The organism is Tessaracoccus sp. MC1679 (assembly GCF_014164775.1).
Classification (GTDB): Bacteria; Actinomycetota; Actinomycetes; order Propionibacteriales; family Propionibacteriaceae; genus Arachnia.
Genome location: NZ_JACJGB010000003.1, coordinates 56,989 through 113,030 on the forward strand (window position 1 = coordinate 56,989; position 56,042 = coordinate 113,030).

Here is a 56,042-nt window from a genome sequence, read left to right on the forward strand (position 1 = left end):
ACTCTGCGCGGCTCGACGGAGGCGCTCACGGCGCTCGGCCTGAGCATCTGCGGCGGCTTCGCGATCCTCACCGCAGACGGTCCCTCCTCGTCGCTGGCCGGGGCGGTGCCGCTGACGAGGGGCTGGGCGCTGGAGGTCCACATCGGTGACCTGGCGGGGCTCGAGGCCGCGGCTGCGGCCGGCTTCGTCGAGCGCTACCGCGCCGTCATCCTCACCCGCCCGTGAGAGTGGGTCCACCGGACGGTGGATAGCGGGCGGGCGACGGGGGAGTGGTTCTGCGGGCAGCATCGGAGCCATGCTGAACAGACTCTTCTTCTCCGCCGCCACCTGGACGGCTCTGGGCCTCGCCTCCGGCCTGTACTGGCGCGAAATGACCAAGCTCAACGACTTCACCGGCCACACCCAGCTCGCCACCGCCCACACCCACGCGCTGGCGCTGGGCACGTTGATGCTCCTTGTGGTGCTGGCCCTGGCGAAGAGCTTCGCCCTGGGGGACAAGGCCACGACGCTGTTCACGGTGCTGTGGAACGTGGGCCTCGGGCTCACGTTCGGGGCCATGATCGTCAAGGGGACGCTGCAGGTCCTCGAGATCCCCATCGCGACCTCGCCGATGTGGGCGGGCATCGCCGGACTCGGCCACATGGTGCTCAGCGGGACCTTCGTCTACCTGTTCGTCATCCTGCGCCGGGCACTGACCGCCGCCCCGGCCACCGCTAACGTGGGGGCGTGACGACGACGACGGCCGACCACCCCCCGCGGTTCTCGGCGGCCTGGTGGCTGAGGCTGGGGCAGGCGCTCCTCTTCGTGGGGCTGCTGGTGGTGGCCACCGCGCTGGCCTGGATCGAGGGAGCCGGCTGGCCGGTGCTGGCCCTGGCGGGCATGATGCTGGTGGCCTTCGTCGCGGGGCTCTCACTCCAGCCGCGGCTCGGCATCCTCGGGCGCTCGGTGTGGGTGGGTGTGTTGTTCCTCGGCTCGGTCACGTCGATGGTGCTGTCGCGGGACTTCCTCTGGGTGGTCTTCCCGCTGTGGCTGCTGGTCGGCTCGGTGTTGCCCCTCCTCGCCGCACTGTTGCTGACCGCGGTGACGCTGGCCGTCGTCGTCACGGTGCTGGCGATGGCCGAGGGGCACAGCGTGGGCGGAGTCCTGGGACCGCTGGTGGGGGCACTGGTGGCGGTGGGCGTTGCCCGAGGGGTGCTCCTGTTCGAACACGAGGCCTCCGAGCACCGACGGCTGTTGGCGGAGGTGCTCCGGGCTGAGGACGAGACTGCCAGGTTGCAGCGCGAGGCCGGGGTACTCGCCGAGCGGCAGCGCCTCGCCCACGACATCCACGACACCCTGGCCCAGGGCTTCTCCTCCATCGTGCTGCTGGCACGCGCGGCCACTCGGGCGGTGGATCCCGCCGCTGCTGCCCACCTGCTGGGGCAGATCGAGGCCACCGCTGCCGCGAACCTGGCGGAGTCGCGCCGCGTCGTCATGGCATTGGCGCCCGAAGCGCCAGGGGCGGGAGGCCTGGCGGCGCCCCTGGGGCGCCTCACCGCTGACGTGGCGGGGGCTCTGGGAGCCGAGTGGGCGGTCACCGTCGATCCCGACCTGCCCAGGCTGGCCACGCCCATCGAGGTGGCCTTGCTGCGCGGCGCGCAGGGCGCGCTGTCCAACGTGAGGCTCCATTCCGGGGCCGGGCGGATCAACGTCGAGCTGGCCCGCGCCGGTGACGAGGTGCACCTGGACATCGTCGACGACGGGGTCGGGTTCGACCCGGCGCGCCCCGTCGTCGCAGGCCCCCTGGGCGGGTACGGGCTGCGTGCACTGCGTGAGAGGTTCACCGAGCTCGGGGGTGGCGTCGAGGTGGAGTCAGATGCTGGCGGCACCGCGGTGGCGCTGCGGCTCCCGCTGATTCCGGCAGCCGAGGTGTCGCGGTGACCCGCGTGCTGATCGTCGATGACCACCCCGTGGTGCGCTCGGGGCTGCGCGCCCTGCTCGATGGGGCCGACGGCGTCGAGGTGGTGGGCGCCGCCGCCTCAGGCGAGGAGGCGCTGATGCTCGCCTCAGAGACCCACCCGGACGTCGTGCTGTGCGACCTGCGGCTGGGGCCCGGGCTCGACGGGGTGGGGGTCACGGCGGCGCTGCAGGCCCAGCAGGGCGGGCCGGCCGTCCTCATCCTCACCACCTACGACAACGACTCCGACATCGCGCGCGCGGTGCTGGCCGGCGCGGCCGGCTACCTGCTCAAGGACGCGGAGCCTGAGGACATCGTCTCCGGGATCCAGGACGCCGCCGCGGGGCGGCTGGTGCTGTCGCGGGACATGGAGGGGCGGGTGGTGGAGCGCATGGCCCAGGGAGTCCCGACGCTGAGCGCCCGCGAGCTCGACGTCCTCCGCCTCGTCGAGGAGGGTGTCACCAACAGGGGGATCGCCAAGCGCTTGTTCATCTCCGAGGGGACCGTCAAGACGCACCTCGTCCACGCGTACGCCAAGCTGGGCGCGGAGTCCCGCACCGCCGCGGTCGCGGCGGCTCGGCGCCACGGGCTGCTGGGCTAGCGGTCGTCTCAGTAGTTCGTCGGGGGTCATGTGCCCTCGCGCCCTGGGTGCCGCCCTTCCCATCGTTCCCTGAGGGGGGCTGCCCGCGGAGCGGCGTGGCCGGTCTCCATCGTTCCCTGAGGGGGCCGTCCGCGGAGCGGCGTGGCCCGTCTCGAAGGGTTGTGAGCGCCACCTTCACGCGGATCCCGTTGTCGGGTGCGGTGAGCCGTGAGTCGATGCCCATGCGGCCGTTGTCCAGGGTCTTGCTGTGGCCACTGGTCATACTGTGGTCGGGTGGTTGAGGCCGCCCGGGCATCGTCTCCCGTCTCCCCGCACTCGTCCTCCCTGTGGCGTGGTCCTGTCCCGGGTGCGGGCCGGCAGGGCGGCGTTGGGGTTGCGTCTGCTTGGGCGGGATGCCAGCTGGGTGATCGTCGGGTTGGGCACCGCTGCGCAGTGCCGCCCTGCCGTCCCCCACCCTCTCGGCAACCATCAGACCTCTGTTCGCTGAAAGGTCGCGAACCGGGGGCCTCGAGGGCCTTCATCGCTGGTTGGCTGAGGTGCCGCGAAGGAACTGGAACCCTCCCCGACGGCTGAGGAGCCGCGCAGCGGGCTGGGACCCTCCCGGCTGGCTGAGGAGCCGCGCAGCGGGCTGGGACCCTCCCCGCTGGCTGAGGAGCTGCGCAGCGGGCTGGAACCTTCCCCGCTGGCTGAGGAGCCGCGAAGGGACTGGAACCCTCCCCGCTGGCTGAGGTGCCGCGAAGCGGCCTCGAAGCCTAAGAAACGCGAGCTGACGAGCCAATTCTCCCGAGTCGTCGAGGCCCTTCACCCGACAGCTGGGTGAGCCGACCGAGGGCGGAGCCCCCGACGCGTCGAGGCCCCGCCACGGGCGCCGACCCCCCAGCAACCCCCAGAAAAACTTCTCGAAGAATTTCTGCCGGGCGCCCCTGCTGGGAGCCAAAAATGTCAGTGGTCGGTCATAGCGTGGAACCCATGAAGGACAAGGCGCGTGAGATCGCGGAGCAGTTGCGCTCCGCTGACGAGTTGCGTCGTTTCGCCGAGGCCCAGACCCTGACCCTGCTGTGTGATCTGGCGGAGCACTACGAGGTGGACTATGACCGGGTGCTGGAGGTGCTGGCTGAGCGCAGGGTGGTGGTCGGGGGTATCGGGACCCCGGCGGTGTCGGAGTTCATCGGCTTGGAGCTGGCCGGGTTGCTGCGCTGCCCACCGATCGTGGCGGCCTCCAAGCTGGCTGATGCTTTGAGCTTGAAGCATCGCCACCCGCGGCTGTACACGGCGGTGCAGGAGGGCCGGATCGAGGCGGCCAGGGCCTGCAAGGCGGCGTCGATGTGTCTGGACCTGCCGGTCGAGGGGGCCGATGCGGTCACCGACCGCTGGTTGGGTAGGCAGGACGGGTTGGGTTGGACGGCCGCGTTCACGCTGTTGAAGAAGATGATCATCGAGGCTGATCAGGCCCGCGCCGCGGAACGCGAACGGCGGCAGCGGGCCTCACGCGGGGTGCACGTGTGGGGGTTGCACGACGGGGTGATGAACCTCACCGGCCGCTTGGATGTGCTCGACGCCCGCTACCTGGATGCTGCCGTGGACCGCATCGCCGACCTGCTGGCTGTCGAGCAGCCCGACACATCGAAGACGATCCTGCGCGCCAAAGCCCTCGGAGTGCTGGCCAACCCCGCCTACGCCCTGGCCCTGCTCCAGCACGCGGCGCAGCCCGCCCTCCACGACACCCTGGCCGTCGCCCTCGACACTGCCCCGGCCCCCACCACAGCCAACGCCCCGGACACAGGGTCAGTCGGCTACGGCGGCGGACCTGCGGAGCCTGCGCCTGTAGACGGTGGGCAGCGTCATGATCCGCACTGCCTCGGCGCGTTGTGTGGCACCATCACCACCCCACTGGCCAAGCTCCGCCCCAAGCTGGAGCTGGCCGTCCACATCCACACCGACGCCCTCGGCGAGCTCACCGGCACCGCCCGCATCGACCGCGCCGGACACATCACCACCACCCTCCTCGCCGAACTCCTCCCCGGGTTGGATGTCACGGTGCAGCCCGTGATCGACCTGCCCGCAATCCCCGCCGAAGACCACTACGCCCCATCGGCCGGGTTGAAGAAGGCCCTCCTGCTGAGCATGGACCACGAAATGTTCCCCTACTCCACGCGCCGAGCCAACGGCCTGGACCTCGACCACACCCAACCCTTCGCATCCGGCTGCCGCGGGCAGACCCGGAGCGGGAACCTGGCCCCACTCAGCCGCAGGGTCCACCGCGCGAAAACCGCCCGCACCTGGCGCGCCGACCAACCCAGACCAAGCCAGCTCCACTGGTCCAGCCCACTGGGCTACCGCTACGAAGTTACCCCCAACGGCACCCGCATGCTCGCCTGACAGCTCGCCGTCAGGCTGCGAACGAGTGCTCAGGGAGAGGGTTCTCCCGCGGAGCCGTGAGAAGGTGACCTTGTCAGCTCACGTTTCTTAACTTCGAGGCCGCTGCGCGGCTCCTCACCCGGCGGGCTGGGGCGGGTTGGCTTCGAGACGGGCCACGACGCTCCGCGGGCGGCCCCTCCTCTGGGAAGTGTGAGACGGGTCATGCTTCTCCGCGGGGGATGTCCCTTGAGAGCCTCCGGAGGCGCTCAGGGAGCGACACTAGGACGACCCCTCCGCCCGGACCTTGACCCCCGACGAACTCACCACCATGACAGCTGGCCCTCAGGCGCCGACGTCGTGCAGGTGGTGAACGAGGTCATGGGCGAAGTAGCGGCCCAGAGAGAGCGCCGTGAAACGCGACCCGTTGCTGCGCACCCCCGTCCACTCCCACTGCTCGCCCTCGGGCTCGGCCCACGCCTTCGCCGCGGCCTTGGCGCGCTCGCCCACGAGTACCCGGGTGGCGTTGGCATCGGAGAGCCAGTACTCCTCTTCGGTGGCCGCGAGGTCCTGGTCCCAGTCCTCGAACTCGGCCCCCGCGCCATCGCTGGCGAGGATCAGGCTGAGACGGGTGGTCATGACCTCGCACACGTCCGCGACATGCCGGGCGTACTCGATGGGCGACCAGGTGGTGGGCTGCGGCCGCCGCTCCGCGCCCCGCCCCTCCAGCGCCCTCTGGAAGCGGGCCGAGGCGTCGAGGATCAGCCCGGGAAGTGCCTCTGGGCTGACAGCGGCCGGATCGAAGCCGCACTCGGGGCATGGCCGCTCGGTCACCCAGGTCCAGTCCTTGGTGTCGGGGGCGGTGGGGTGCGGCGGGATCAGGGGCTCAACCATGTTGGCGAGCCTAACTGACCCCGCCGCTCACTCACCGGCGCGTGCCTGGCCGGCTGTCCGCGATCAGCCTCGTGACGCTCAACTCGGCCGTGGAGACCCAGCGGTCGGCCTGGTCGCCGTAGGTGCTGAGCACCCGGAGGCGGACGAGGTCGCCGCTCCCCGTGAGGGGGATGACGGAGGGATCTGATGAGTTCGGCAGCGTGCCCGCCGCGACGCTGACGAGGCTCGACGGGTCGTCGCCGACCAGCACCTCGTAGCCCCTGATCCGCCCGTTGCTGCCGGACTGTCGCGGGGTGACGGTGAGTCGTGAGCGAATCAAGGAGCGGGTGAGGTGCACGGGCGGGTATGCGCATGGCACTAGGCTCGGGCGCGTGATTGTTGCTGCCGCCGATGGGTCCGCCCTCTCCAACCCCGGGCCCGCTGGCTGGGCCTGGTACGTCAGCGACGACATCTGGGCCGCCGGTGGCTGGGACCACGGCACCAACAACATGGGCGAACTGATGGCCGTACTCGACCTGCTCCGCTCCACCTCGCACCTCGACGAGCCACTCCGGATCCTCTGCGATTCGCAGTACGTCATCAACTCCCTCACCAAGTGGTTGCCCGGCTGGAAGCGCAAGGGGTGGAAGAAGGGCGACGGCAAGCCGGTGCTCAATGTGGAGTTGATGAAGGAGCTCGACGCCGCGCTGCAGGGGCGCACCGTCCAGTTCGAATGGGTCAAGGGCCACGCCGGACACTCGATGAACGAGGCCGCGGACGAGCGGGCCCGTGCAGCGGCCACCGCCTTTCAGCGCGGAGACCCCGTCAACCATGGCCCGGGTTTCCCGGACACCCACCGTCCCCCCGGGCGCCGAGACTTCTCGGTGGGGCAGACCGAACCGGAACCCGACCTCTTTTCCACAGCGCCCTCCGAGGAGCCCGTGCCGGCGCCAGTGCCGGGTTCCGCGTCACCGCGCACCAAAGCCGCTCTCGTTCGCCTCACCCGGGAAGCAGTCTCCGACCCTGCAGCGGCCAGGCTCCACCGCGACTTCGTCGCGCACGGCGCCGACGGCGGCCAGACCCGGCATCTGCCCTGGCCAGCGGCCGATGAGGTGCGGTTCCTCGCCGTCGACACGGTGACGGCCGGGGCCGGTCTGGTGCGGTGGGCGCAGCAGGACCTTATGTGTTCGGGGCTGTGGGTGGAACTCCCTGCGGGCTGGTCGCTGCGATTCGCCCAGGCCACCCGGCAGGTCTGATCCAGCCCGGAGTTCGAACTCGACCCGGTGCGCGTCGACGGTCGGTAGAGTCCGAGTGGCCGGCCACGGCCGCCCCGGCCGAGCGGCGGAAGGGAACCGTCATGACCACCTACCGCGTCGGGTACTTCGTCGGGAGCCTGTCCTCGACATCCATCAACCGCGTGCTGTCCAAGGCCCTCATCGCGGTGGCGCCCCCGGACCTGGAGTTCACGGAGATCCCGATCGGTGACCTACCGCTCTACTCGCCCGACCACGACGCCGCCTACCCCGCAGAGGCGCAGGCGCTGAAGTCCGCGCTCGCCTCCGCCCAGGCCGTGCTGTTCGTCACGCCAGAGTACAACCGCTCCATCCCCGGGGCGCTGAAGAACGCCATCGACTGGGCATCGCGGCCCTGGGGCCAGAACTCGTTCGACCACATGCCGGCGGCGATCATCGGCGCCTCCATCGGCAACATCGGCACGGCGGTGGCCCAGCAGAGCCTCCGTGCGGTCCTCGCGTTCTGCAACGCCCGCCTGATGACCGCCCCGGAGGCCTACATCAAGCTCGACGGCTCCAGCATCGACGCCGACGGGACGATCACCGACGACGGACTCAGGGAAGTGCTCACCGCGTTCATGGGGGAGTTCCGCGAGCACATCGAGCGGGTGCTCACCGTTCTGCCGCGTGAGTGAGGCCTCGGCGCGCCGATAGGATGGCGCGCATGAGTCACGTTCTTGCCGCCGTCGCCTGGCCTTACGCCAACGGCCCCCGCCACATCGGTCACGTCTCCGGATTCGGCGTCCCCTCCGATGTGTTCTCGCGCTACATGCGGATGGCCGGCCACGACGTGCTCATGGTGTCGGGCTCCGACGAGCACGGCACGGCCATCCAGGTGAAGGCGGACGCGGAGGGGCTCACCCCTCGCGAGACGGCGGACAAGTACCACCGGCAGATCGTTGAGGATCTGCAGGGGTTGGGCCTGTCCTACGACCTGTACACCCGCACCACCACGCCCAACCACTACCGCGTGGTGCAGGACCTCTTCACCGCCCTGTACGACAACGGCTACGTCACGGCCAAGACCCAGATGGGCGCCATCTCGCCATCAACGGGCCGAACGCTGCCGGACCGATTCATCGAAGGCACCTGCCCTCTCTGCGGCTACGACAACGCCCGCGGAGACCAGTGCGACAGCTGCGGCAACCAGCTCGACCCGGCGGACCTGATCAACCCGAAGTCCAAGATGAACGGCGAGACGCCGCAGTTCGTCGAGACAGAGCACTTCTTCCTCGATCTGCCCGCGCTCGCCCCGATGCTGGGCCAGTGGATCGACAGCCGCGAGGACTGGCGGCCCAACGTGCTCAAGTTCTCCCACAATCTCCTGGCGGAGATCAGGCCACGCGCCATCACCCGCGACCTCGACTGGGGAGTCCCCGTGCCCCTCGACGGCTGGCGCGATGCCCCCATGAAGCGCATCTACGTGTGGTTCGACGCCGTGATCGGCTACCTCTCCGCCTCGGTCGAATGGGCCAGGCGCACCGGGGACCCGGAGGCGTGGCGCGCGTACTGGAACTCCCCCGAGGCCCGGTCCTACTACTTCATGGGCAAGGACAACATCGTCTTCCATTCGGTGATCTGGCCGGGCATCCTGCTCGGCGCCAACGGCCAGGGGACCAGGGGCGGCGAGATCCGCCCGTCGCTGGGGGAGTTGCAGCTGCCCACCGAGGTGGTCAGCTCAGAGTTCATGACGATGAAGGGCTCCAAGGTGTCCAGCTCGCGCGGCGCCTCGATCTTCGTCGGAGACTTCCTCGGCGAGTTCGGACCGGATGCGTTGCGCTACTACATCGCCATGGCCGGGCCCGAAAACCAGGACACGGACTTCACCTGGGACGAGTTCGTCCGCCGGACCAACTTCGAGCTCGCCAACGAGTGGGGCAATCTGGTCAACCGCTCCATCTCGATGGCACACAAAAACGTGGGCTCCGTGCCCGCGGCAGGCGAGCTGACCGACGCAGACAGCGCGCTGCTCGACGAGTCGCGCACCGCGTTCGAGGTGGTGGGTGAGCACATCGCTGCCCGCCGATTCAAGGCCGGCATCACGGAGGCCATGCGCATCGTCGGCCTGGCCAACAAGTACCTCTCCGATCAGGAGCCGTGGAAGCTCAAGGACGACGCCGCCCGCCGCGACACCGTCCTCCACGTCGCCCTCCAGGTGGTCTCGGACTGCAACACGCTGCTCACCCCCTACCTGCCGCACTCCGCGCAGAAGGTCTTCGAGGCATTGGGGGGGCAGGGCGTGTGGGCCGCGCAGCCGCAGATCGTCGAAGTCAGCGAAGGCGACCTCACCTACCCGACACTGCAGGGCGACTACGCCGGCCAGCAGGCCGTGTGGGAGTCGCGGCCGATCGCGGCCAGCACGCCCCTGGCGAAGCCGTCCCCGCTGTTCGCGAAGCTCGACGACACCCTGGGCGTCACCGGCCCGAGCTGGGCCCCGATCCCCGGCTGACCCTCACCAGGAGCCGCCGCCACCGCCGCCGAAACCGCCACCCCCGCTGAACCCGGAGAAGCCGCTGGAGCCGCCGGTGGCCGAGCTCATCCCGTCCATCCGGGCGGCCTGCATGGCGTCCGACATGGAGTGGGTGAGGTTGTTCATCGCGCTGGCGAAGTAGTAGCCGTGCATGAGGTCCGCGCCCACGTACCACGAGGTGTTGGCCTGGTAGAGGCCCTGCGTACCGAGGTCTGCGAACAGCTTGGACCAGCGGTCCGCCACGCCGAACACCATCGCGTAGGGGAGGTACTTGCTGAAGATGTCCTCCCCCTCCTCGAACTGCAGCGTGTCCTTCTCTGCGGTACGCAGATACAACTCGAAGCCCTTGGCCTGCGCGAGGTAGGCCGAGCCGGTGGCGGTGCGCTTGCGGAACTTGCTGGACATCACGATGAGGCCGATCCCGAAGACGGCCAGGGGGATCCCGATGAGGCCCCATCCCACAGCGGCTCCCACGAAGGTGAAGAGGAGGCCGGCGCCGATCGCCAGGGCACCCAGCACGATGGGCACCATCTGTGCGGTGGTGGGGTTGCCCTTGAACCAGCCCTTGGCCACGACGGAGGAGTACAGGCCGTTGCGGGCGTCCGGCAGCACCTCGGCGAACTTCGCCTTGCTCAGCTCCTTCGACGTCCTCACGCTGCGTCCCTGGAACAGATCGGCCAGCAGCTTCTCCTCGAACGGCTCCAGGGGTCCGGGCGGCGCATGCAGCGCCTCCAGCGTGAAGTCCTTCTTCGACTGCGAGATGATGCGCAGATAGCCGCGGACTGCGAGATCCACGATGGTGGCGGACACGTCGACGTTGTCCGCCGTGGTGTCCATGAGAGTGCCGATCTCACCAGGGGTGGCGCCCTTCGGCGGGTGGAACTGGACAGTGACCGGGAACTTGCCGCTGCGCGTCCCTACCCGCTCCTCCTGGCCGGAAAGCGGGGTGAGGCCGGGGGTGAGCCCCAGATAGACGTCGTCTCGGGCATGACGCCGACGCACTGCGATCAGCCCGACGATGGCGGCGATCAGACCTGCGCCGGTCACGGCACCGGTGGCGGGGGTGAGCTCGAAGGCGTTGGCCGCGGTCACCCGGCGGGCCTTCTCCTGCGTCACGCCGGGGAAGGTACCGGCCGGGTAGCCCGCCACCACCTGCATCCGAGTGTTGGGCGGCAGCGAGGCCAGCGTGTAGGTGGCCGCGTCAACCGACTGTGTCGCCTCACACGGGGTGTCGGCGGTGGGACCGTAGAAGCAGGCCACCTGCTCGAGCCCGGCGGGTCCGGTGACGTCGACGGTGATGTTGGAGAACCGCGATTCCCAGCCGGGGCCGATGACGTCCCAGTTGAACTCATCGAGGCCGCTGACAGGGTGATCCGTGGCGATCAGGCCGGTCACGTCGTAGGTGAGGGTGTAGTCCTCAGGGGTGGTGTTGAAGATGTTCTCGTTGCCGATGCGCAGCGACAACATGTCGGCGTCCTGTTCCTGGAGGACCTGGGTGTTGGCCCCCGTCGACGAGGAGACCGAGATGTTGGAGTACCTGAACACGTAGTTCTCGTCGGGGTTCGCGCCGTCCTCCTGCAGCGTGGGCAGCAGGATGTAGGGCCCGCGGCCCCTCAGCGCGGAGAAGTCCATGGTGAAGTCGATGGTGACGCCCGCGACACCATCCGTCCTCAGGACCACGTCCACGTCGTAGCGGGTGATGGGCGCCGAGTCGTCGGCGGCCGCCGGCACCACCCCCACCCAGGCCACGGCGAGGGCGATCAGTAGAGCGAGGAGACCGGCGCGAAGCTTCGTCATGGAATCAACTGTATCCATGCCGCCGAACAGCGGGCGCTGGATCAGCCCTCCACCCCGAGTGCGGCTGCCATCTCCCGCCGCAGTTCGGCCAGCCGTCCCGCCGCGGCCAGCCGCGCCGCGCGCACGTCGACGGACTCCTCGGCGTCCAGCCGGACCTCCAGGTAACACTTCAACTTGGGCTCGGTGCCCGAGGGGCGGGCCACCACGTGCACCCGCTCACCAGTGAGTTCGATGGCGTCGGTGGGGGGCAGCGTGTCCGAGCCGTGGGCGAGGTCCAGCACCGTCGCCGGGGCCCCGAGGAGCGCCGACGGCGGGTTGCGCCTCAGCCGCGTCATGGCGTCGGCGATCAGGGACCGGTCGGCCACGCGCACCGACAGCTGGGAGGTGGCGGTCAGGCCGTGCTCGCGGGCGATGTCGTCGAGCAGGTCCGCCAACGCGCGGCCCGAGACCTTGAGGTCGGCAACGATCCGCAGCACCGTCAGCGCGGCGGTGATCCCGTCCTTGTCCGGGACCGCGCGCGAATCGACGCAGTAGCCGATGGCCTCCTCATAGCCGAAGGCCAGGTCCGGCACGCGGCCGATCCACTTGAACCCCGTCAACGTGGTCACGTGCAGGCGACCCGCGCGGCGGGCCATCCTGCCGAGCAGCGTCGAGGAGACCACGGAGTTCGCGAACGTGCCGGGTACCCCGCGTGCGATCGCGTCGTGACCGAGGATGGCGCCCAGCTCATCGCCGGTGAGCATCCGCCACACACCGTCGACCACCGCGGCCACTGCGCAGCGGTCCGCGTCCGGGTCGTTGGCGATCACCACGTCCGCGCCCTCGGCCTCCGCCAAGGACAGAGCAAGGTCGATCGCTCCCTTCTCCTCCGGATTGGGGAACGCGACGGTGGGGAACTCGGGGTGGGGCTCAGACTGCTGCGCCACCTCGACGGGGGAGGGGAGCCCGACGGCCTCCGCGACCCGCCGCACCGTCTTCGCGCCGACGCCGTGCAGCGCTGTGTGGACCCAGACCAGCTCCCGCGCGGAATCGGCCGGGTACAGGGAGGCCGCCCGCGCCACGTAGGCGTCCAGGAGCTCGGCGGTGATGTCGCGGCGCACCTCCGAACGGGGGAGCTTGGCCCACCCGTGATCGGCCACGACGGCGATCTTCGCGGCGATCTCGGCGTCCGTCGGCGGCACGATCTGCGAGCCGTCGCCGAGGAAGACCTTGTAGCCGTTGTCCGCTGGCGGGTTGTGGGACGCGGTGACCACCACGCCCGCGACGCAGCCGAAGTGCTGGATGCCGAAGGCGACGACGGGGGTGGGGATGGGCTCGCTGGTCCAGAGCACGTCGAATCCTGCACCGGCCATCACCTCGGCGGTGTCGCGGGCAAACTCGTCGGACTTGTGCCGGGCGTCGTATCCGACGATGACACGGCCGCCGGAGTGGCCGTTCGCGGAGAGCCAGAGGGCGAAGCCGGCCGCGGCCTGCGTCACCACCACACGGTTCATCCGAGCCGGTCCCGGCCCGAGAGGTCCGCGGAGGCCGGCCGTGCCGAACTCGAGCGGTCCCGCGAAGGCGGAGGCGAGCTCCGTGAGGGCGGGCTCGCGGATGGTGTGGTCGTTGGCCTGGGCCCGGACGATCAGCTCGTCCAGCCGGCCGGCGGTGTCGGGGTCCGGGTCAGCGTCGCGCCACTCCTGGGCGCGGGTCAGCAACTCGTTCATCCAGAGCACCTCCAGGCGGCCGTGCCGGCCAGCACAAGCATCCCGCCGTGGCCGGTCACCACATGCTCGAAGGGTTCGCTCACCCGGTCCAGCATAGGCGCGTGCCAGGCTCCCCACCCCGGGCGCTGTGGAAGGATGGGCACGTGACGAAGGTAGTGATCATCGGTGGCGGACCCGGCGGCTACGAGGCTGCGCTCGTGGCCAACCAGCTCGGCGGCGAGGTCACCCTGATCGAACGGGACGGCATGGGCGGGGCCGCTGTGCTGAGCGACTGTGTGCCGTCGAAGACGCTGATCGCCACGGCCGAGGTCATGGTCCGCATCGAGAGCGCCCGCCAGCTCGGCCTTCACATCGCGGCGACGGATGTCTCGGACGTGGTGCGGGTGGACCTGGCGGAGGTCAACGAGCGCGTCCTCACCCTGGCCAAGGCCCAGTCGGCAGACATCGCTCAGCGCCTCCGGCAGGACGGGGTGCACCTCGTGGCCGGCAGCGCCCGCCTCGACGGCGCCACCCGCGTGGTGGCCAGCACCGGGGCCGGCGAGCAGAGCTTCGACGCCGACATCGTCCTCCTGGCCACGGGCACCACGCCCCGCGAGTTGCCTGAGGCGGCCTGCGACGGGGAGCGGATCCTCAACTGGAAACAGGTCTACAACCTGAGCGAGGTGCCGGAGAGGCTGATCGTCGTGGGATCGGGCGTGACCGGCGCGGAGTTCGCCTCCGCCTACGACGGACTCGGCTGTGACGTGGTGCTGGTGTCCTCGCGCAAGCAGGTGCTGCCCGGCCAGGACCAGGACGCGGCCGCCGTCCTGCAGCGCGCCTTTGAACGCCGGGGCATGGAGATCATGAGCGAATCGCGCGCCTACGCGGCGCGCCGTGAGGGCGACGAGGTGGTGGTGTCGCTGGAGGACGGCCGTGAGGTGCGCGGCTCGCACTGCCTCATGGCGGTGGGCGCCATCCCCAACTCCGCCGGGCTCGGGCTCGAGGAGGCGGGGGTGGCGATGACCCCGTCGGGACACATCTCGGTGGACCGCGTCTCGCGCACCAGCGTGCGTAACATCTACGCGGCGGGCGACGTGACCGGCGTCTTCGCCTTGGCGTCGGTGGCCGCGATGCAGGGCCGCATCGCGATGTGGCATGCGCTGGGCGACGCGGTGACGCCCATGGATCTGCGCCGAGTGTCGTCGAACGTGTTCACCACGCCGGAGATCGCCACCGTCGGCATCACCCAGGAGCAGGCCGATACCGGCGACGTCCGGGTTGCGTCCGTGCTGCTGCCGTTGGCGTCGAATGCCCGATCGAAGATGCAGGGCTTCACCGACGGCTTCGTCAAGCTGTTCTGCCTGCCCACCACCGGCATCATCATCGGCGGCGTGGTGGTGGCGCCGCGCGCCTCCGAGCTCATCCACGCGGTGTCGATCGCGGTGGCGCAGAAGGTCACTGTGGACGACTTCAGCCAGGCGTTCACCGTCTACCCATCGATGTCCGGCTCGATCGCGGAGGCGGCCCGCCGCCTGCACAACCGTGACGGGGCCCTCCTTACCACCTGAGCAGAGAGGCCTGCCCGACGTCAATCGTCCAGGAGCCCCATGAGAAGCGAGAACCCGCCGATCATCAGCGCACCATGGGTGATCTGGCGCAGCGCCGGGTCCATGCCGTAGCGGCCGTAATAGCCCTGGGCCCAAGGCGCGTACTGCTGGTTCTCCCAGTAGGGCACCTGGCTGGCACCCATGGGGACCAGGCGGATCGACGGGTCCAGGCCTGTCATGACCCGTTGGGCGTCCGACGCGCACGCGGGAACCTCGCGGACAGCGCCACCGGGGGGCGCCCACTGCACGTTCTGCGTCGAAGGGCCGTGTGCTGGGTCGAAGAAGCACGGCGGCCTCTTCTCCGGCAGCGGGTGCCCGTTGACCCGGGCCTTCACGGAGGCAACCGCAAACCGGCCGTCCTCGAGGATCTCCGCAATGCGTCGCACATCGGCGTCGGTCTGAGCGCGCTCCAGTTGGTTCTTGGAGCCGTCATAGGCGTCCAGTGCCCGCGTGTAGTCGGCCTGGGCGCCGGCGTCGAGTTCTCGGCCCACCACGTCCAGGTCCAGGTCTCTCAACTCGCCGCCGAAGGTGGTGATGTCTGCGTCCAGGGCCGCCCGCGCGCCGGGGCTGATGGGATAGACCGGCTGTGGGTAGGGGTTGGGCTGGTGATACGGGGTGGGCTGCTGGTATCCGGACTGCGGGAGCGCGTAGGGGTCGTTCCAGCGGTGCATCTGATGCGGCGGCGGCGCCGAGCGACGCGAGGTCATGGACACGATGATGCTGACCACAACCATCACCATGATCATGGTGAACAGACCGGAGAACATGCTCTCTACGATAACCCCGGTCTCAAGCGTGGCTCACTCGGCGTCGACGATCTCGCAGAGCACCTCCCCGGCTGTGACCGCCTGGCCGGCCTCCACACTCAGCCCGACGATGACGCCGTCGCGGTGGGCGTTGAGCGGCTGCTCCATCTTCATGGCCTCGATCACCGCGATGGTCTCGCCCTCGCCGACCTGCTGCCCCTCTTCGACGGCCACCTTGACGATGGTGCCCTGCATGGGGGAGGTGAGCGCGTTGCCGGAGGGGGCGGAGACTCTGCTGCCGCCGCGGTCACGCTTGGTGGGCTTCCGCACTGCCTTCGAGGAGGCGGGTCGGGCACCGAAGCCGCCGGGCAGCTTCACCTCCACCCGCTTGCCGTTGACCTCGACGGTGACGATCTCCGGCTCGGGCACATCGTCTGCCTCGCCCAGCACCCCGGTGTAGGGAGCGATCTCTCCAGTGAATTCGGTCTCGATCCAGCGCGTGTGCACCCCGAAGTGGCCGTCCGGGGCCGTGTAGGCCGGATCGTTGAGGACGGCCTGATGGAACGGCACGACGGTGGGCATACCCTCGATCTGCAGCTCGGCCAGGGCGCGACGGGAGCGGGCGATCGCCTGGTCCCGATCCGCCCCGGTGACGATCAGCTTGGCCACCAGCGAGTCGAACGCGCCGGGGACGGTCATGCCTACGTGGTAGCCCTCGTCGACCCGGACACCAGGCCCGGTGGGGGCGTGCCACTTGACCAGGGTGCCAGGGGCGGGCATGAAGTTGCGGCCGGCGTCCTCGGCGTTGATGCGGAACTCGATGGAGTGGCCGTGCACCTCCGGGTCCGGGTAGCCGAGCTCCTCGCCGGCGGCGATGCGGAACATCTCCCGCACGAGGTCGATCCGGGTGACCTCCTCCGAGACCGGGTGCTCCACCTGGAGGCGGGTGTTGACCTCGAGGAACGAGATGGTGCCGTCGAGGGCGACGAGGAACTCGCAGGTGCCGGCGCCCACGTACCCCGCCTCCCGGAGGATGGCCTTGCTCGACTCATACAGCCGGGACACCTGATGCTCGGTGAGGAAGGGCGCTGGCGCCTCCTCGACGAGCTTCTGGTGCCGCCGCTGTAGCGAGCAGTCCCGGGTGGACACCACCACGACGTTGCCGTGGCTGTCTGCCAGGCACTGTGTCTCCACGTGGCGCGGCTTGTCCAGGTATCGCTCGACGAAGCATTCGCCGCGTCCGAAGGCGGTGACGGCCTCGCGGGTGGCGGACTCGAACATCTCCGGCACCTCCTCCAGCGTCCGGGCCACCTTCAGGCCGCGACCGCCGCCGCCGAACGCGGCCTTGATGGCGATCGGGAGGCCATGCTCAGTCGCAAACGCGACCGCCTCCTCGGCGTTGGCGACCGGATCAGCGGTGCCGGGCACCAGCGGCGCCCCTACCCTCTGCGCGATGTGGCGGGCCTGGACCTTGTCTCCGAGCGCCTCGATGGCTGCCGGGGGAGGGCCGATCCAGATCAGGCCGGCGTCCATGACGGCCTGGGCGAAGTGCGCGTTCTCCGCGAGGAAGCCGTAGCCGGGGTGCACCGCGTTGGCGCCGGAGCGGGCGGCAACGTCGAGCAGCTTGGGGATGTTGAGGTAGGTGTCTGCAGGGGTGGCGCCGTTGAGGGCGAACGCCTCGTCCGCGAGCTTGACGAACAGCGATTCGGAATCCGAGTCCGCGTAGACGGCCACCGACGCGATGCCGGCATCCCGGGCTGCACGGATGACACGGACGGCGATCTCGCCTCGATTGGCGACCAGAACCTTGGAGACGGCGACGTTGCCCACTCTAGGACCTCCTCTATTCGGCTTTGTCGCGAGTCTATCCAGGCCAAGGGGCCACGCGCAGACACGTCCGTGACACTGGACGGACCGGGTCAGCGGTCGCGCAGGGCCTGGAACCATGGGCGCGGCGGGGCCTCGCCCTGGCGGACGGCGGGCATGACGGCGGTCTCGATGCCTGACTCCGCCTGCGCCTTCTCCGCCTCGTACTCCGTGACCATCTGGTCCACGAACTCGTCGCGCTCCTCGATGGGCGGTGCGGGGGTGGTCTCCGGCTCGAGGCGGGTGCGGGGGAGCGCGTAGAGCGCGTGGCGTTGGACCCACGAGATGAGCTCCTCCCGCACATGGCAGCGCAGATCCCACAGGTCGCCGGAGCTTGCGGCCGAGACCACGGCGTACAGCCGCACGGGCCCACCGGTGGCGTCGGTGACCTGCAGGCTCACGGTCTTCCTGTCCCACAGGGGGCTGGCCTCAACGATGTGGTGGAGCTCCACGCGCATCGCCTCGACGGGAACCAGCCAGTCCAGATCGAACTCCACGGTGCCGTACAGATGGGCCTGCCCGCGGGTCCAGTTCTCAAAGGCCTGGGTGGTGAACGACGTGCTGGGCACGATCCAGCGGCGCTGATCCCAGGTGCCCACGACCACATAGGTGAGGGTGATCTCCTCCACCGTGCCCATCTCGCCGTCGAAGACCACCAGATCTCCCACGCGCAGCGCGTCGCTGAAGGCCAGCTGCATGCCGGCGAACACGTTGGACAGCGTCGACTGCGCGGCCAGGCCGGCGACGATGGACAGCAGGCCCGCCGACGCGAACAGCGACGCGCCCAGAGTGCGCAACGCGGGGAAGGTGAACAGCGCCCAGCCCAGGGCGATGGTCCAGAGCACCGCGATCAGGACCCGGGCCACCACCTGCATCTGGGTGCGTACCCGGCGGAAGCGCGATGTGTCGGTGCCCTCCTCCTCCCGTGCACCGGCGACGATGCCGTCCTCCACCGCCTTGATGACGCCCGTGCCCAGGTAGGCACCGGCCAGAATGATCACGATGAGCAGGCCCTGCATGAAGAGGGGCCGCCACGTCGGTTCAGGGTCGGCCGTCGCGATGGCCACACCGAGGCCCGTTCCGGCGAGCGTGAAGAGCAGCCGTTGGGGCACCTTGAGGCGCCGCGACACGAACGCGAGTCCCTTCCTGCGGCGCACGATGAAGCTCATCACTACCGAGATGGTGATCGACAGTGCGGTGCCCGCGAGGAATCCCGCGACGGCGTACACCACCAGGGTCAGCAGTTCCATGGCCTCAGCCTAGGCGCCGCGGTCTGTGCGCAGGCTGAGCGCCGACAGCTCCCCGGTCACGGTGAACGCGCCGTCGTGGACCGCCGACTCGAACAGCAGCGACCCTCCCGCGTCTGCTGTGACGGTGAAGCCCATGGCGGGGAGGTGGCGGCGCAGATACTCGGCCACCTCGTCGCCGGTCGGGGAGCTCAGGACGACCGTGATGTTGTTGCCGCTGTCCACCCGCTCCTCAATCTCGGCGTCCCGCGGAATCGAGAAGCCGGCAGGCGCGTTGAGGAAACCGAGATCCGAGAGCAGCACGCCGTCAGCCGGTGCCTCGGTGAGGGCGCTGACGGCCACCGACGGCGTCGGCGTGGACGGGAGCGGCGGCGCCGAGCAGCCCGCCACCGCGAGCAGGCCGACGACGGCGAGGGTGATCCGGAGCACGGGCCAACTGTACTGGCGCCCGTTCAGCGCCAGAGCGACTGCCAGGGCACGCCGGCGTCGATGACCATCTGCCGGAACAGCGGCAGCGACACCCCGACGACGTTGTAGGGATCGCCCTCGATGGAGGTGACGTAGGCGCCGCCTCGCCCGTCGATGGTGAACCCGCCGGCGACCCGCTGCGGCTCGCCGGTGGCCGCGTAGGCCTCGATCTCGTCGTCGGGCAGGTCCGCGAACCGCACCACGGTGGACCCCACCTGGATGGAGCGCGTCTCCTCGCCGCCCTGCCGGACCGCGACGAAGTGACCGGTATGCAGGAGACCCTCGCGACCGCGCATCCGCCGCCACCGCTCGGTCGCCGCCTCCCGCGATCCGGGCTTGCCGTGCGCGCGGCCCTCGAACTCGAGTACCGAGTCGCAGGCGAGGAGCACGAAGTCGCCGTGGAGTTGCGGGATGACCGCGGCGCCCTTGAACTCGGCGAGCCGGGCGGCGAGCCTGGTGGGCACCGGGTCGAGGACCTGGCGCTCGTCGAATCCGGAGACGATCACCTCAGGGTCAAGCCCAGCCCGGCGCAGCACAGCAAGCCGCGCGGGGGACTTGGAGGCGAGGATGAAGCGCATCGTCACATCCTGTGGTAGGTCCGCCAGGCGTCCCGCCCGCCCATGAGCGGCGAGCGGACGGTGCGATAGTAGGACTTCCAGCCGCCGGCCAGCGGCCTGTCGTCCGGTGAGCGGAGCTGCTCCGCCCCCGCGGAGGCGTGGAGCACCGCGACGACGGCCGCCACCTCCTCCTCGCTCAGGTGCGCGCCGCGCAGGGCCATCGGCTCGGTCATAGCGGAATGTTCCCGTGCTTCTTCGGCGGGAGGGCCTCGCGCTTGCTGCGCAGCAGCCGCAGAGCCCGGATCACCTGTGCCCGCGTCTCGTGCGGGTAGATCACCTGATCGATGTATCCGCGGTCCGCCGCCACGTAGGGATTGGTGAGCTCATCGTCGTACTCCTGGATGAGCCGGGCGCGCTCGGTGTCCGGGTCCTCGGCCGCAGCGATCTGCTTGCGGTAAAGGATGTTGACCGCGCCCTGACCGCCCATGACCGCGATCTGCGCGGTGGGCCAGGCGAGATTGATGTCGGCGCCCAGGTGCTTGGAGCCCATCACCACGTACGCGCCGCCGTAGGCCTTGCGGGTGATCACCGTCAGCAGTGGCACGGTCGCCTCCGCGTACGCGTAGATCAGCTTGGCGCCGCGGCGGATGATCCCCTGGTGCTCCTGGCCGACGCCGGGCAGGAAGCCGGGCACGTCGACGAAGGTGAGGACGGGGATGTTGAACGCGTCGCAGGTGCGGACGAACCGCGCCGCCTTCTCCGCCGAGTCGATGTCCAGGCAGCCCGCGAACACGGTGGGCTGGTTGGCGACGATGCCGATGGAGCGGCCCTCGATCCTGCCGAAGCCCACGATGATCGAGCCCGCGAACAGCGGCATGACCTCGAGGAACTCGTCGTCGTCGAGGACGTTGCGGATGACCTCGCGCATGTCGTAGGGCTGGTTGGCCGCATCGGGGACGAGCAGGTCGAGCTCGCGGTCGTGATCGGTGATGGTGAGGTCCACCTCCTCGTCGTCGAAGAGCGGCGGATCCTCCAGGTTGTTCTGCGGCAGGTAGGTGAGCAGTTCACGGACGTACTCGATGGCGTCGTTCTCGTCCGCGGCGAGGTAGTGGGCGTTGCCGGACTTGGTGTTGTGGGTGCGGCCGCCGCCGAGCTCCTCCATGGAGACGTCCTCGCCGGTGACGGTCTTGATGACCTCCGGGCCGGTGATGAACATCTGCGAGGTCTTGTCCACCATGACGACGAAGTCCGTCAGGGCCGGCCCGTAGACGTGGCCGCCGGCGGCCGCGCCCATGATGAGCGAGATCTGCGGAATCACGCCCGAGGCGCGCGTGTTGCGCTTGAAGATCTCCCCGTAGAGCGCGAGCGAGACCACCCCTTCCTGGATCCTGGCCCCGCCGCCCTCGTTGATGCCGATGATCGGCACCCCCGTCTTGAGCGCGAAGTCCTGGATCTTCACGATTTTCTCGCCGTACACCTGGCCCAGCGCGCCACCGAAGATGGTGACGTCCTGGCTGAACACGCACACCGGGCGGCCGTGGATGGAGCCGGTGCCGGTGATGACGCCGTCGCCGAACGGACGGCGGGCGTCCATCCCGAAGGCGGTGGTGCGGTGACGTGAGAACTGGTCGAACTCGGCGAAGCTTCCTTCGTCGAGGAGGGCCATGATCCGCTCTCGGGCGGTCATCTTCCCCTTGGCATGCTGCTTCTCCACCGCTTCGGCCGAACCGGCGTGCACAGCTTCATCGATGCGCACTCCGAGATTCGCGATCCGACCGGCAGTGGTGTGGATGTCGATCTCCATGGGGTCACCATAGCGGCGGGACGGGCCACTCCCTCCGGCCGCTCAGATTGTGGGGTGGCTTGGCTCGACGGTCCCGGGCCTGGAGCGTCGACCGAGCAGCGAGAGAGCCGCCAGGGCGACGGTCAGCAGCATGCTCAGCATCATCGCCGGGATCGTCACACTGGCGATCGTGACGTGCGGGCCGTGCTCCCAGATATCGGCCGTGTCGAGGTTCACCCAGCCGTCCTCGGCCAGCCGGAGAACTGCCACGGCCAGCTCGCCCACGTGGCCGAGCACCGCGACCGGCACGCTGGCCGAGAGGATGGTCAGGATCCACCGCGACGCCCTCCCGGGCGCCTCCGGCCGCATCCGCCACGTGAGGAGGGACGCGGGGATGAGCAGGGCGAGCGCCAGGAGGTGGGAGGCGATGTGCAGGGCACTCGTGTCCCCCTGGGACGCGAACACGAAGATCGACAGGAACGGTGCCCACACGAGGGCCAGCAGGGTGAGGGGGCGGGACATGGGAGTCTCCTTCTCGAGCCGATGGCGATGCCTTCGACCGTAGGAGCGGCGCCCTGGGACCCGCATCGGCCCTTTCGCCTAAGTCGCCTGTCCGGGGCCGGGCCGCGTCACGCCGCGGACGTGTCGACCGATGCCCGGTAGGCGTTGCCCGCCTGGACGCGCCGATTGTGGTGGGCGCCCTGAGGAAGGTCGAGTTTCACGAACACCGAGCGCAGGTGCGCGTCCACGGTGCGCTCGGAGAGGACGAGCCTGGCGGCGATCCCGGCGTTGGAGAGCCCCTCAGCCAACAACGCGAGTACCTCCCGCTCGCGAGCCGTGAGCATCGACAGCCCGCCGGGGACCGGGGAAGACACCGGCTCGTCCGCCGTGTCCGGGTCGCGGGCGGCGGCCTCGCTCGACGCCATCGTCGGCTCCGTCAGCTCGATGGCCAGGGCCCGGACGCACCCCGCCACGACGATGCTGAACGCCGCATACATGCCGACGAGGACCACCGTTCCCGCCAGTGGAGAGGTGCCGCCCAGGGCGCCGCAGACCATGACCAGGAGCGTGCCGGTGAGCGCGGACCCCGCGACCAGGGCCAGGCGACGGGCCGCGGCCACGTCGGGGGCGCTTCGCCAGGTGGCGAACACCGCGACCGCTGGGCCGAGCAGGACCGTGGCGAGATAGCCGACGTTGATGGCCATGCCCACCTGCTCGCCGCTGCTCGAGGGTAGGGGGGCCGAAGCGGCGAGCGGCTCGAAGTCGTCGAAGAACAGCGCGAACGAGGTTGCGGCCCCCACTGCCAGGGCTACCACGGCCACCAGGAGGGCACGCCCGGTGCCGCGGCCGAGGTAGCGGACGCTGAGCAGTGGAACCACGGAGAATGCGCCGATGAGCGGGAGATGCGCGACCCCCGCGACGACGGCCGCGGCCCAGGCGCTCGCCGAGCCTGGGGACCGCGCGCTGGCGAGCACAGCCAGCGCCCACAGGCCGGGATAGGCGGCAGCCACGACGGCGAGGGCAACGAGAACCGCGCGGAGCCCGCGCCACCCCTGCACGAGGCCGGCGACTGCCACGGTGGTGACGGCCGCGGACGCGACCATGGCGACGAGAACCGGCCAGGCCGTGGCCGGCACCTTCGCCGCCTCGGGTCCGGTGGTGAGACACAGGGCGAGCGATGCCACCGTGACGGCCGCAACCAGCACTCTCACGGTGGTGTGCGGCGACGTCATGACCGCTGCCTCCTGTGCTCGTGGCCGGTGTGTCCAGGGTGCTGGCCACGGTGTCACACCGGCCGGTGCGGCGTCCAGTGCCTCCTGCGACGACTCGCAGAGGCGCCGCTCTCCCTGTGGCGCTGGCTACGATGTGGCGGTGACGTCCAGCCTTCCCGACGCGGGCCGCATCGCCGCTGTGCTCCCCTCCGCGACGCTCTGGCGCTCGGTCGAGGTCATCGAGACCACCGGCTCGACGAACGCGGATCTCGCCGCCCGCGCCCGTGCCGGAGCGGGCGAGGGAGCGGTCCTTGTGTCCAAGGAACAGACCGCCGGCCGCGGCAGGCTCGACCGGCAGTGGGTGAGCCCTCCCGGCACGTCGATCTCGATGTCGCTGCTGCTCACCCCTCAGCAGGAGTTCCCGCAGTGGGGCTGGCTCTCGCTGCTGGCGGGCATGGCCGTCGCGTCGGCCGTGGGCGAGCTCGCCGGGGGCGGGGCGCCGGTCTCGCTGAAGTGGCCCAACGACGTCCTCATCCGGGGGCGCAAGGTGTGCGGCATCCTGTCGGAGCGGATCGAGCACCCGGACGGGGCGCGCGCCGTCGTCGGCATCGGGATCAACGTGGACCTCGCCGCCGACCAGCTGCCGGTGCCCACCGCGACATCGCTGGCGCTGGAGGGGCTCCCGACCGATCAGAGCCGAATCGTCGCGGGCGTGCTCACCCACTTCGAGCGGCACTACCGCTCCTGGCAGCTGCGTGGAAACCTTCGCGCCGAGTACGAGGCGAGGTGCGCGTCCATCGGCGCCGAGCTGACCGTGATCCTCGACGGCGACCGCCGAGTCTCGGGGACCGGCCGCGGCGTCGACGAGTGGGGCCGGCTGCAGGTCACCACCGCCACCGGCATCGAGACCTATCCGGTGGGCGACGTGGTGCACGCCACACTGGCCTGAGTGTCGTGGCCGCGTGCCACACTTGGCGCCATGGCACTCGACAAGAACCAGCTGGGCCGCGACGAGGTGGTCATCGCCTCGATGCACACCCACGTCAAGGCACTCCTCGGCCCTGCGCTGATCCTCATCCTCCTGGGCGCCGGGCTCGGCGCCTCCATCGCGCTGGTGCCGCCCGAGTGGCAGCCGTGGGCCACCTACGTGGCGGTCGCCGTCGCGCTGGTGCTCTTCCTCGTCCTGGTGCTCATCCCGTTCCTGCGCTGGGTGACCTCGTCCTACACCATCACGGACCGCCGCATCATCACCCGCCGCGGCATCATCAACAAGCTCGGCCACGACCTGCCGCTGCGCCGGATCAACAACGTCAACTACGAGCGCTCGCTCACGGACCGGATGCTCGGCTGCGGCACGCTGATCCTGGAGACCGCCGCGGGGCAGCCGCTGCGGCTGCCGGACGTGCCGGACGTGGAGCGGGTGCACGTGACCATCACCGAGCTGCTGTTCAGCGAAGAGGACGAGGACGACGAGTAGCCGCTTGGGTATGCTGCCCCGGTGACTCGTCGCTATGCAGTGGCCATCGCCGGCGGTGGGCAGCTGGCCCGCATGATGCATCAGGCCGCCATCCCGCTGGGCATCGACGTCCGCCTCCTCGCGGAGGGCCCGGACGTGTCCGCGGCGCAGGTCATCCCGGGCGCCACCGTCGGCGACTACCGCAGCCTCGACACGCTGATGACCTTCACCGACGGGGTCGACGCGCTCACCTTCGACCACGAACACGTCCCCACCCGGCACCTCGAGGAGATCTCGCGGAAGGTGGCCGTGCGGCCGGGCCCCGCCGCGCTGGTCTACGCGCAGGACAAGGCCCTGATGCGGGAGAAGATGGCCGAGCTGGGCGTGGCCTGCCCCGCCTTCGCGGTGTGCGAGAACGTCAACGACCTGGCCGCCTTCGGGGAACGCCAGGGCTGGCCCATCATCGCCAAGACCTCCCGTGGGGGCTACGACGGCAAGGGCGTCTGGAAGCTCGACGACGACGACCAGGCCGAGGTTCCGTTCGAGGGCCTCGCCCACACGTCCGCGGGGGAGCGGGTCCGCATCGTCGCCGAGGAGTTCATCGACTTCTCCCGGGAGCTCTCCGCCATCGTCGTGCGCTCACCCTCCGGGCAGGTGGTGGCTTACCCGATCAGCGAGACGGTGCAGACGGACGGCATCTGCGTGGAGACCGTCACCCCCGCGCCCGGACTGGACCCGGAGCGCGCCTCGGGGCTGCAGCAGATGGCCATCCGGATCGCCACCGAGCTCGGCGTCGTCGGGGTGCTCGCGGTGGAGTTGATGGAGGCCCGCGACGGCCGGATCGTGGTCAACGAGCTGGCCATGCGCCCCCACAACACCGGCCACTGGACCATCGACGGCGCCCGCACCAGCCAGTTCGAGAACCACATCCGGGCCGTCCTCGACCTGCCGCTCGGCTCCCCGGAGCTCCGAGACGACGTGGTGGTGATGACCAACGTCCTCGGCGGCGCCGAGAAGGACCTCACCGGCGCGCTCATGCACGTCTTCGCGCGCGACCGCGCAGTCCGCGTGCACCTCTACGGCAAGGAGGTGAAGGCCGGCCGGAAGGTGGGGCACGTCACCTGCCTGGGCACAGACCTCGACGACGTCCGCCGCCGGGCGCACCACGCGGCCGGCTACCTGATGGGAGACCCGAATGCCTGAACCGCTCGTCTCGATCGTGATGGGCTCTGATTCGGACTGGCCCACCATGTCGGCCTCGGCCGATGCGCTCGCCGAGTTCGGCGTCCCATTCGAGGCCGATGTGGTCTCGGCGCACCGCATGCCCGAGGACATGGTGAGCTTCGGCCGCGAGGCCCACACGCGCGGCATCAAGGTGATCATCGCCGGCGCCGGCGGCGCGGCCCATCTGCCGGGCATGCTCGCCGCCCTCACTCCGCTGCCCGTGATCGGCGTTCCGGTGGCGCTGAAGTTCCTCGACGGTATGGACTCGCTGCTGTCGATCGTGCAGATGCCCGCGGGCGTCCCCGTCGCGACGGTGGCCATCGGCAACGCCCGCAACGCCGGCCTGCTCGCGGTGCGGATACTGGCGGCCTCGGACGAGGCGCTGATGGAGCGGATGCTGGATTTCCAGGAGTCCCTGCGCGATGCCGCCCGGGCCAAGGGCGCGGTCGTCCGCGAGGCGTCCGGCCAGAACTCCTGACCCTGGACGCTAAGAGCTGAGCCCGGTGGTGTCGCCCGCGGCGAGCGCCGCGAACACCTCGGCCGCTGCCGCGTCGTCCCAGCGGACCACGGAGCCGACCCCGCTCACGTTGCCCGTGCCCGCCACAGGGACGGTCATGCTGATCCCGGAGCCGGTGGTCGCGGCGAAGAAGCCCGCGGCCACGGCCGCCATGTCCAGCAGCCCGGTGTCCTCGCCGCGACCCAGGGACTGGGCCGCGGCCATGTTGAGCTGCCAGTAGCGCACCGGGTTGAGCACGGTCATGGGGTGGATCACCTCCCGGGCCATGGCCCCCATCACCTCGCGCTGGCGGTCTACCCGGCCGAGGTCGCCCCTCGGGTCGCCCTTACGCATCCGGACGTAGCCGAGCGCTGTGGTCCCGTTCACCCTCTGACAGCCGGCGGACATCGTGAGGTGGGAGTCGCGGTCGTCGATGTCGAACGTGGGGCACACCTCGATCCCGCCGAGGGCGTCGACCACGTCGACGACGCCGTCGAAGCCCACCTCGAGGTAGCCGTCGATCCGGATGCCGGTGTTGGCCTCCACCGTCTCGACGAGCAGTGGCGCGCCCCCGAACGCGAAGGCGGCGTTGAGCCTGTTGTCCGATCGCCCCGGGATGCTGACCAGCGAGTCGCGCGGCATCGACAGCAGCACCGGGTCCCCGACGGCGGGCCGGTGCATCAGCATCATCGTGTCCGTCCGGGCGCCGGCCACGCCGGCTCGCGCGTCCGAGCCCACCAGCAGGACAGTGGTCCCGGGCTGGTCGGCGGGCCGGTCTCCGGCAGGGGTGGCGTCCACCCTGGTGCTGATCACCCAGGCGTACAGCGGCGTGACGAGCAGGAAGAGCAGCCACAGCACCAGCATCGTGCCGACGAACCGCCGCAGCGGGCGTCGTCGCCGACGGGTGCGGCGCCGCGGCGCCTTGGGCGGAGGCGGGGGAGCCGCGACGCTCGGGGCTGGCGCGGCGGGTCGAGTGGGCGGAGGGTAGGCGGGCATGACCGCGGTCGGCTCCGGCTCGTCCGGAGACTCCTGCCGGTACAGCCAGTCCATGTTGTCGTCGCGATTGACCACCCGGGGTCCTCCTGTCCGCGGGCCAGGATACCCGCGGAGATCCGGCGCCGACGGCGTGGCAGATTTGGCCTCCCGCGGTGAGGGCGCGAAACTGGGGCGAGTCACCGAAGAGGAGCACCCGTGACCCCACCGCAGCCCACCGAGGCTCAGGCCGTCCACGCGCGGCGCGCCCTCGGGTTCATCCTCATGTCCGCGGCGGTGCCAGGCTCCGTGCAGAGTTTCGCGGGGAACCGCGGCCTGGGCCGGATCGCCGGCCGGGTCTACGGCGCGGCGGCGCTGCTCGGCGTGCTGGTTCTCCTCGGGCTCTGGCTGTGGCGCGGCCCCACCGTCGGAGTCCTGCTCACCCCCTGGGTGGCCACGATCGTCAGATTCGCGCTGTGGGTGCTGTTCGCGGGCTGGGTGCTGCTGCTCCTGGACTCCTGGCGGCTCGCCCGCCCGCTGCGCCTACCCAGGCGGCCGCGCCTGGTGCTCACCATCACCTCGCTGGTCCTGGCGCTCGCCGTCGGCGGCGTCACCACGGTAGCCGCGAACGCCCTGGTGGCGGCCCGCAACGTCGGCGAGGTCTTCGGGGGCGGCGGCGAGGCGGAGATCAAGGACGGCCGCTACAACGTCCTCCTCCTGGGGGCGGATTCCGCGGCGGACCGGCAGGGCCTGCGCCCGGACTCGATCAACGTGGCCTCCGTGGACGCCCAGACGGGCCGAACGGTGCTGTTCGGCCTACCACGCAACCTGCAGAAGGTGCGGTTCCCTGACTCGTCGCCCCTGAACGAGCTGTACCCCGACGGCTTCATCTGCGAGGACAACGGCTGCATGCTCAACGGCATCTGGACGCTCGGCGAGGAACACGCGGACCTGTACCCGGGCCGGCAGGCGGGCCTCGAGGCCATGAAGGAGGCGGTCGAGGAGACCCTCGGCCTGGACCTCAACTACTACGCGCTGGTGGATATGCACGGGTTCAGCGCGCTCATCGACGCCATGGGCGGCATCAGGCTTGACATCTCCAAGCCGATTCCCATCGGCGGGGGCGGTTCCCCGATCAGTGGCTACATCGACCCCGGCGAAGACGTGCTGCTCGACGGCTACCACGCGCTGTGGTTCGCCCGCTCCCGCGCCGAGTCAAGCGACTACGAGCGGATGGTGCGCCAGAAGTGCGTGATGTCCGCCATGGTCCAGCAACTCGACCCGGCGACGGTGGCCACGAAGTTCGTCGAGCTCAGCGAGGCGGGTGGGGATCTCCTCAAGACCGACGTCGGCACCGGCGCGATCGCCGACCTGGCCGAGCTGGCCCTCAAGGCGCGCGAGCAGAACATCACGTCGGTCAACTTCTCCCCGCCGCTCATCGTCACGGCGGACCCGGACTTCGAGCTGATCCGCAGCACCGTCGACGAGAAGCTCTCCCCAACCCCGACCCCGGAGCCCACCGCCACCTCGGCGGCCCCGTCGGCGAGCGGGTCGGAGGCCGCAGCCTCGCCTTCCGCCCAGGCGGCCGACGACAAGCCGTTCACCGAAACCCCCGATCTGGCCGCCGTTTGCTCGGTCAGCTAGGTTGTCACCGGAGGAAGGAGTCTCGGTGCAGCCTGTCAGCGTGGTGATGCCCATCCGAAACGAGGAAAAGCATCTGCGCGCCGCGGTGGAGCGCGTGCTGGATCAGCGTTACCCGGGTGAGCTCGAGATCGTGCTCGCGGTGGCGCCGAGCGAGGACCGGACCCATGCGATCGCCGACGAGCTCGCCGCCGCGGATCCCCGTGTGGTCGTGCTGGACAACCCCACCGGATTCACCCCGGCAGGCCTCAACATCGCCATCGACCACTCCAGCCACGACATCATCGTCCGTGTCGACGGGCACGGCGAGCTCAGCCCCGGCTACATCGAGACAGCGGTGGCACTCCTGGATGAGACCGGGGCCGCCAACGTCGGCGGACTCATGGACGCGCAGGGCACAACGCCGCTGTCGGAGGCCATCGCGGCGGCGTACAACTCGCGGCTCGGGCTGGGTGGCGGCGGCTTCCACCTCGCCGACACCCCGGCGGGTCCGGCCGACACAGTCTTCCTCGGAGTGTTTCGCAAGGCGAAGCTCCAGGAGGTGGGCGCCTTCGACGAGACCCTCCACCGCGCCCAGGACTGGGAGCTCAACTACCGGCTCCGCCACGCCGGGCACCTGGTCTACTTCACGCCCAGCCTGCGCGTCGTCTATCACCCGCGGGACGGTTACCGCGCCCTGGCCAGGCAGTTCTACACCACAGGCCAGTGGCGCCGTGAGGTGGCCCGCCGTCACCCGGAGACCCTTTCGCTGCGCTACCTGGCGCCTCCACTCACCGTGCTCGGGCTCGGCGGGGGGCTCCTCGGCGGGCTGCTTGGACTGATCCTGCGCAACAACGCCCTCACCGGCCTGCTGCTGGCCCCGGCCGTCTACCTCGCGTTCGTCGCCGCCGCGACAGCCAGCGTCCGGTCATTGTCCCCGGCCGCGCGGCTCAGGTTCCCCGTCGTGCTCGCCGTCATGCACCTGTTCTGGGGGGCCGGGTTCGTCCGCGGCCTGCCTCAGTGACCATGGGGGCCGCGGAGACCGCCAGCGGCCTGCTCCTGCAGGCGCAACGGTTGGCGGACCGGGTCCGCGAGGAGGCCGAGGCTGATGTGGCGCGCTCCAGGCAGGAACTCGCCGGCCTCCTCCGGGAGCGCGACGAGGCGGCAGGCGAACTCGAGTTCGTCCGTCACCGGCTCGACGATGCCCGCGCGGACGCGCAACGGGCCCTCACCGAGGCTGCGGACCAGGCCGGCCGGATCACCGAGTCCGCGCAGCGCGCAGCCGATGAGGTGATCGGCGACGCCCGCGCCGAGGCTGAGGCGGAGGTCGCGGCCGCGCGCCGGCAGGCGGCTGAGCTCGTGGCCGAGGCGGAGGCAGAGACGGGACGAATCCGCGAGGAGTCAGAGCGGCGCCGCGCGGAGCACGACGCGCTACTGGAGCGCGAACGCCGGGCTTTCGAGCGGGAACTGGCCGAGCAGGCCGCCCAGGCCGACGCGGACGCTGCCAAGGTGCGCGCGGACGCCGAGGCCGAGGCGCGGCGCAGCGCGGCAGAGGTGGACGACCTGCTCCGGGAGGCGCGCGACGAGGCGGCCAGGGTCCGCGCCGACGCCGCGGCAGAGGTGGAGATCCAGCGTGAGGCGGCTGCCGCGCAGGCCGCCCGCCTGATCGACGACGCGGAGAGTCGCTCGCAGGCCCAGCTGGCCGACGCGGCCGCGCAGCTGGCCTGGGCCCGCACCACAGTCTCCGCGCTGCTCGATGGAGCCAAGGCCGACATCGCCCGCTCCACCCGCGATTCCCACCTGGCCAACGCAACCCGATCCAGGGAACTGCGGGCCAAGCTCGCGCGGACCACGGACCGCGCCGTCGAGGTGGCCCGCCAACGCATCCGATCCGCCGAGGTGGACGCCGCAGACATCCGGGCGCGGGCCGGAGCCGAGCTGCGCGCCGCCGCAGACCATTCCACTCGCACCCGTGCAGACGCCGAGACGAGGGCAACCGATTCGCTGGACCGGGCCAGACGCGAGGCCGAAGCGATCGTGCGCCGCGCCGAGGAACGAACCGCGGAGGCCGAGACCACGGCCGCTCTGGTGCGCGAGACGCTGGCAGCGGATCTGGAGCGTTCGCAACGCGCCTCCTTCGAGCGCACCCGTGCCACCCGCGAGGAGGCGGTGAGGCTGCTCGCCGAAGCCCGCACCGAGGCCGAGGCGCTCCGATCCGGGGCCCGCGAGACAGTCGCGTCCGCCCGCGACGAGGTTGCGCGGCTCACCCGCCGCCGAGATAACATCACCGCGCAGCTCAGCAGCCTCTCCGGCGTCATCGAAGCACTTTCCGTCCCAGGTACCACCCCCACCCCCAGCGAGGAATCATGACCACACCCAGTTTCCGTACCGTGTTGCGCGGCTACGAGCCGTCCCAGGTCGAGGCCGAGATCGCCACGTTGCAGCAGGCCCTGGACTCGGCCAGGGCCGAGCTGGGTGAGCTGAGCGTCCAGCTGCGGGAGGCCGGCCAGGAGCGGGCCGCTCTTGAAGCCCGCCTCGCCGAGGCGCAGGCCCGGGCAGAGGAGGCCGCCCGTGCCCAGCATGTGGCATCGCGTCCCACGTTCGCCGAGCTCGGCGAGCGCGTGGGGCAGATCCTGTCCCTCGCCGAGGAGGAGGCCGACGACACCCGCCGCGCCGCGCAGGAGGAGGCGGCCGCACGGATCGAGGAGGCCACCCGCATCGCGCAGGCCACCGCCGTCGAGGCTGACCGCTACGCAGTGGACACCCGATCCTCCGCCGAGGCCGACGCGGAGGCGCGCCTCACCGGCGCCCAGCGTCGCGCCGACGAGCTGCTGGACCACGCGGACCGCGAGGCCGCCACCCGCCGTGAGGAGGCAGAGGCCGTCTACGAGTCCCAGCAGGCGAGGGCCGCCCAGGCAGCCGCGGACTTCGAGCGGACGCTCGCCGAGCGGCGCGACGCCGCGGCAGCGGACTTCGCGGCGGCCATGGGCCAGCGCGACGATCAGCTCCGGGCGGCCGAGGAGAACCTTCAGGCAGCCGAGAACGAGGCGCAGCGCATCATCTCAGACGCCTCCTCGCAGGCCGAGGCCGTGCGCGTCAAGGCCGAGCGTGAGGCCGACGCGTTGGTGAGCGAGGCCCGGACGCGGGCGGATCGCATCCGCCGTGACTCGGACCGCGAACTGGCCGCTGTGACCCAGCGCCGCGATTCGATCACCTCCCAGCTGTCCAATGTGCGCCAGATGCTGGCCACCCTCGGTGGGGGAGCGGTCCTCGCTGCGGTGGACCCGGACCCGGAGCCGCAGCCGGATCCCGAGGCGGAGTCCGAGGCCGAGGCGGAGGCCCAGCCGCAGGCGGACGAGGCGGAGCAGCCCTCAGATCAGTAGCGCGCGCTCCGCGGCGGCGATCTCGGCCGCCCGTTCCCGCGACACCCCCACTGCCACCACCGTCGAGCCGGACCCCTGGACCGGCGCCACGAGCGCCCCGGCCACGGTGGCCCAGCCCGCGGGCGGATCCAGGAGCAGAAGCCGTCCGTCTCTGGGCGCCGTCGCCGGCACAGGGGCGCCGTCCCACACCGTCGACTCGCCGAGCGGGGAGAGGTCGTGGGCATCCGGCTGCGCCATCGCCTCCCGGAAGTCCACCGCGCCGTCAGGGGCCACCGGGAAACCCAGCCCCAGCGGGTGCAGCGAGCACGCCACCGTCGTGGCGGCGCGGCGGTCGTCGCCCGGACCCACCACCAACAGCTCCGCGCCCGAGATCCCCGGGTTGACCGGGCAGCCGCGCTGCCAGGCCGCGGCCACCCACACCAACGTCACCCAGTGCGCCGGGTGGGTCTCGGCGAGCGCCACGTCGATCGGCTCGCCGTCGTCGTGGCCCAGGTCCGCGATGAGGTTGGCGGTCTTGTCCACCCAGTTGGCGAACGTGACGGCCGACAGCTCGATCCGGGAGCCGTCGCGCCCGTCGTAGTAGGTGAGGAGGGGCTGCGAGCCCTGACGGGCGACGCGACGGCGGAGGGCGCTGATGAGCATGGGGCGATCCTATTGGCGGTCCCGGCCCTGCGGATTCGCTAGCCTCCCACCATGCGCTACGTCGTCATCATGGCCGGTGGGTCCGGCACCCGCCTCTGGCCGCTGTCCAGGCAGGGCAGGCCCAAGCAGTTGCTGGAGCTCTTCGGGGGGTCCTCGCTGCTGCGCCTGGCCTACGAGCGGCTCGTCGGCGTGGTGCCGCCCGAGCGCATCCTGGTGTGCACGGGCCGCGCCTACGCCGAGGATGTGGCCCGCCAGCTGCCGGAGCTGGCCGCCGGGAACATCCTGGGGGAGCCGGAGGGCCGTGATTCGCTCAACGCGGTGGCCTGGTCCGCCGCGGTGGTCGCGGACCGGGACGCGGACGCGGTGGTGGCCATGGTCACCGCTGATCAGGTGATCACCCCCGTCGAGGAGTTCCAGCGCAGCCTCGCGCTGGCGTTCGAGGTGGCCGAGCAGCGGCCCCACGCGCTGGTGACCCTCGGGGTGCTGCCCACCTCGCCGCACACCGGGTACGGCTACCTCCACCGCGCCGAGGAGCTCGACGGGTTCCCCGGCGTGCACCGGGTGGCGGAGTTCAAGGAGAAGCCGTCGCGGGAGGTGGCCGAGCAGTACCTGGCCACCGGCGAGTACTGGTGGAACGCCGGCATGTTCGTATGGCGGGCCCAGACACTGCTGGGCCAGCTGGATCAGCTGCTCCCGGACACCGCGGCCAAGGTCCGCGCAATCGTCGCCGATCCGTCGTCCCTCGACGAGATCTTCCCCACGCTGCAGAAGATCTCGGTGGACTACGCCGTGATGGAGCCCGCCTCGGTGGGACGCACCGACGCCGAGGTGGTGAGTGTGGGCCTGGCGATCGACTGGCGCGACGTGGGCGGCTTCGTGTCGCTGGCCGGGCTCCTGACCCAGGACGAGCACGGCAACGCCGTCGACGGGGCGGCCGTCACGCTGGACTCGCAGGGATGCGTCCTCATCAACACGAGGGGCGCCGGGCACGTGCTGGGCACCATCGGACTCCGCGACTGCCTGGTGGTCTCCACGCCTACCGCCACCCTGGTGGCGCCGCTCGCCGATTCGGAGCGCGTGAAGGAGCTGGTGGCCCTCGTGCGGGAGAAAGCGGGGGACCAATTCGCCTGATCAGCTTGACCGATCAAAATCACTCGTGTGTAATTCACAACAACGAAGGGAGGCGACGGTGGATGAGACCATCGATCTCTTCGGAGACGACGGAGCCTTCTCGTGGCAGGCTCACGCGTTGTGCGCCCAGACGGACCCCGAGGCCTTCTTCCCGGAGAAGGGCGGCTCCACCCGCGAAGCCAAGCGGGTGTGCCAGAACTGCACCGTCCGCACCGAATGCCTCGAGTACGCTTTGGGCCACGACGAGCGCTTCGGTATCTGGGGCGGCCTCTCCGAGCGCGAACGCCGGAAGCTGAAGCGCGCGGCCGGCTAATCCCAGGTCCGGGAGGACAGTGTGACCGACGAACCGCAGCACGGACGCCTCGAGGATCTCTGGTCCTGGATCGATTCCGAGGATCCGGCCGGGGAGACCCCACTCATCGAACCCGCTGCGGTGACCGCCGTCATGGTGGTGCACGACGCCGCCGAGTGGCTGCCGCGCCAACTGCTCGCCCTGGCAGGCCTGGATCCCCGGCCTGGCCGGATTGTCGCGGTGGACACCGGATCGGTCGACGACTCGAGAGACCTGGTGCTGCGCGCGGTCGCCGAGGGCGTCCTGGATGAACTGGTGGACGCAGACGCGGGCAGCAGCTTCGGCGAGGCGGTGAGCCTGGCGCTCGCGGAGTCCGAGCCTGAGTGGATCTGGCTGCTGCACGACGACTCATCCCCCCACCCCGACACCCTCGCCCACCTCCTCGACGGCGCCCGTCAGGCCGACGTGGTGGTGCCGAAGCTCCTCGAGCCCAAGCGGCGCAACTACCCCGACACCCTCTCGGAGGTGGGGCAGGCCATCACCCCCGGGGGGCAGCGCGTGCCGCTGGTGGAGGAGGGCGACGTGGACCAGCAGCAGACCGAGCCTCGCGAGGTCCTGGGCGGGTCCACCGCCGGCATGCTGGTCAGGGGCGAGGTGTGGCGCGAGATCGGCGGACTGGCTCCCGAGGTGGCCCGTCACCGCGACGGCGTGGACCTGGGGTGGCGCGCCAACGCCGTCGGCTACCGCGTGCTGACCTGGCCCGCCGCCGCGCTGGTGCACCGTCGCGCCGGCCGCACCGGAGAGCGTCCCTCGGACCTGCACCCGCACGAGGACGACCGGCTGGCGGCGCTCCGGGTGGCTGGGGCGCGGGGAACCTCCCGCGCGGGTGTCGCGGTGGGCTCGACGCTGCGGGCGCTGGGCTTCCTCCTGGCCAAATCCCCCGGCCACGCCGGCGCCGAGCTGGCGGCGATGCGCCGCTACCTGGGCACAGCCGAGGTCACGGCCGCGCTGGCGGCCCGGCTGCCGGAGGAGGACCTCACCCCCGAGGACCTGCTCCCCAACCGCTTCTGGCCGCTGCGCCACGCCGTCGACAAGCTGGGCGCCGGGGTCTCGGAGAGGTTCCGGGATCTGCGGGAGGCCGACACCACCCTCGACGACCTGACCGGCGACGACTTCGCCGGAGGGCCTGTCCGCCGCCGGGTGATCTCGCCCGTGACCGCGCTGCTGGTCCTGCTCGCCGTAGCCTCGGTCGCGGCCGGCCGGACCCTGCTCGGCCTCGGCGCGGTGTCCGGGGGCGGCCTGCTTCCGGCCCCGGGGTCGATCGGTGCGGTGTGGGAGGCGTACCTGAGCGGTGAGGCGCCCTGGATGGGTGTCGCGGCGGTCGCCGCGCTGGCCGGTCTGGGCAGCCCGGGTTGGTTCGCTTTCCTGGCCCTGCTCGCCACCCCGCTGCTGGCTGGGCTGTCCGCGCTGGCGCTGCTGCGCCGGCTCGGCGTGACGCTCGCGGTCGGGGCGGCCGTCTCGGCGGCGTGGGCCGGTGCCACCATCCTGCTGGGCCTCGTCACCGCCGGCGACGTCAGCGGCATGGTGCTGGCCGTCGTCGGGCCGTTGCTGGCCAGGGCGGTGCACGCCGTCGTCCGCAACGAGGCCGCCGGGGCGGAGCGGCTCCGGGCGCCCGCGGGCGCCGCCTTCTGGCTGGTCATCGCCTCGCTCGTGTGGCCGGTGCTGCTGGTGCTGGCCACCCTCGCCGCCGTCGGCTGGGCCGTGCGCGACCGCTCCCGCGTGGCGGACGTCGCCGTCGGCGTCCTGCCGGCCTGGGTGTTTTTCGCCCCCTGGCTGGGGCATCTCCTCGCGCACCCCGGCCGCCTCTTCACCGGGGTGGATCCGAATGCGTGGCCGGACTTCCCGCCGGCGTCCTTCGCACTGGTGGTGGGCCGCATCCTCCCCTCGGGGCTGCCGCTGTGGGCCAACGTGACCTTCTTCGCCGTGCTGGCCCTCGTCGCTGTCGTCGCCCTGGCGCGGCTCTCCGGCACGGCCTGGCGGTGGGCGATCGCCGGGATCGCCGCCCCGCTGGTGATCGGGACTCTGCTGTCGCGGCTGGTGGTCACCGTCGATGGCGGCACCGCCCGGGTCCTCCTGTCGCCGTGGGCGCTGCTCGTGGTGGCCGCCCTGCTCGCGCCCGTGGTGGCGGCCGCGCTGGCGGGCACGGCCCTGACCCGCTCGGCCGTGGCGCTGGGCGTGAGCGGCCTGCTGGCCGCCGGGGTGTGGGCTGTGGTGGGCTTCAACGGGCCCGTGGACGACACCGCCTCGGCGCTCCCCGGCTACGTGCGTGACGTGCTGGACTCCCCCCGCGACACCCGCGCCCTCATGATCGAACTCACCGACGACGGTGCCCTCGCGTGGAACGTCGTGGACGCCCGCCAACCCCAGTGGGGCACCGGCGAACGCAATCCGGCTGGGGATTTCTCCGCCGAGTTCCGCGCCCTGGTCCAGGCCTTCTCCACCGGGGCTGTTCCAGACGACGTGGCCGGGCAGCTGACCGCGCTGGGGACCTCGCACGTCTGGCTGCGGGGCTTCGACCCCGAGCTGAGGGCTGCCCTGGACAACGCGGCGGGAATGACCAGCGCAGCGGCGGACGCCGAGACGGTGGTCTGGACCGTGCTCGGCCTCGTGTCCAGGTCTCAGGTCGTCGACGGTGAGACCGCCGAGCCGTTGGTGCAGGGACGCGTGGAGGAGGGTGCCGCCGGGCGCACTCTGGTGGTCGCGGAGCCACCGGACGCGGACTGGCAGGCCACCCTCGACGGACGGCCTCTCCAGCGGATCGACGGCGCGGACCGCCTGACCTTCGACCTGGGTCAATCGGCGGGCGAGGTGGCCGTGCAGCCGAGGCCGCATCCGTGGCGCTTCGCCGTCCAGCTCGCCGTCGCGGCGGTCCTGGCCGTCCTGGCGGCCCCCACGCTGGGTGCGGCCACCGTGGCGCGAAGGGGGCAGGAATGATCCGCAGACTGGGCGTGTCGTTGGCGGCCCTCATGCTGGTGGTGGCCGTGGCTGTCGGGTTGGCGCTGATCAGCCCGCTCCGGAAGCCGGCCGCCGAGGTGATCGAGCTTCCCCGAAGCACGGCGTTGACCTGCATCCCCGCAGGTCAAGTCCTCGTCAGTGGCTCCGGTGAGCTCAGCGTCACGGGGCTCGACGGGGCCGGGCGCGCCGTCACCGCGCCGGTGGCCGAGCCCGTGACGGGGCCGGTGGGCCTCCGTGCTGAGGACACGATTGCGGCGGGCGTCCTCGTCGAGGAGCCGCAGCGCGCCTTCGCGCCGTGCGGCACCCCGGCGACCGCCGGGATGGTGCTCGTCGCGGACCCCGCCGCCACGGAGCTCATCCTGGTCAACACGGACCCCGGCGCGGCCGCGGTGGATCTCACCCTCCTCGGCCCCGACGGCGAGGTGACCGCAGTGGGGGCCCGGGGGATCGCCCTGGCGCCGGGCGTCAGCAGGAGGGTCGCCTTGTCGGTGCTGGCGCCGGCCGGGCCGGTCGGCGTCGCGTTCAGCACCAGCCAGGGCCGCGTGGCGCTCATCGCCGCTGCGGTGGAGGGCCGCCCCACGCAGTTCGCGCCGCCCACCACGGTGGCCACCGAGCACCTGCTCACCGGCGCCCCGGGGGGCGCCACGTCGTCGCGGCTCCTGGTGAGCAACCCCACGGAGAACCGCACGGAGGTGTCCATCGAGGGCATGGGGCCGGCAGGGCCGTACGTGCCCGCGGTGGCCGATTCGCTCTCCATCCCGGCCATGAGCACCATTTCGATCGACCTCACGGCACCCCTGGCAGGGGAGCCGACGGCTGTGCGGGTCACGTCGACGGTCGCGGTGGGGGCGGCGCTCGTCACCGGAGCGACGGGCGCCCGAGCCACCGTCGTGGCTGAGGCGCCAGGCACGGACCTGACAGGGTTGGTCCCCGGGGCGGGGACCCTGCTGCTGAGCAACCCCGGCCGATCGGACACACTCACCGCGGACGTCGGTCTCACCCCCGTCGGGGGAGAGACCACCAACCAGCAGGTCAGCATCGGGCCAGGCCAGAGCGTCACGGTGCCGGTCCCGGAGGGCGGGCCAGTGGTGGTCTCCGTCACCTCGGGCGCCGAGGTGCTCGCCGCTGCCGTGTCGGTGACACCGGAGGGCACCGTGGTGGTTCCCGTCGGCCCAGCCGCGGTCGCCGAGGTGCAGACCCTGCCTGCAGAGCTGCGCCCCGCGCTGCGCTGACCGAGCTGCTCAGTCCTCGTCGTCCCAGGAGGCGCCGCCCACCAGCTCGTCGATGCTGCGACCCGTCAGCGTCGACAGCTGCTCGACGATGGTGCGGTGCACCAGCCGACGCAGCTGGCTGCGCGAGGATGACCGATGCTCCAGCGGACGCTCGAAGATCACGATCTGCGCCCTCCGGCCCCGGCTGGACTCCAGCGCGGCCGAGAGCGGCACCCGGTCACCGGACCAGGCCACATTCAGGTGCGGCACCTCCTCCACGCCCACGACGATGCCGTTCAGCGCGTCCGGGGCCACCGCCGCGATGGCGGCCATGGCGGAGGTGACGCAGTCGTTGAAGAAGTCCACGCGGGAGGGCCGGCTCAACGGCACGGCTGTGCCGGTCCACTGATTGGGGGTGGCCAGGGGGCCGCGAATCCCGCGCCCGTGCCGGTCTCGTCTGCGTGGCATGCCGCCACCCTAGCCCGTGGTCGGGTAGCGTCAGCCCGTGCGCAGATGTTCCAGGACCGCGTGCGTGGCCCCCGCCCTTGCCACGCTGACCTACGTCTACGCCGACTCCACGGCCGTGTTGGGGCCGCTCGCGTTGGCCGCGGAGCCCGGCTCCTACGATCTGTGCGCCGTCCACGCCGAGCGCACCAGCGTCCCCAAGGGCTGGGAGGTCATCCGGCTCCCGCTCGACGGTCGCGGGCCCGCCCCGGACGTCCCGTCGGACGATCTCATGGCCCTGGCCGATGCCGTGCGCGCCATCGGGCTGCGTCACGACGACCCGGTCCCGGCACCCCTCCCCGCAGCCCCGGAGCTGCCGCCAGGTGGTCGAGGCGGGCACCTGCGCCTCGTGCCGACGATCGACTGAGCCGCACCGCTCCAGGAGATAGGCTGGCCCGCGTGCTAGCCCCGCAGATCTTCAAGGCCAACGACATCCGTGGCATCGTCGTCGGCCATGCTCCCGAGTGGGACGTCGACGGCGCCCGGGCGCTCGGCGCCGCGTTCGTCGAGCTGCTCGGCCCTGCCGAGTTCGTGCTGGGCCGCGACATGCGCACCCTGGGCCGCGAGCTCTCGCTCGCCTTCGCCGACGGCGCCCGGCGCGCCGGGGCCTCGGTGGTGGACATCGGTCTCAGCTCCACCGACGAGCTGTGGTTCGCCTCCGGCTGGTTGCGCCTCCCTGGCGTCCAGTTCACCGCCAGCCACAATCCCAGCACCTACAACGGCATCAAGTTCTGCCTGGCGGACGCGCGGCCGGTGCCGGCGGACTTCATGGCCCGCCTTCGGGACGTCGCCGCCACCGTTGTCCTCGGCCCCGAGCCCACGGGCGGCTACCGCGAGCTCGACGCCCTCGAGCCCTACGCGGACAAGCTGGGGGATCTGGTCCCGCCGACGGGGGATCGCGAGCTGACCGTCGTCGTGGACGCAGGAAACGGCATGGCCGGACACACCGCGCTCACCGCGCTGGCGGGACGCGGGCTGGACGTGGTGGGTCTCTACCTGGAGCTCGACGGCACCTTCCCCAATCATCCCGCCAACCCGCTGGAGCCGGAGAACCTGGTGGACGCGCAGCGCGCCGTCCTCGAACACGGCGCGGACCTGGGCCTGGTGTTCGACGGAGACGCGGACCGCTGCTTCATCATCGACGAGCTCGGAGGCGTGGTGGACCCGTCGGTGGTCACCGCCATGATCGCGGTGGCGGAGCTGGCCAAGCATCCCGGCTCCACGATCGTCACCAACACCATCACGTCCTGGTGCGTCGGCGAGGCCGTGGCCCGCCACGGCGGGCGGGTGGAGCAGTCGATGGTCGGCCACACCTACGTGAAGGCGCTGATGGCCGAGACCGGGGCGGTGTTCGGCGGCGAACACTCCGCCCACTACTACTTCCGTGACTTCTGGTCCGCGGACACCGGAATGCTGGCCGCTCTCCACCTGATCGAGCTGGTCAGGCAGGCGGATCGCCCCTTGTCCGCGCTGGCGGCGGTCTTCGACGGCTACCACCGCTCCGGCGAGCTCAACTCCACCGTCACCGACGCCGGCGCGTGCACGGCTCGCGTGGCGGCCGCCTTCGAGGGCCGGGGCGTGGCGGACCGGGTGGATGGCCTCAGCGTCCGCAACCCTGAGGCCGGGTGGTGGATCAACCTGCGGTCCAGCAACACCGAGCCCCTGCTCAGACTCAACGTGGAGGCCCGCGACGAGGCCACGATGCTCGCCCTGCGCGACGAGGTGCTCGGGCTCGTCCGGGCCGGGTAGATTCGAACCGAGAACCAAGGGAGGTCAAGGACGATGGCAGACAACACGATGGAACTCTCGCCCGAGTTCATGGCGGTGGCGGCGTGCCCCGCGTGCCACGCGAAGTTCGCCGTGGACTACGACGCGCACGAGCTGGTGTGCACCAACCAGGCGTGCGGCCTGGCCTACCCCGTACGGGACAACATCCCCGTGCTCCTGATCGACCAGGCCCGCAGCACGCTGTGAACGGGCAGTTCTTCGACGACTCGAGGTTGGAGGACCCGGGCCTCGAGGCGCATGAGGGTCTCCGTCGGCTGGCGTCGGCCGGGGCGAGGATCCGGCGCGCGGCCCTGTCGGAACCGGTCGGCCATCTGGAGCGGGCGGACAGGCCCCGCGGCATTCTGGCGCTCGGCACGGAGGCCCGCCTGGTGCGCGCCGTGCTGGAGGTGGCCTGCCCGGTGCCGTTCATGGCGTGGCCCGGCCCAGGGCTCCCCGCGTGGGTGGGGCCGTTGGACCTCACCGTCGTGCTGGGCGATCACGACACCCCCGAATGGGTGCTGCAGTGCGCCGCGGAGGCCATGCGCCGCGGCTCGATGATGATCGTCGCGGCACCGATGGATTCGCGCCTGGCGCAGCTGACCTCCTCCTCTGCCACCACGCTCATCCCCACCTTGGAGCCTGATTCCCTGGCCGCCGCGGTGGGGGTGTTGTCGCTGCTTGGGGATCTCGGGCTCGGGCCCGCCGTGCATACCGGCCACGTGGCAGATGCCGCGGACCTGGTGGCGGAGGCGTGCGCTCCCGGCCGGGACCTGTCGGTGAATCCGGGGAAAGAGATGGCGCTGAACCTGGCGGACACACTGCCGCTGATCTGGGGCGGCACGGTGCTGGCAGGCCGGGCCTCGCGCAGGATCGCCGAGGCCGTCCGCCGCGCCTCCGGCAGGCCCGCCCTGGCAGCAGACGCCTCCGAGCTCGACACCCTGCTGCGCGCGGTCAAGCCGAAGGACCCGTTCGCGGATCCCCTCGAGGGCGACGCCGAGGCCCAGCCGTGCCTGGTCCTGCTCGACGACGACAAGCTGACCGATCGCCTCAGCGACGTGGCCGAACGGCTGGCGGCCCGCGCCGAGTCCGTCGGAGCCCGGGTGGCACGACTGTCCTCCGGCGACGCGGACCTGGCCCTCAGCGACGTGGAGCGCTACGTCACCCTCCTGCAGCGCGGGCTCTACGGCGCCGCCTACCTTGAGATCGGGCTGGCAGACTAACGCCATGCGCACGGTCTTCGTCCTCAATGGTCCCAACCTCGGCCGGCTCGGCACCCGGCAGCCGGAGGTCTACGGCGCCACCACCCACGCTCAACTGGCAGCCCACCTCGTCGAGTCTGGGCGCGGCATGGGGCTGAACGTAGAGGTGCGCCAGACGGACCATGAGGGCGAGATGATCGCGTGGTTGCACGAGGCTGCCGACGCCGGTGCCCCCGTCGTGCTCAACGCGGGGGCCTGGACCCACTACTCCTACGCGGTGGCAGACGCGGCCGCCCTGGTGCCCAGCTACGTCGAGGTCCACATCTCAAACGTCCACGGCCGCGAGGAGTTCCGCCAGCACAGCGTGCTCTCGGCCAAGGCCCAGGGCATCATCATCGGCTGCGGGGTGGGTGGCTACGACCTCGCACTGGCCCACATCGCCGCGTCGGGGGAGGCCCCGTCGGCCGGGTAGAGTGGCGGCGTGGATTTTCGCGTAGCTGACCTGTCCCTTGCCGACTTCGGCCGCAGGGAGATGACCCTCGCCGAGCACGAGATGCCCGGCCTGATGGCAATGCGGGAACGCTACGGCACCAGCCGGCCGTTGGCCGGTGCCAGGATCGCCGGATCCCTGCACATGACCATCCAGACGGCGGTCCTCATCGAGACCCTCGTGGCGCTGGGCGCCGAGGTGCGGTGGGCGTCGTGCAACATCTTCTCCACGCAGGACCACGCGGCTGCAGCCATCGCCGCCGCAGGGATTCCCGTCTTCGCCTGGAAGGGAGAGGCGCTGGAGGAGTACTGGTGGTGCACCCGCCAGATCCTGCAGTGGCCGGACGGCGGTCAGCCCAACATGATCCTCGACGACGGCGGGGACGCCACGCTGCTGGTGCATGAGGGCGTCGCGGCCCAGCGCTCCGGCGCAGTCCCCGAGGCCGCCGACGGCGACCCCCAGGAGTGGCGCGTCGTCCTGGACACGCTGCGCCAGGCGCAGGGCGTCGTGGACTGGCAGGCGCTCGCGGACTCCGTCAAGGGCGTCACCGAGGAGACCACCACCGGCGTCCACCGCCTCTACGAGATGTTCCGAGAGGGCACGCTGCTGTTCCCGGCCATCAACGTCAACGACTCGGTCACCAAGTCCAAGTTCGACAACAAGTACGGCTGCCGGCACTCCCTCATCGACGGCATCAACAGGGCCACCGACGTCCTGATCGGCGGCAAGGTGGCCGTGGTGTTCGGCTACGGAGACGTGGGCAAGGGCTGCGCCGAGTCGCTGCGCGGCCAGGGCGCCCGCGTCATCGTCACCGAGGTCGATCCCATCTGCGCCCTCCAGGCCGCGATGGACGGCTACCAGGTGGCTGCGCTCGACTCCGTGGTGGAGCGGGCGGACATCTTCATCACCGCCACCGGCTGCTGCGACGTCATCACCGCCGACGACATGGCCAGGATGAAGCACCAGGCCATCGTCGGCAACATCGGCCACTTCGACAACGAGATCGACATGGCTGGCCTGGAGTCGCGCACGGATGTGGAGAAGATCGAGATCAAGCCGCAGGTGCACGAGTGGCGCTTCGCGGACGGGCACTCGGTCCTTGTCCTGAGCGAGGGCCGGCTGCTGAATCTCGGCAACGCCACCGGCCACCCGTCGTTCGTGATGAGCAACTCGTTCACCAACCAGGTGCTCGCCCAGATCGAGCTGTTCACCAAGACCGACGAGTACCCCGTGGGTGTGTACACGCTGCCGAAGCACCTCGACGAGGAGGTGGCCCGGCTCCACCTGGCCGCCCTCGGGGTGGAGCTGTCCACGCTCACCGACAAGCAGGCCGGCTACCTCGGGGTGGACCCGTACGGCCCGTTCAAGCCGGACAGCTACCGCTACTGAGGCAGGCTCACTCGCCGGGGTTCATGGACTGCCAGATCTCCTTGCACTCCGGGCAGACGGGGAACTTCTCGGGGTTCTTCGTCGGCACCCACACCTTGCCGCAGAGCGCCACGACGGGGGTGCCGTTGACCATGGCGGCCACCAGCTTCTCCTTGGGCACGTAGTGCGAGAAGCGGTCCTGGTCGCCGTCCTCGAACAGCTCAGTGCGCTCCTGAGTGACGGTCTGTGATCCGGGGGCGAGCTCAGTCATGCCCCCTATGCTAGTGTCCTGCGCCAGAAGCTCGCTGCGATTGACGGCCCCCCAGCGGCGCCTCGCCGCGTTCTCCTCACTCGACGAACGACCAAGTGCTACTTCGCTCGTCGGCCTTGCGATCCATCCCCTGGGACACCGCCACCCATCAACGAACTTCTGGCGCAGGACACTAGTCGGCGGAGGTGGGCGATGACCGGGTCTGGACAACGCATGCTCATCGTCGGCATCATGCTGTCGGTCTTCTCGGTGGCCTTCCAGTCCATCGGGCTGGCCACCGCGATCCCCACCATCATGGAGTCGTTCAACTCCGCCCACCTGTACCCGTGGGCGTTCACCACCATGATCTCGGGCATGCTGCTGGCCACCATCGTCAGTGGCCGGGTGGCCGACACGCGCGGTCCGGCGTTGCCGATGTACGCGGGGTTCGCCCTCTTCGCCGTCGGCCTGATCCTCGGCTGGCTCGCGCCGACGGTGTGGGTGGTGCTGGCGGCCCGCGTGGTGCAGGGCCTCGGGGCGGGGGCACTCAACCTCACGTTGTCGGTGACCGTGGCGCATGGGTTCGAGCCCCGCGACCGGCCCCGCGTGATGGCCCTGGTCTCGTTCTGCTGGCTGCTGCCGGCCTTCATCGGCCCCCCGTTCGCGGCGTGGCTGACGCAGTACGACTGGCGCCTGGTGTTCGCCACCATGCTTCCGCTGGTGGTGGTCGCGTTCCTCATGACCGGACCGGGCCTGCGCAGCGTCCAGGCGCGGTTCCGCGCGGGAGAGGACGCCGTCGCGCCCATCGCAGTGTGGCCCACGGTGGCGGTCACGCTGGGGCCCTCGTTCATCCTGCTGGCCGGGCAGGACCTCGGCTGGCTGAGCGCGGCCTCAGCCGTGCTGGGCGTTGCGGCGCTGGTGTGGGGTCTTCCGAGGATCCTCGCGCCCGGGACCCTCGGCGTGGGGCCGGGAATCCCCAGCGTGGTGCTCGCCCGGGCCATCCAGGCCGGATCCTTCTTCGCCGCCGAGACCATCCTGCTGGTCACCCTCCAGCAGTTGCGCGGGCTCACCCCGTTCGAGGTGGGGTTGGCGCTCACCGTCGGCAGCATCGGATGGACCCTCGGCTCCTGGCTGCAGTCCCAGGCGTGGGTGCGCCTGCACCGCGACTCCTACGTCACCTGGGGTGCGGCCTGCTCGACGGTGGGCATCGCGGCGATCACCGCCTTCGCCTGGTGGCCGGCCCTCCCGCTATGGGTGGGGCTGGGCGCCTGGATCGTGGGCGGTCTCGGCATGGGCCTGACCATGCCCAGCTCGGCGGTGGCCGTGATGAGTCTGTCGTCGGCCTTCCAGCAGGGCCGCAACCAGTCCTCGATGCAGGTGGCCGAGTCCGTGGGCAACGCGGTGATCACCGCGCTGGCCGGTGGCCTCTACACCGCGCTGCTGATGGTCGAGCCGCCGAAGCTGGCCTACTCGGTGCCGCTGCTGGTCCTCAGCGTCGCATCGGTGGCTGCCATCGTCGTCAGCAGGCGGATCGGGCGCATCCGCAACGAGTTGCTCGTGGCATCCTTGGACCCATGACCTACACCCCCCAGCAGCCGCCCGCAGGATGGTACCCAGACCCGGCCGGCTCCGGAGGCGAGCGCTTCTGGGACGGTATCGCCTGGTCCCAGGCCACGCGGGACCCGCACAGTCCGCCGCCATCGCATCCGCAGCCCCACCCGCAGCAGTCCTACGGCGCGCAACCGGGCTACGGCGCACAACCGGGCTACGGCACGCCAATGGGGGACACGCGCTACCAGCAGGAGCGTCCCTACGCGGGCTTCGGGTGGCGCATGCTCGGTTTCATCATCGACTCCATCCTCCTGGGCATCCTCACCCAGATCGTCGCGGGCGCCCTCGGCCTCAACGCTGCGCTCGAGGTGGCGCTCCTGCGCTGGCAGCGGGACCTCACCGTGTTCGCGGAGAACCCCGTCGGCGATCTGCCGCTCCCCGGCGACGACTTCTGGACAGCGATGCTCTACAGCGCCATCCTGGGGGCCGCCCTGATGGCTGCGTACCGGACGGTCCTGTACGGCACACTCAGCGCCACCGTCGGCCAGTTGGCGCTGGGGCTACGGGTGGTCAAGGCGGGCGCCCCCGCGGACTCCAAGCTGGACTGGGGCACGGCGGCGGTCCGTGGGATCGTCAGCGCCGTCCTCTACGAGGTGATCTGGGTGATCAACGGACTTTTCGCCGCGTTCACGCGCGAGAAGCAGACGCTCGGTGACATGATCGCCAGAACACACGTCCTCAAGATCCGCTAAGGGCCCTCATCATGAATGACCTCCACCCCGGCCTGACCCAGTTGGCAGAGCGCTTCGGCATCGCCCAGGAGTTCTGGGACTGGAAGGGCCGCCACGTGCCCATTCCGGCCGAAACCATCGTGTCCGTGCTCGCCGCCTTCGACGTCGACGCCGGCACGCCAGAGACGGCAGCCGCAGCACTGACCAGGCTCGAGGACGAGCGCTGGTTGCGCACCGTCCCCGCCTGCACCGTCGTGGAGGAGGGGCGCGGCGTGCACGTGGCGATCCACGTCCCCGCCGGCACCGACGTGCGGGTTCACGTGCGCCTGGAATCCGGCGAGACGCGGCCGGCGTGGCAGTCGGAGAACTTCGCCCCGGACCGGTGGGTGGACGGGTCGGCGATCGGGGAGGCCAGCTTCTGGTTGGGGGAGGATCTGCCCACGGGGTATCACCACGTGGTGGCGCAGACCGTCACCGGCGTGCACACGGGCGCACTCATCGTCACGCCCTCGTTCGTCGGGTTCCCGGCCGCCATGCGCGGCCAGCGCATCTGGGGCTACGGCACGCAGCTGTACTCGGTGACCTCGCGACAGTCGTGGGGAATCGGCGACCTGGCTGATCTCGCGGACCTCATCACGTGGTCCGGCACCAAACAGTTCGCCGGCTACGTCCTGATCAACCCGCTGCACGCGGCCCAGCCGGTGCCGCCCATGGAGCCCTCGCCGTATCTGCCGGCCAGCCGCCGCTTCATCAACCCGATCTACATCCGCCCGGAGGCCATCGAGGAGTACGCCACCCTCAAGCGGTCCGTCCGCACGCGGATCAAGGCCCTGCGCAGGCAGGCCCAGTCCGCAGCGGAGACCTCCGGTTTCGTGGACCGTGACGCCATCTGGCCGTTGAAGATCGAGGCGCTGCGGCTCATCCACGAGGCCGGCATGCGCTCCGCGCGCCGCATCGCGTATGAGGACTTCCGTCGCCGCGAAGGCATCGGCCTGCGCAACTTCGCCCTGTGGTCCTGCCTGTCGGTGAGCCACGGGCAGCTGTGGACCGAGTGGCCCGAGGAACTGCAGCGGCCCTCGTCGCCTGAGGTCGCGGCCTACGCCGAGGCCAACGCGGCCGAGGTGGACTTCTTCGAGTGGCTGCAGTGGATCGCCCAGACCCAGGTGTCGGCGGCTCAGACCGTGGCCGCTGAGGTGAACATGCCGGTGGGCATCGTCACCGACCTCGCCGTCGGCGTGCACCGCCAGGGCGCCGAGACGTGGATGATGCCCGACGTCTTCGCCGCCGGGATGAGCGTTGGCGCGCCGCCGGACCAGTACAACCAGTCGGGCCAGGACTGGGGCCAGCCCCCGTGGCGCCCGGACAAGCTGGAGGAGCTGGCCTACGCGCCGTTCCGTGCGATGGTCTCAGCCGCGCTGCGGCGCGTCGGCGGGGTCCGGATCGACCACATCATCGGGCTGTTCCGCCTGTGGTGGGTGCCGATGGGCCTTGGCCCCACCAAGGGCACCTACGTCCGCAACAACCACGAGGCGCTGGTCGGGATCCTCGCGCTGGAGGCGCAACGCGCGCAGGCCCTGATCGTGGGCGAGGACCTCGGCACCGTCGAGCCCTGGGTGCGTGACTACCTGTCGCGCCGGGGCATCCTCGGCACCTCGGTTCTGTGGTTCGAGGCCGGGATGCAGGGCGAGCCGCTGGATTCCCAGTGGTGGCGCCAGTACTGCATGGCGTCGGTGACCACCCACGACCTTCCCCCCACGCTTGGCTACCTGGCAGGAGATCACGTTCGGCTGCGGGACGACCTGGGTCTGCTCACCGAGCCCCTCCAGGAGGAGTTGGAGAACGCCCAGCGCGAGCAGGCCGGCTGGCTGGCCAAGCTCGTCGAGGATGGACTCCTCTCGCCGGATCAGACCGGCGACCAGGTTGAGGTGCTGCTGGCGCTGCACAAGTTCCTGCTCCGGACGCCGTCGAAGGTGCTGCTGGCGGGTCTGACCGACGCGGTGGGGGAGCGACAGACCCAAAACCAGCCTGGCACCATCGACGAGTACCCGAACTGGCGGGTGCCGCTGTCCGACCTGCGCGGCAAGCGGATCTCGCTGGAGGACATCTTCAAGGCGCAGCTTCCTCGCCGCCTGGCTGCCGTGATGAACGGGCTCGACGAGCAGCCGGAGTCGCGCTGGGAGTGGTGACCGACCGACTGGTGTGACTCCCGGCGGCACCTCGTCGAGGTCAGATGTTGTGCACCACCGGCGCCGCCTGATAGGGGTTGGTGGTCTCGTCCCCGGTCTCGTCGAGGATCAGCGTCTCGAGCGCGGGCTCGCCCTTCGAGATCCGCAGCGCCCCCACCGGGAGCTCCGCCAGGGAGTCCAGATGCCTGCGGCGCGCGTCGTCGAGGGTGGCCCTGTAGACCACCTCGCCGCCCTGGATCACGGGAACCAGCAGGTCCCGGTCGTCGCCGTCGTTGCGGGGCGGGGTGCCCAGCCCGATCACCTCGGTCTCGGCCCGGCCGTCTGCCCCGCGGCGGCGCATCGCGAACTTGCGACCGCCCAGCGTGTTCTTGCCCTTGGACTTCTTCGCCACCGCAGTCATGTGCGCGTCCGGCGCGTCGGAGTCGGCGCGCGCGACCAGCTTGTACACAAATCCGCAGGTGGGATGCCCTGAGCCGGTCACCAGGGCCGTGCCCACGCCGTAGCCGTCGACGGGAGCGCCTTGGAGGGCCGCGATCTGCCACTCGTCCAGGTCCGAGGTCACCATGATCTTGGTATGGGTGGCGCCGAGATCGTCGAGCAGGTCGCGGGCCTGGCGGGCGACGATGGCCAGATCCCCGGAGTCCAGCCGGATAGCTCCCAGTCGGCCCTCGGTGAGCTCCACGCCGAGCCGGATCGCGGCGTCGATGTCGTAGGTGTCCACCAGCAGCGTGGTGGAGTCTCCCAAGGTGGCGAGCTGCGCCCGGAACGCGTCCTCCTCCGTGTCGTGCAGGAGCGTGAACGAGTGGGCCGCGGTCCCGATCGTGGGGACCCCGTAGCTGCGGCCGGCCTCAAGGTTCGAGGTGGAGGCGAAGCCCGCCACATAGGCGGCGCGGGCCGCGGCGACGGCGGACCACTCCTGCGTGCGACGGGACCCCATCTCGGCGCACGGCCTGGTGCCGGCCATCGACGTCATGCGCGAGGCGGCCGCGGCGATCGCCGAATCGTGGTTGTAGATCGCCAGCAGTACCGTCTCCAGCAGGCACGCCTCCGCGAAGGTGCCCTCGACGGAGAGCACGGGCGAGCCGGGGAAGTAGACCTCGCCCTCCGGATAGCCCCAGATATCGCCGTTGAAGCGGTAGTTGGCCAACCACTCGGCCAGGTTGTCCTGAATGATGCCGCGATCAAGGAGCCAGCTCAGCTCCGCCTCGTCGAACCGGAACCGCTCGATGGCCTCGACGGCGCGGCCCAGCCCTGCCGCCACACCGTAGCGGCGGCCCTCCGGGAGCCTGCGGGTGAACAGGTCGAAGAGGCTGCGCCGATCGGCGGTGCCGGCGTTCATCGCGGCCTGCACCATGGTGAGCTCGTAGTGATCGGTGAGCAGCGCGGTGGTCATGAACGGCACCCTATCCTGGGGCCATGAGCAGTGCAGGCGATGGCGGAGTCGAGATCCTCGAGGCGCCCGCGGAGACCCCGTTGACGGTGGGCCAGTGGGTCACCATCGTGTGGGATGACCCCGTGAACCTGATGAGCTACGTCACCTACGTGTTCCAGGAGTACTTCAAGTATCCGCTGGACAAGGCGGAGAAGCTCATGCTGCAGGTGCACAACGAGGGGAAGGCGGTGGTCTCCACAGGCAACCGCGAATCCATGGAGCGAGACGTGCTGGCGATGCAGGGCTACAACCTGTGGGCCTCGATGGAGCAGTCATGACACTGGAACCCGACGACATCGTCTGGGCGTTCGACGGCAACGACGGCCGGGCCGACGGCCTTCGCTCGATGATCGAGCTGTACGTCGCCCAGGTTGTCACGTTGCTGCCCACCGAGAGCGACGACCCGTTCGAGCAGATCGTCTCCGACCTCTCCGACGACCCCACCAACCGGATGCTCGGCAATCCGCGGCTGGTGCGCCTGTTCCCGCCGGCGCTGCCGGACGCCAAGAGCGCCGACGACTTCTGGCGCGACTCGATCCACAGCCAGGCCCGTGCCCGGGTGGCCGCCGCCCGCGCCGTCGCCCAGGACCTCCAGGGTTGGGAAGGCCATGTGCCCGTGGCGTTGGGCCGCGTCGACGACTGGGCGAAGGTGCTCGGCGCGCTGCGCCTCTTCTGGTACACCGAGCTGGCCGGCCCGGAGCGTCTGGCGGAGCCGGACGACGCCGCCGTCGAGTCCGGAGGTCTGCACGACCTCATCGAGTGGCTGGGATTCCTCCTGGACGACCTGATGGAATCGCGCACCACATGCCTGCGGCTGGGCGTCAGCCTGGACCCGATGGACTTCGAGGTGGACGATGACTAGTCAACTCATCGAGCGGCCCATCGGCGTCTTCGACTCGGGCTTCGGCGGCCTCACGGTGATGCGCTCGCTCGTCGAACAGCTGCCCAACGAGGACTTCATCTACCTCGGCGACACGGCGCGGGCCCCCTACGGGCCGCGCTCTATCGCCGAGGTGCGGGCCTTCGCGCTGGAGGGCCTGGACTTCCTCGCCGCCCAGGGCGTGAAGGCACTGGTGATCGCCTGCAACTCCGCTTCCTCGGCGGTGCTGCGGGACGCGCGAGAGCGCTACGACGTGCCCATCACCGAGGTGGTGCTGCCCGCCGCCAGCCGGGCTGTCGCGGCCACCCGCAACGGCAGGGTGGGCGTGGTGGCCACCGAGTCGACGGTGAACTCCCGCTCCTACGACGACGCGTTCGCCATCGCGCCCCACATCACGCTGACCGCCCAGGCCTGCCCGAGGTTCGTCGAGTTCGTCGAGGCGGGCATCACCGGCGGCGACGAGCTCCTGGACGTGGCACGCGAGTATCTCGAGCCCGTGGCCAAGGCCCACGTCGACACGCTGATCCTCGGCTGCACCCACTACCCGCTGCTGAGCGGGGTGATCAGCTATGTGCTCGGCAACGGCGTGACGCTGGTGTCGTCGGCCGAAGCCTGCGCGCAGTCCACCTACTCCCACCTCACCCAGGCCGGCCTGTTGCGGCACCAGCCCCGTGAGGCCACGCGCCGCTTCCTCACCACCGGAGACGCCACGGACTTCCACGGCATCGGGCGGCGTCTACTGGGCAGTTTCGTCACCAATGTCGAGCAGGTGAGCATCGCCGCCGCCACGGTAAGTTAGGCGCCATGACCTTTCGCCGTGCAGATGGACGCGCCCCCGATCAGCTCCGCGAGGTGCGCATCACCCGCAGCTGGCTCGATCACGCCGAGGGATCTGTGCTGGTGGAGTTCGGCCGCACCCGTGTGCTCGTCGCGGCCTCCGTCACCGTCGGCGTCCCACGCTGGCGCAAGGGCTCCGGACTGGGCTGGGTCACGGCCGAGTACGCCATGCTGCCGCGCGCCACGCACACCCGCTCGGACCGGGAATCCGTCAAGGGCCGCCTGGGCGGGCGCACCCATGAGATCTCCCGCCTCATCGGCCGCTCGCTGCGCGCCGTGGTGGACTACAAGGCGCTCGGCGAGAACACCATCGTGCTGGACTGTGACGTGCTGCAGGCAGACGGCGGCACACGCACCGCCGCCATCACGGGCGCCTACGTGGCGCTCGCTGACGCCGTCGAGCACCTGCGCGCCCTCGGGGCGTTGAAGGGGGAGCCGCTGACGGACTCAGTGGCCGCCGTGTCGGTGGGCTTCGACGCCGACGGCGTCGCACTGCTCGATCTTGCCTACGAGGAGGACTCGGCGGCCGGGACCGACATGAACATCGTGATGACCGGGTCCGGGGCCTTCATCGAGGTGCAGGGCACCGCCGAGGGCACCCCGTTCAGCCGCGACGAGCTGGGCACCCTGCTGGACCTGGGCACGGCCGGCTGCGAGGAGCTCACCCGGCTGCAGCGTGAGGCTTTGGCGTGAGGCTCCCCGAGCGGCTGGTGCTGGCCACCAACAACCCGAAGAAGCTGGCGGAGCTGAGGCGCATCCTGGTGTCCGAGGGTGTGGGCGTCGAGGTGCTGGGCCTCGGCGACGTCGGCCGCTACCCGGAGCCGGCGGAGACGGAGCGCACCTTCGAGGGCAACGCGTTCCTCAAGGCCGCTGCCGCCGCTCGCGAGACGGGCCTGATGGCGGTCGCCGACGATTCCGGCCTCGAGGTGGACGAACTCAACGGAATGCCCGGCGTCCGCTCCGCGCGATGGGCGGGCCCAGCCTGCGACGATGAGGACAACAACCAGCTCCTGCTGGCCCAGCTCGACGGGGTGCCCACGGAGCGACGCACGGCGCGGTTCGTCTGCGCGCTGGCCATGGTCTCGCCCGCGGGGGAGCGGAGGATCTGGCACGGCACCATGCCGGGCCGGATCGCTGAGGCGCCCGAGGGGGAGCACGGCTTCGGCTACGATCCGCTGTTCATCCCGGCAGGTCTGGACGTCAGCTCCGCCGAGCTCAGCGCCGAGGAGAAGGACTCCATCAGCCACCGCGGCATCGCCGTGCGCGGATTCGTCGACTACCTCAAGGGTCTCGCGTGAAGCAGTACCTGGACCTCCTGCGCCACGTCACCGACACCGGCGTGGACAAGCCGGACCGCACCGGCACCGGCACCCGGTCCGTGTTCGGCTACCAGATGCGCTTCGATCTGGCAGACGGCTTCCCGCTGCTCACCACCAAGAAGGTGCACACACGGTCGGTGTTCGGCGAGCTGCTCTGGTTCCTCCGCGGCGACACGAACCTGGCCTGGCTGCACGAGAACAACATCACCATCTGGGACGAATGGGCCGACGCCGACGGCAACCTGGGCCCCATCTACGGCTACCAGTGGCGTTCCTGGCCCACGCCGGAGGGTGGCCACATCGACCAGTTGGCGGCCGTCGTCGAGTCCCTCAAGTCCAAGCCGGACTCCCGCCGTCACATCGTCTCGGCGTGGAATGTGGCGGACGTGGAGTCGATGGCCCTGCCGCCGTGCCACATGATGTTCCAGTTCTACGTGGCGCCCGCGGACGACGGCGGCCCCGCGCGGCTCAGCTGCCAGCTGTACCAGCGCTCGGCGGACATCTTCCTCGGCGTGCCGTTCAACATCGCCTCGTACGCCCTGCTCACGCACCTCGTCGCCCAGGTGACCGGGCTGCGCGTGGGGGAGTTCGTGCACACCCTGGGCGACGCTCACATCTACTCCAACCACGTGGACCAGGTGGCCGAGCAGCTGACCCGGGAGCCGCGGCCGCTGCCGAAGCTGCGGCTCAACCCCGAGGTGACCGAGCTGGACGCGTTCACGCTGGCAGACATCGAGGTGGTGGGCTATCACCCGCACCCCGCCATCAAGGCGCCCATCGCCGTGTAGGCGGCTACCCTATCCGTCATGAGCGAACTGCGGCCGTCCTTCCAGGAGCGGGACAGGTATCTCGACCTGCTGTCGACGGCCTACGCCGACGGTCGGCTGGACGAGGCTGAGTTCCAGACTCGCAGCGACGCCGTGCTCGCGGCGGTGACGCACCGCGACGCCATGGCCCAGTTCCAGGGCCTGCCGCAGCCGAACATCGTGCCGGTGCAGGCGCCGCCGGCAGCCTTCCGCCCGGTGGTGCAGCCGCCGCGGGCATTCCAGCCGCAGCCGATCGCCCGACGGGGCCTGATGGCGGGTGCGGTGGGTGTCGCGGCGGTGGTGGGGCTCGGCGCGGCCGGGCTGGTGTTCATGGCCCCTGTCTCCCAAGAGGTCAGCGGAGGGTTCCCGGACCCGGTGTTCGTGCCGGCGCAGTCCCTCCACCAACAGTGGCTCAACGCTGCCCAGGCTCTACGCGATCAGGGCTACGACTCGGTCAGCGAGCTCCGCGTCACCCCTGGACAGGTCACAGGGATGGCGTGGAGGGTCAAGTCACCCGGGCAGGGGGGCGCGTTCGACTGGTATGGCGACGGCACGCTGCAGTACTCGGAGGTCGAAGGCGCACCACCTCCCAGCAGTCTCCTCCTCGAGGAAGCCGAGCTGCTCGTGCTTCAGGCCGAGGACGCGGGGTTGGCGAACCTGCCCGGAGCCCTGGCGCAGGTCGAGTTGGTGTGGCAGGACGGCCGCCCGACAGCCAGGGCCACGGCATTCGAGCCCGACGGCTGGATCCAGGTGGACCAGTCCGGCGAGATCATCGCCCGGGAGGTGCCGTGAGGATCGTGGCGATCGCGGCCGTCGCCGACAACTGGGTGATCGGCTCCGGGGAGGACATGCTGTGGCACATCCCCGAGGACTTCCGCCGCTTCAAGAAGGTCACCACCGGCAACACGCTCATCTTCGGGCGGCGCACCCACGAGCAGATCGGGCTGCTGCCCAACCGGCGGATCATCGTCGTCACCCGCGACCCCGACTGGAGCGACGAGGGCGTCGAGGTGGCGCACTCGATCACCGAGGCCCTGGACCTGGCCGCAGAAACCCCGGAGCGGGTCTGCTTCGTCGGCGGCGGGGCGCAGATCTACGAGGCGGCGTGGCCGTACCTCACCGAGCTGGACATCACCCACGTCAACCAGCAACCCGACGGTGAGGCCCGGTTCCCGGTCATCTCGCCGCGCGAGTGGACTGAGGTCTCCCGCGAGGTGCGGGAAGGCTTCCACTTCTCGCAGTACGTGCCCACCCCGTCGGCCGTCGGCTGATCGGCCGATGGCGCGCCGCATCCTGCACCTTGACCTGGACGCCTTCTTCGCCGCCGTCGAGCAACGCGACAAGCCCAGCCTGCGCGGCAAGGCCGTCGTCGTGGGCGGGGCGGGGCCGCGAGGGGTGGTGGCCACCGCCTCCTACGAGGCTCGCCGGTTCGGGGTGCGCTCCGCGATGTCCGGGGCCGAGGCGCGTCGCCGCGCCCCGAATGCGGCCTTCCTCGGCGGCCGGTTCGAGGCGTACCGGGAGTCCTCGCGGATAGTGATGGCTCTCCTGCGCGAGGTGTCGCCCCTGGTGGAGCCGCTGAGCCTGGACGAGGCGTTCGTGGACCTTGGGCCCTCGGGGTGGGCCGACGACGAGGTGCCCGAGCGAGTCGCCGCGCTGCGGGCCGAGCTCACCGCCCGCACCGAGGGGCTGACCGCCTCCGTGGGGGTGGCGTCGTCGAAGTTCCTGGCCAAGCTCGCCTCGGAGGCGGCCAAGCCCGACGGCGCCCGCATCATGGACCCCGCCGAGGAACTCGATTTCCTGTCCCAGCTGCCGGTGCGATCCATCCCCGGGGTAGGTCCGGCCACCGAACAGAGACTGTCGGCCATCGGCGTGCACACCGTCGTGGACCTGCGGGCCGCGGACAGCGCCGAACTGATCCGTGAGTTGGGTCAGGCCGCCGGTGAAGGCCTGGCCGCGCTCGCCTGGGGCCGCGACACCCGCGCGGTGCAGCCCCAACGTGACCCGAAGTCCATCTCGACGGAGGACACCTTCGCCACCGACCTCACCGACCGAGCCCAGCTGGAGGCGATCCTGCGCCGCGACGCCGCCGCCGTCGCGGGCCGGCTCAGCCGCGCCGGCTACTTCGCGCGCACCGTGACCGTCAAGGTGCGGTTCCCGGACTTCACCACCCGCACCGTGGCCCGAAGCCTGGGAGGTGCCACCGACGCCGTCGACGTCATCACCGTCGCCGGGCTGGAACTGCTCGGAGAGGTGGACGTGCGGGAGGGCGTGCGCTTGCTGGGGAT

Annotated in this window: 57 protein-coding genes (2 of these 57 only partly in view); 39 read left to right on the top strand and 18 right to left on the bottom strand. The window is 70.7% G+C overall.

Annotated elements, in window-relative coordinates; translation table 11 throughout:
- The 5 genes from H5398_RS05580 to H5398_RS05600 form a co-directional block, all read left to right on the top strand.
- Positions 1-225: the 3' portion of a hypothetical protein gene (locus H5398_RS05580; RefSeq protein WP_182799325.1), read on the top strand. The gene continues 384 nt to the left of window position 1, outside the view; the window shows 225 of its 609 coding nt (coding positions 385-609); its start codon lies off the left edge, out of view; its stop codon occupies positions 223-225.
- Between the two features lie 70 nt (positions 226-295).
- A complete protein-coding gene (locus H5398_RS05585) occupies positions 296-730 on the top strand; it encodes a DUF2871 family protein (RefSeq protein ID WP_182784402.1) in 435 nt (144 codons plus the stop codon).
- Positions 727-1,920 (top strand): histidine kinase, encoded by a 1,194-nt coding sequence (locus H5398_RS05590; protein WP_182784400.1) that lies wholly within the window; start codon positions 727-729, stop codon positions 1,918-1,920. The genes H5398_RS05585 and H5398_RS05590 overlap by 4 nt, the downstream gene beginning before the upstream one ends.
- Complete coding sequence (locus tag H5398_RS05595; protein ID WP_182799326.1) at positions 1,917-2,537, top strand: response regulator transcription factor; 621 nt, start codon at positions 1,917-1,919, stop codon at positions 2,535-2,537. Before H5398_RS05590 ends, H5398_RS05595 begins: the two co-directional genes overlap by 4 nt.
- A 969-nt stretch (positions 2,538-3,506) precedes the next feature.
- Positions 3,507-4,916 (top strand): hypothetical protein, encoded by a 1,410-nt coding sequence (locus tag H5398_RS05600; protein WP_182799327.1) that lies wholly within the window; start codon positions 3,507-3,509, stop codon positions 4,914-4,916.
- Positions 4,917-5,237: 321 nt separating this feature from the next.
- On the opposite strand, the gene H5398_RS05605 is transcribed toward H5398_RS05600, so the two are convergent.
- Together H5398_RS05605 and H5398_RS05610 are read right to left on the bottom strand one after the other, a co-directional pair.
- The gene (locus H5398_RS05605) at positions 5,238-5,786 is read right to left on the bottom strand and encodes a DinB family protein (RefSeq protein WP_182799328.1); all 549 of its coding nucleotides are present in this window, start codon (positions 5,784-5,786) and stop codon (positions 5,238-5,240) included.
- Positions 5,787-5,817: 31 nt separating this feature from the next.
- A complete protein-coding gene (locus H5398_RS05610; protein WP_182799329.1) occupies positions 5,818-6,105 on the bottom strand; it encodes a hypothetical protein in 288 nt (95 codons plus the stop codon).
- A gap of 52 nt (positions 6,106-6,157) precedes the next feature.
- On the opposite strand from H5398_RS05610, the gene H5398_RS17720 reads away from it, so the two are divergent.
- The 3 genes from H5398_RS17720 (at position 6,158) to metG (ending at position 9,506) form a co-directional block, all read left to right on the top strand.
- Entirely contained in the window at positions 6,158-7,021 is an 864-nt protein-coding gene (locus H5398_RS17720; RefSeq protein WP_370586060.1) for an RNase H family protein, read from the top strand.
- Between the two features lie 101 nt (positions 7,022-7,122).
- Positions 7,123-7,692, top strand: a complete 570-nt coding sequence (locus H5398_RS05620) for an NADPH-dependent FMN reductase (protein ID WP_182784961.1) — start codon at positions 7,123-7,125, stop codon at positions 7,690-7,692.
- A gap of 29 nt (positions 7,693-7,721) precedes the next feature.
- Positions 7,722-9,506 carry a methionine--tRNA ligase gene (gene metG, locus H5398_RS05625; protein WP_370586061.1) on the top strand — a complete coding sequence of 595 codons (1,785 nt, stop codon included), beginning with the start codon at positions 7,722-7,724 and terminating at the stop codon, positions 9,504-9,506.
- A gap of 3 nt (positions 9,507-9,509) precedes the next feature.
- On the opposite strand, the gene H5398_RS05630 is transcribed toward metG, so the two are convergent.
- Entirely contained in the window at positions 9,510-11,324 is a 1,815-nt protein-coding gene (locus H5398_RS05630; RefSeq protein WP_182799331.1) for a DUF2207 domain-containing protein, read from the bottom strand.
- 41 nt (positions 11,325-11,365) lie between these two features.
- Entirely contained in the window at positions 11,366-13,030 is a 1,665-nt protein-coding gene (locus H5398_RS05635; RefSeq protein ID WP_182799332.1) for a phospho-sugar mutase, read from the bottom strand.
- A gap of 143 nt (positions 13,031-13,173) precedes the next feature.
- On the opposite strand from H5398_RS05635, the gene H5398_RS05640 reads away from it, so the two are divergent.
- Entirely contained in the window at positions 13,174-14,577 is a 1,404-nt protein-coding gene (locus H5398_RS05640) for an NAD(P)H-quinone dehydrogenase (protein ID WP_182784954.1), read from the top strand.
- Between the two features lie 20 nt (positions 14,578-14,597).
- Here the strand turns inward: H5398_RS05640 and H5398_RS05645 are convergent, their stop codons facing one another.
- From H5398_RS05645 to H5398_RS17215, 9 genes are all read right to left on the bottom strand, one after another.
- Positions 14,598-15,383, bottom strand: a complete 786-nt coding sequence (locus H5398_RS05645) for a hypothetical protein (protein ID WP_182799333.1) — start codon at positions 15,381-15,383, stop codon at positions 14,598-14,600.
- Positions 15,384-15,416: 33 nt separating this feature from the next.
- A complete protein-coding gene (locus tag H5398_RS05650) occupies positions 15,417-17,192 on the bottom strand; it encodes a biotin carboxylase N-terminal domain-containing protein (RefSeq protein WP_370586062.1) in 1,776 nt (591 codons plus the stop codon).
- 89 nt (positions 17,193-17,281) lie between these two features.
- Positions 17,282-18,478, bottom strand: coding sequence for a mechanosensitive ion channel family protein (locus H5398_RS05655; RefSeq protein WP_182799335.1), 1,197 nt, complete (start codon positions 18,476-18,478; stop codon positions 17,282-17,284).
- A gap of 9 nt (positions 18,479-18,487) precedes the next feature.
- Complete coding sequence (locus H5398_RS05660) at positions 18,488-18,904, bottom strand: hypothetical protein (protein ID WP_182799336.1); 417 nt, start codon at positions 18,902-18,904, stop codon at positions 18,488-18,490.
- Between the two features lie 23 nt (positions 18,905-18,927).
- A complete protein-coding gene (locus H5398_RS05665) occupies positions 18,928-19,521 on the bottom strand; it encodes a nucleoside triphosphate pyrophosphatase (RefSeq protein WP_182784944.1) in 594 nt (197 codons plus the stop codon).
- A gap of 2 nt (positions 19,522-19,523) precedes the next feature.
- Positions 19,524-19,733 (bottom strand): acyl-CoA carboxylase epsilon subunit, encoded by a 210-nt coding sequence (locus H5398_RS05670; RefSeq protein WP_255422434.1) that lies wholly within the window; start codon positions 19,731-19,733, stop codon positions 19,524-19,526.
- The gene (locus H5398_RS05675; protein WP_182784942.1) at positions 19,730-21,304 is read right to left on the bottom strand and encodes an acyl-CoA carboxylase subunit beta; all 1,575 of its coding nucleotides are present in this window, start codon (positions 21,302-21,304) and stop codon (positions 19,730-19,732) included. The genes H5398_RS05670 and H5398_RS05675 overlap by 4 nt, the downstream gene beginning before the upstream one ends.
- A gap of 42 nt (positions 21,305-21,346) precedes the next feature.
- Positions 21,347-21,805 (bottom strand): hypothetical protein, encoded by a 459-nt coding sequence (locus tag H5398_RS05680; RefSeq protein WP_182799337.1) that lies wholly within the window; start codon positions 21,803-21,805, stop codon positions 21,347-21,349.
- 107 nt (positions 21,806-21,912) lie between these two features.
- Positions 21,913-23,016: a response regulator transcription factor gene (locus tag H5398_RS17215; protein WP_255443578.1), complete on the bottom strand. Its 1,104-nt coding sequence runs from the start codon at positions 23,014-23,016 to the stop codon at positions 21,913-21,915.
- Positions 23,017-23,155: 139 nt separating this feature from the next.
- Here H5398_RS17215 and H5398_RS05690 point away from each other — a divergent pair, with 139 nt between their 5' ends.
- The 4 genes from H5398_RS05690 to purE all read left to right on the top strand — a co-directional run bounded on the left by H5398_RS05690 (position 23,156) and on the right by purE (position 26,153).
- Positions 23,156-23,944: a biotin--[acetyl-CoA-carboxylase] ligase gene (locus H5398_RS05690; protein ID WP_220489176.1), complete on the top strand. Its 789-nt coding sequence runs from the start codon at positions 23,156-23,158 to the stop codon at positions 23,942-23,944.
- 30 nt (positions 23,945-23,974) lie between these two features.
- Positions 23,975-24,472, top strand: coding sequence for a PH domain-containing protein (locus H5398_RS05695; RefSeq protein WP_182784720.1), 498 nt, complete (start codon positions 23,975-23,977; stop codon positions 24,470-24,472).
- A 72-nt stretch (positions 24,473-24,544) separates the two neighbouring features.
- Positions 24,545-25,654, top strand: a complete 1,110-nt coding sequence (locus tag H5398_RS05700) for a 5-(carboxyamino)imidazole ribonucleotide synthase (protein WP_220489208.1) — start codon at positions 24,545-24,547, stop codon at positions 25,652-25,654.
- On the top strand, positions 25,647-26,153 hold the full coding sequence (purE, locus tag H5398_RS05705) for a 5-(carboxyamino)imidazole ribonucleotide mutase (protein ID WP_182784723.1): 507 nt from the start codon (positions 25,647-25,649) through the stop codon (positions 26,151-26,153). Before H5398_RS05700 ends, purE begins: the two co-directional genes overlap by 8 nt.
- Before the next feature lie 9 nt (positions 26,154-26,162).
- Here purE and H5398_RS05710 read toward each other — a convergent pair whose 3' ends face one another.
- Entirely contained in the window at positions 26,163-27,242 is a 1,080-nt protein-coding gene (locus H5398_RS05710) for an LCP family protein (RefSeq protein ID WP_370586063.1), read from the bottom strand.
- A gap of 120 nt (positions 27,243-27,362) precedes the next feature.
- On the opposite strand from H5398_RS05710, the gene H5398_RS05715 reads away from it, so the two are divergent.
- The 4 genes from H5398_RS05715 to H5398_RS05730 are packed head-to-tail and all read left to right on the top strand — an operon-like array spanning position 27,363 to position 32,146.
- On the top strand, positions 27,363-28,787 hold the full coding sequence (locus H5398_RS05715; protein WP_182799340.1) for an LCP family protein: 1,425 nt from the start codon (positions 27,363-27,365) through the stop codon (positions 28,785-28,787).
- Between the two features lie 25 nt (positions 28,788-28,812).
- Complete coding sequence (locus tag H5398_RS05720; RefSeq protein ID WP_370585819.1) at positions 28,813-29,787, top strand: glycosyltransferase family 2 protein; 975 nt, start codon at positions 28,813-28,815, stop codon at positions 29,785-29,787.
- On the top strand, positions 29,784-31,133 hold the full coding sequence (locus tag H5398_RS05725) for a hypothetical protein (protein WP_182784728.1): 1,350 nt from the start codon (positions 29,784-29,786) through the stop codon (positions 31,131-31,133). Before H5398_RS05720 ends, H5398_RS05725 begins: the two co-directional genes overlap by 4 nt.
- Positions 31,130-32,146: a hypothetical protein gene (locus tag H5398_RS05730; protein WP_182784730.1), complete on the top strand. Its 1,017-nt coding sequence runs from the start codon at positions 31,130-31,132 to the stop codon at positions 32,144-32,146. Before H5398_RS05725 ends, H5398_RS05730 begins: the two co-directional genes overlap by 4 nt.
- Here the strand turns inward: H5398_RS05730 and H5398_RS05735 are convergent.
- Positions 32,135-32,788 (bottom strand): TIGR03089 family protein, encoded by a 654-nt coding sequence (locus H5398_RS05735; protein ID WP_182784732.1) that lies wholly within the window; start codon positions 32,786-32,788, stop codon positions 32,135-32,137. The genes H5398_RS05730 and H5398_RS05735 overlap by 12 nt on opposite strands.
- 51 nt (positions 32,789-32,839) lie before the next feature.
- Between H5398_RS05735 and H5398_RS05740 the strand changes: the two genes are divergently transcribed.
- The 4 genes from H5398_RS05740 to H5398_RS05755 are packed head-to-tail and all read left to right on the top strand — an operon-like array spanning position 32,840 to position 38,458.
- The gene (locus tag H5398_RS05740) at positions 32,840-33,919 is read left to right on the top strand and encodes a mannose-1-phosphate guanylyltransferase (RefSeq protein WP_182784734.1); all 1,080 of its coding nucleotides are present in this window, start codon (positions 32,840-32,842) and stop codon (positions 33,917-33,919) included.
- Between the two features lie 58 nt (positions 33,920-33,977).
- Positions 33,978-34,232 (top strand): WhiB family transcriptional regulator, encoded by a 255-nt coding sequence (locus tag H5398_RS05745; protein WP_182784736.1) that lies wholly within the window; start codon positions 33,978-33,980, stop codon positions 34,230-34,232.
- A gap of 21 nt (positions 34,233-34,253) precedes the next feature.
- Positions 34,254-37,205: a glycosyltransferase family 2 protein gene (locus H5398_RS05750; RefSeq protein WP_182799341.1), complete on the top strand. Its 2,952-nt coding sequence runs from the start codon at positions 34,254-34,256 to the stop codon at positions 37,203-37,205.
- Positions 37,202-38,458 carry a DUF5719 family protein gene (locus H5398_RS05755; protein ID WP_182799342.1) on the top strand — a complete coding sequence of 419 codons (1,257 nt, stop codon included), beginning with the start codon at positions 37,202-37,204 and terminating at the stop codon, positions 38,456-38,458. Before H5398_RS05750 ends, H5398_RS05755 begins: the two co-directional genes overlap by 4 nt.
- Before the next feature lie 9 nt (positions 38,459-38,467).
- Here H5398_RS05755 and H5398_RS05760 read toward each other — a convergent pair whose 3' ends face one another.
- Positions 38,468-38,905 carry a metallopeptidase family protein gene (locus H5398_RS05760; RefSeq protein ID WP_182784741.1) on the bottom strand — a complete coding sequence of 146 codons (438 nt, stop codon included), beginning with the start codon at positions 38,903-38,905 and terminating at the stop codon, positions 38,468-38,470.
- A 37-nt stretch (positions 38,906-38,942) separates the two neighbouring features.
- Here H5398_RS05760 and H5398_RS05765 point away from each other — a divergent pair, with 37 nt between their 5' ends.
- From H5398_RS05765 to ahcY, 6 genes are read left to right on the top strand one after another with little or no spacing between them, the layout of a single operon-like run.
- Positions 38,943-39,308 (top strand): DUF3499 domain-containing protein, encoded by a 366-nt coding sequence (locus H5398_RS05765; RefSeq protein ID WP_182784743.1) that lies wholly within the window; start codon positions 38,943-38,945, stop codon positions 39,306-39,308.
- 32 nt (positions 39,309-39,340) lie between these two features.
- Positions 39,341-40,690 (top strand): phosphomannomutase/phosphoglucomutase, encoded by a 1,350-nt coding sequence (gene manB, locus H5398_RS05770; protein ID WP_370586064.1) that lies wholly within the window; start codon positions 39,341-39,343, stop codon positions 40,688-40,690.
- A gap of 33 nt (positions 40,691-40,723) precedes the next feature.
- Positions 40,724-40,915 carry a Trm112 family protein gene (locus H5398_RS05775; protein ID WP_182784745.1) on the top strand — a complete coding sequence of 64 codons (192 nt, stop codon included), beginning with the start codon at positions 40,724-40,726 and terminating at the stop codon, positions 40,913-40,915.
- Entirely contained in the window at positions 40,912-41,928 is a 1,017-nt protein-coding gene (locus H5398_RS05780) for an SIS domain-containing protein (protein WP_182784747.1), read from the top strand. The genes H5398_RS05775 and H5398_RS05780 overlap by 4 nt, the downstream gene beginning before the upstream one ends.
- A 4-nt stretch (positions 41,929-41,932) precedes the next feature.
- The gene (locus H5398_RS05785) at positions 41,933-42,379 is read left to right on the top strand and encodes a type II 3-dehydroquinate dehydratase (protein ID WP_182784749.1); all 447 of its coding nucleotides are present in this window, start codon (positions 41,933-41,935) and stop codon (positions 42,377-42,379) included.
- Positions 42,380-42,439: 60 nt separating this feature from the next.
- On the top strand, positions 42,440-43,786 hold the full coding sequence (ahcY, locus tag H5398_RS05790) for an adenosylhomocysteinase (protein WP_370586083.1): 1,347 nt from the start codon (positions 42,440-42,442) through the stop codon (positions 43,784-43,786).
- A 7-nt stretch (positions 43,787-43,793) separates the two neighbouring features.
- On the opposite strand, the gene H5398_RS05795 is transcribed toward ahcY, so the two are convergent.
- The gene (locus H5398_RS05795) at positions 43,794-44,036 is read right to left on the bottom strand and encodes a DUF3039 domain-containing protein (RefSeq protein WP_182784753.1); all 243 of its coding nucleotides are present in this window, start codon (positions 44,034-44,036) and stop codon (positions 43,794-43,796) included.
- Positions 44,037-44,228: 192 nt separating this feature from the next.
- Here H5398_RS05795 and H5398_RS05800 point away from each other — a divergent pair, with 192 nt between their 5' ends.
- The 3 genes from H5398_RS05800 to malQ are packed head-to-tail and all read left to right on the top strand — an operon-like array spanning position 44,229 to position 48,483.
- On the top strand, positions 44,229-45,593 hold the full coding sequence (locus tag H5398_RS05800; RefSeq protein WP_182784755.1) for an MFS transporter: 1,365 nt from the start codon (positions 44,229-44,231) through the stop codon (positions 45,591-45,593).
- Positions 45,590-46,318 (top strand): RDD family protein, encoded by a 729-nt coding sequence (locus H5398_RS05805; protein ID WP_182799344.1) that lies wholly within the window; start codon positions 45,590-45,592, stop codon positions 46,316-46,318. The genes H5398_RS05800 and H5398_RS05805 overlap by 4 nt, the downstream gene beginning before the upstream one ends.
- Positions 46,319-46,329: 11 nt before the next feature.
- Positions 46,330-48,483 (top strand): 4-alpha-glucanotransferase, encoded by a 2,154-nt coding sequence (gene malQ, locus H5398_RS05810; RefSeq protein WP_182799345.1) that lies wholly within the window; start codon positions 46,330-46,332, stop codon positions 48,481-48,483.
- Between the two features lie 40 nt (positions 48,484-48,523).
- Here malQ and H5398_RS05815 read toward each other — a convergent pair whose 3' ends face one another.
- On the bottom strand, positions 48,524-49,876 hold the full coding sequence (locus H5398_RS05815) for a nicotinate phosphoribosyltransferase (RefSeq protein ID WP_182799346.1): 1,353 nt from the start codon (positions 49,874-49,876) through the stop codon (positions 48,524-48,526).
- 23 nt (positions 49,877-49,899) lie between these two features.
- Here H5398_RS05815 and clpS point away from each other — a divergent pair, with 23 nt between their 5' ends.
- The 9 genes in view from clpS to H5398_RS05860 are tightly spaced (at most 18 nt apart) and all read left to right on the top strand, a layout consistent with a single transcriptional unit that may run on beyond the window.
- Complete coding sequence (clpS, locus tag H5398_RS05820) at positions 49,900-50,193, top strand: ATP-dependent Clp protease adapter ClpS (protein WP_182784762.1); 294 nt, start codon at positions 49,900-49,902, stop codon at positions 50,191-50,193.
- Positions 50,190-50,777, top strand: a complete 588-nt coding sequence (locus tag H5398_RS05825; protein ID WP_182799347.1) for a DUF2017 family protein — start codon at positions 50,190-50,192, stop codon at positions 50,775-50,777. Before clpS ends, H5398_RS05825 begins: the two co-directional genes overlap by 4 nt.
- Positions 50,770-51,594, top strand: coding sequence for a glutamate racemase (gene murI / locus H5398_RS05830; protein WP_182784766.1), 825 nt, complete (start codon positions 50,770-50,772; stop codon positions 51,592-51,594). Before H5398_RS05825 ends, murI begins: the two co-directional genes overlap by 8 nt.
- Positions 51,595-51,599: 5 nt before the next feature.
- Positions 51,600-52,325 (top strand): ribonuclease PH, encoded by a 726-nt coding sequence (gene rph, locus H5398_RS05835; protein WP_182799348.1) that lies wholly within the window; start codon positions 51,600-51,602, stop codon positions 52,323-52,325.
- The gene (rdgB, locus tag H5398_RS05840; protein WP_182784770.1) at positions 52,322-52,930 is read left to right on the top strand and encodes an RdgB/HAM1 family non-canonical purine NTP pyrophosphatase; all 609 of its coding nucleotides are present in this window, start codon (positions 52,322-52,324) and stop codon (positions 52,928-52,930) included. Before rph ends, rdgB begins: the two co-directional genes overlap by 4 nt.
- Positions 52,927-53,739, top strand: coding sequence for a thymidylate synthase (locus tag H5398_RS05845; RefSeq protein WP_182784772.1), 813 nt, complete (start codon positions 52,927-52,929; stop codon positions 53,737-53,739). Before rdgB ends, H5398_RS05845 begins: the two co-directional genes overlap by 4 nt.
- Before the next feature lie 18 nt (positions 53,740-53,757).
- Positions 53,758-54,549 carry a DUF1707 domain-containing protein gene (locus H5398_RS05850; protein WP_182799349.1) on the top strand — a complete coding sequence of 264 codons (792 nt, stop codon included), beginning with the start codon at positions 53,758-53,760 and terminating at the stop codon, positions 54,547-54,549.
- Entirely contained in the window at positions 54,546-55,028 is a 483-nt protein-coding gene (locus H5398_RS05855) for a dihydrofolate reductase (protein WP_182799350.1), read from the top strand. The genes H5398_RS05850 and H5398_RS05855 overlap by 4 nt, the downstream gene beginning before the upstream one ends.
- Positions 55,029-55,035: 7 nt before the next feature.
- A protein-coding gene (locus H5398_RS05860; protein WP_182799351.1) for a DNA polymerase IV crosses the window boundary here: on the top strand, positions 55,036-56,042 show its 5' portion. Its footprint extends 322 nt past the window's final position; the window shows 1,007 of its 1,329 coding nt (coding positions 1-1,007); its start codon is at positions 55,036-55,038; its stop codon lies beyond the right edge, outside the window.

What these genes read in the sequence shown, in the direction of transcription:
- H5398_RS05585 (WP_182784402.1), top strand. Translation starts at nt 296, where the DNA reads ATGCTGAACAGACTCTTCTTCTCCGCCGCCACCTGGACGGCTCTGGGC.
- H5398_RS05600 (WP_182799327.1), top strand. Translation starts at nt 3,507, where the DNA reads ATGAAGGACAAGGCGCGTGAGATCGCGGAGCAGTTGCGCTCCGCTGAC.
- H5398_RS05605 (WP_182799328.1), bottom strand. Translation starts at nt 5,786, where the DNA reads ATGGTTGAGCCCCTGATCCCGCCGCACCCCACCGCCCCCGACACCAAG.
- H5398_RS05620 (WP_182784961.1), top strand. Translation starts at nt 7,123, where the DNA reads ATGACCACCTACCGCGTCGGGTACTTCGTCGGGAGCCTGTCCTCGACA.
- metG (WP_370586061.1), top strand. Translation starts at nt 7,722, where the DNA reads ATGAGTCACGTTCTTGCCGCCGTCGCCTGGCCTTACGCCAACGGCCCC.
- H5398_RS05630 (WP_182799331.1), bottom strand. Translation starts at nt 11,324, where the DNA reads ATGACGAAGCTTCGCGCCGGTCTCCTCGCTCTACTGATCGCCCTCGCC.
- H5398_RS05635 (WP_182799332.1), bottom strand. Translation starts at nt 13,030, where the DNA reads ATGAACGAGTTGCTGACCCGCGCCCAGGAGTGGCGCGACGCTGACCCG.
- H5398_RS05645 (WP_182799333.1), bottom strand. Translation starts at nt 15,383, where the DNA reads ATGTTCTCCGGTCTGTTCACCATGATCATGGTGATGGTTGTGGTCAGC.
- H5398_RS05655 (WP_182799335.1), bottom strand. Translation starts at nt 18,478, where the DNA reads ATGGAACTGCTGACCCTGGTGGTGTACGCCGTCGCGGGATTCCTCGCG.
- H5398_RS05665 (WP_182784944.1), bottom strand. Translation starts at nt 19,521, where the DNA reads ATGCGCTTCATCCTCGCCTCCAAGTCCCCCGCGCGGCTTGCTGTGCTG.
- H5398_RS05670 (WP_255422434.1), bottom strand. Translation starts at nt 19,733, where the DNA reads ATGACCGAGCCGATGGCCCTGCGCGGCGCGCACCTGAGCGAGGAGGAG.
- H5398_RS05675 (WP_182784942.1), bottom strand. Translation starts at nt 21,304, where the DNA reads ATGGAGATCGACATCCACACCACTGCCGGTCGGATCGCGAATCTCGGA.
- H5398_RS05680 (WP_182799337.1), bottom strand. Translation starts at nt 21,805, where the DNA reads ATGTCCCGCCCCCTCACCCTGCTGGCCCTCGTGTGGGCACCGTTCCTG.
- H5398_RS17215 (WP_255443578.1), bottom strand. Translation starts at nt 23,016, where the DNA reads ATGACGTCGCCGCACACCACCGTGAGAGTGCTGGTTGCGGCCGTCACG.
- H5398_RS05695 (WP_182784720.1), top strand. Translation starts at nt 23,975, where the DNA reads ATGGCACTCGACAAGAACCAGCTGGGCCGCGACGAGGTGGTCATCGCC.
- H5398_RS05700 (WP_220489208.1), top strand. Translation starts at nt 24,545, where the DNA reads ATGATGCATCAGGCCGCCATCCCGCTGGGCATCGACGTCCGCCTCCTC.
- purE (WP_182784723.1), top strand. Translation starts at nt 25,647, where the DNA reads ATGCCTGAACCGCTCGTCTCGATCGTGATGGGCTCTGATTCGGACTGG.
- H5398_RS05730 (WP_182784730.1), top strand. Translation starts at nt 31,130, where the DNA reads ATGACCACACCCAGTTTCCGTACCGTGTTGCGCGGCTACGAGCCGTCC.
- H5398_RS05735 (WP_182784732.1), bottom strand. Translation starts at nt 32,788, where the DNA reads ATGCTCATCAGCGCCCTCCGCCGTCGCGTCGCCCGTCAGGGCTCGCAG.
- H5398_RS05740 (WP_182784734.1), top strand. Translation starts at nt 32,840, where the DNA reads ATGCGCTACGTCGTCATCATGGCCGGTGGGTCCGGCACCCGCCTCTGG.
- H5398_RS05755 (WP_182799342.1), top strand. Translation starts at nt 37,202, where the DNA reads ATGATCCGCAGACTGGGCGTGTCGTTGGCGGCCCTCATGCTGGTGGTG.
- H5398_RS05760 (WP_182784741.1), bottom strand. Translation starts at nt 38,905, where the DNA reads ATGCCACGCAGACGAGACCGGCACGGGCGCGGGATTCGCGGCCCCCTG.
- H5398_RS05775 (WP_182784745.1), top strand. Translation starts at nt 40,724, where the DNA reads ATGGCAGACAACACGATGGAACTCTCGCCCGAGTTCATGGCGGTGGCG.
- H5398_RS05785 (WP_182784749.1), top strand. Translation starts at nt 41,933, where the DNA reads ATGCGCACGGTCTTCGTCCTCAATGGTCCCAACCTCGGCCGGCTCGGC.
- ahcY (WP_370586083.1), top strand. Translation starts at nt 42,440, where the DNA reads ATGACCCTCGCCGAGCACGAGATGCCCGGCCTGATGGCAATGCGGGAA.
- H5398_RS05795 (WP_182784753.1), bottom strand. Translation starts at nt 44,036, where the DNA reads ATGACTGAGCTCGCCCCCGGATCACAGACCGTCACTCAGGAGCGCACT.
- H5398_RS05800 (WP_182784755.1), top strand. Translation starts at nt 44,229, where the DNA reads ATGACCGGGTCTGGACAACGCATGCTCATCGTCGGCATCATGCTGTCG.
- H5398_RS05805 (WP_182799344.1), top strand. Translation starts at nt 45,590, where the DNA reads ATGACCTACACCCCCCAGCAGCCGCCCGCAGGATGGTACCCAGACCCG.
- malQ (WP_182799345.1), top strand. Translation starts at nt 46,330, where the DNA reads ATGAATGACCTCCACCCCGGCCTGACCCAGTTGGCAGAGCGCTTCGGC.
- H5398_RS05815 (WP_182799346.1), bottom strand. Translation starts at nt 49,876, where the DNA reads ATGACCACCGCGCTGCTCACCGATCACTACGAGCTCACCATGGTGCAG.
- clpS (WP_182784762.1), top strand. Translation starts at nt 49,900, where the DNA reads ATGAGCAGTGCAGGCGATGGCGGAGTCGAGATCCTCGAGGCGCCCGCG.
- H5398_RS05825 (WP_182799347.1), top strand. Translation starts at nt 50,190, where the DNA reads ATGACACTGGAACCCGACGACATCGTCTGGGCGTTCGACGGCAACGAC.
- murI (WP_182784766.1), top strand. Translation starts at nt 50,770, where the DNA reads ATGACTAGTCAACTCATCGAGCGGCCCATCGGCGTCTTCGACTCGGGC.
- rph (WP_182799348.1), top strand. Translation starts at nt 51,600, where the DNA reads ATGACCTTTCGCCGTGCAGATGGACGCGCCCCCGATCAGCTCCGCGAG.
- H5398_RS05850 (WP_182799349.1), top strand. Translation starts at nt 53,758, where the DNA reads ATGAGCGAACTGCGGCCGTCCTTCCAGGAGCGGGACAGGTATCTCGAC.